We start from the raw sequence: 56,160 nt of genomic DNA on the forward strand, positions 1-56,160 counted from the left end.
GCCGGGCCCGCCCGGCCCCCTGGGGGGACGGGGGGGAGGGGGCGGACGGTGGCGGTGGGGCCGGCCCCAGAAAAGGGGCCGGTAAACATAGGGGGGAGGGGGCATCCCGGGCAGCAGATAGCGCCGCCGGTAGCGGCTGTAGCGCATACTGTCCAGGATCATGGCGATAAACAGGATGACGACCAGCAGGAAGAAGACCGAGCCCAGCCCAAAGAATCCGCCGCCGCGGCTGTAGGCGGCGTCATAACCGGGGGCGGGGACGGAGCTTTGCCCGCCGTTGGGGGCTGCGGCCGTCCCGCCGGAGGTGGTGCCTCCGCTCAGATCGGCGGCGTAATAGGTTTCATACCAGGCGTGCACCTGATCGAACAGGGCGATGACGGCGGCGTCGTAGTTTCCCGCGTCGAAATCATCCCAGAAATAGTCGTTGAGCCATCCGTCCAGCTTGGAGGCGGTGAGGCTGTCCTCCAGCCCGCGGCCCACCATAGCCCAGCCCTTGCCCTCCCCGGGGGAGAGCAGGAGCAGGAAGCCGTTGTTGGCGTCGGCATCTCCGATGCCCCAGGAATGAAAGATCTCGGCGGCGTATTCATCAGAGTACATGCCGTCCAGAAAATCCACCGTCACCACCACTAGCTGGGCGCCAGTGGCCTCCCACAGGGCCTCGTTCTGCTGGACGATGTAGTTCTCAGTGTCGCTGGAGAGGACATCGGCATAGTCGGCCACATAAAACACGGAGGTGGGCTCCACCACCGCCAAGGCGGCGGGGGAGAGAAGCAAAAGACCGCACAGAAGGGCCGCCGCCAGACGGGGCAGGATGTTTCTATGGTTTTTCAAGGGCAGCTCCTTTCATCGGTAGGTAGGCAGGGGGGATACGAAGGCCACGTGCCGCAGCAGGTTGGCCGGGAAGGTCCCCAAAACGTGGTTGTTAAAGTCCAGAGCCTGGGCGTTGTAGGGGTCCTTGGCGATGCTCAGGGTCCGGGACTGGAGCTCGGCGGTGAAGCCGGAGACATATTTGGCGTCCTGCTCGGAGAGCGCCTCGTCCGCCAGAGTGTTCAGGACCAGCTCGGCCACCACGGCCAGATCGGCCTGGGCGAAGGGGTCGGTGACGTCGGCGGACAGGGCGTCCAGATTGGACTTCAGGTCGGTGAGGTTGGCGTTGTCGGCGGGGAGGTAGCGGCTGGCTACGGTGTAGAGGTTGGCGCAGGTGGCCCGGCGGGCCTCCAGGTCCCCTTTGACGGAATGTCCGTCGCCGTAGGCCCCGGTTTCAAAGACCTCCAGGGCGTCGCTGCGCAGACTGGTCAGGGAGCGGTGGGCGCCGAAGACGACGCTGAACAGGATGACCAGCACCGTCACCACCACGGCCCCCCGGCGGGACTTCAGAAAGGCCATGGCTTACCCCCTCAGCTCCAGGAGCTTCTGCTTGAGCTCACCCTCGATGCGGCCCAGCTCCAGCTCGGCCTCCCTGCGCTTCTGGGCGCCCTCCTGCTGGATCTTCATGACCTCGTCCAGGGTGGAGATGAGCTGCTGATTGGTGTGCTGCAGGGTCTGGATGTCCACCACGCTGCGCTCGGCCTCCTTAGCGGTCTCGATGGTGCCCATCTTCAGCATGTCGGCGTTCTTCTGCAGCAGCTCGTTGGTCATGTTGGTGACGGCGCTCTGGGCAGCGGTGGCCTGCCGAGAGTGCTCCAGACCCAGGGAGAGGACCATCTGGCTCTTCCACAGGGGGATGGTATTCACCAGAGAGGACTGGATCTTCTCCAGCATCAAAGCGTCGTTGTTCTGGATGAGCCGGGTCTGGGGGCCCATCTGGATGGAGATCATCCGGGTCAGCTCCAGGTCGTGGAGCTTCTTTTCAAACCGGGAGCACAGATTGGCCAGATCGTTATAGGCCTGGGCGTCCTCCTGGCTGCCGCTGGCGGCGGCCTTCCGGCGCAGCTCCTCCAGCTCCACCGAGCGGGTCTTTTCCAGCTTCTTCTTGCCGGCCAGGATATACATGGTCAGCTCTTTGTAGTACTTGGTGTTGAGCTCATACATCTGGTCCAGCATGGCCACGTCCTTCATCAGGGTGACCTGGTGATTCTCCAGCACCTCCACGATCTTGTTTACGTTGGTCTCGGCCTTGGCGTACTGGGCCTTCATGGCGTTGAGGTCGTTTTTCTTCTTCTGGAAGAAGCCGAAGACCCCCTTCTTCTCCTCCTGACCAAAGTTCTGCAGCTCACCCACCAGGCCGGCCAAAGCGTCGCCCACCTCGCCCAGATCCTTGGTCCGCACCGAATTGAGGGTGTTTTCCGAGAAGGAGGCGATGTTCTTCTGGGCGGCGGCGCCGTACTGAAGGACCATGTTGGAGTCAGTGATGTCGATCTTCTCGGAGAAGTCGTTGACCATCTTCCGCTCGGCGTCGGTGAGCTGGCTCTCGTCCAGCTTGACGGCGTGCTCGTCCCGAGCCTTCTGGGCGGCGGCAGCGTCCTCGGCGGTGAGGGTGGGCTCCAGGGTCAGGTTGGGGGCCTGGGGAGCCTGAGCAGCGGCGGCGGTGTCGGGGGTGAGGGTCAGCTCGGGGGTGAAGTCGGTATTGTCAGTCATGTCGGCGCATCCTTTCTCATATCGTCGTTTCGATTTATTGCTGCTCCGCGCGGAGCGATTCTCCCGCCAGCCCCTCCCGGGCCAGCATGTTTTCCATTACGGTGATGTCGGTGGAGATGTCCAGGGCCTCGTCGCCGAAAAGCGCGTCCAACTGCCGGTCGAAGGCGGTGGCGACGGTGTCCATCATAGTCTCAATTTTGCCCATGGTGCCGTCGATATTGGCGCCTGAGATTCCTGCAGCGTCCATGCGGTCATAGGCGTTGAGGAGCTTCAGCGTGGTGGGCAGGTAGTAGTTCAGAAACTTGCGGATCTGGGGCAGCTTCCGGGGGTGCTCCACCACGTGGGCAATGATTTTGGCGGTGACGGCCTCCATGTGGTCGATCTGGGCCGAGATCTTGGGGTCCTCGATGCTGTCGTTGAGCCGATGCATCTCGGACAGGGCCAGGTCCCGCTGCCGGATCAGTTCGTCCAGCTCGGGGCTGCCGGTCGTGGCGGGCTCGCGCTCCGGCTCGGGGTCCGGGACGGTGAAGGTTTTGTCCGGGCAGAGCTTTTGAACCACCAGATAAGCGGCGATGGACAGTCCGGCGGCCGCAAGGAAGTGGATGAGCTTATACAGGGGCAGGAACAGTCCGAAGACCAGCCAGACCAGCCCCACGGCATAGACCGGCCAGGGGGACTTTTTTACGATGTGCGCCATAACTGCCTCCTCAAATAAAATACAAAAATATTGTACCCTTCCTGTGGGGTGGTGTCAATCCCACACCATTGACACGGGAGGGAAAAATCATTATGATATAAGGAATATCGAAGCTTTGGCCAGAGAGTAAGGGAGACGTTGTCCATGATGCAGTTAGAAGATTTCAAGGCGGCCCGCAGTGTCCTGTCCGGCGTGATCCGGCCCACACCGCTGGTCCACTCCACCGCTTTTTCCAAGACGACAGAGAATCACGTATACATCAAGCCGGAGAACCTGCAGGTTACGGGAGCCTATAAGATCCGGGGAGCCTACTACAAGATCAGCACCCTCACCCAGGAGGAGAAGGACCGGGGGCTGGTCACCGCCTCCGCCGGAAACCACGCCCAGGGAGTGGCCTACGCCGCCCAGCACGCCGGGGTGAGCGCCACGGTGGTGATGCCCACCACCACTCCGCTGGTGAAGGTGAACAACACCAAGGACTACGGGGCCAACGTGGTGCTCCGGGGGGCCACCTTCGACGACGCCGCCGAGCTGGCCGCCCAGCTCTCCGAGACGGAGGGCTACACCTATGTCCACCCCTTCAACGACCCGGTGCTGGCCACCGGCCAGGGCACCATCGCCTATGAGATCTTCTCCGACCTGCCCGACGTAGACATCATCCTGGTGCCCGTCGGCGGCGGCGGACTGGCCGCCGGCGTGTCCACCCTGGCCAAGCTGCTCAACCCCAACGTAAAGGTCATCGGGGTGGAGCCCACCGGGGCTGCCTCCATAAGCGCCAGCCTGGAGGCGGGCCACATCGTCACGCTGCCCGGCGTGGACACCATCGCCGACGGCGTGGCGGTCAAGACGCCCGGGGACAAGATCTTCCCCTACATCCAGCAGAATCTGGACGGCATCCTCACCTTGGACGACGGGGAGTTGGTGGACGCCTTCCTGGATATGATGGAAAAGCACAAGATGATCGTGGAGAATGCCGGGCTGCTGACCATCGCCGCCCTGAAGCATTTGGGCTGCAAGGGGAAAAACGTGGTGCCCATCCTCTCGGGGGGCAACATGGACGTCATCACCGTGGCCTCGCTGGTGCAGCACGGCCTGGTCCGCCGGGGGAGGGTGTTCACCTTCTCGGTGCAGCTCCCCGACCGGCCCGGTGAGCTGGTCCGGGTGGCCGAGCTGGTGGCGGGCCTCAACGGTAACATCATCAAGCTGGAGCACAACCAATTCGTCAACATCAACCGGCAGGCGGGCGTGGAGCTCCGGGTTACTCTGGAGGCCTTCGGCATGAGCCACAAGGCCGAGATCATGGACGCCCTCCAAAATGCGGGCTATGACGCCAAAGAGGTCATGCCCGGCAACCTGTATGACTGACCGGGCCTGTCCCATTCCGGACCTGCTGCTGTCCCCCGGGCGAGCCCAGGGGACAGCTATCTGAAAAGCGGCGGGACCGTCCGAACGCCGGATACCGGCAGGATTCGGGAGAACCGGGTGTCCAAGGGGGAGACCGCAGGCCGACCGTGGCCATGCCGCGGCGCCGGAGAGGCGCGCCTCCTCTTTTGCCGCGGCCCCGCCGCTTGCTGTATCCTATGCCGCGGGGGAGCCGGGGGTGCCCGGCGGCGGACCGGCCGCGGACCCTTACCTGGTATCATACGGCAATTCCGTGAGGATGACCTTAAGGAGAGATGAAAAGATGCTTAAAATTGCTCCCTCCATTTTATCCGCGGATTTCTGCAACCTGGAGCGGGATATCCGGCGGGTGTCCTCCGCCGACTGGCTCCACGTGGACGTGATGGACGGCATGTTCGTGCCCAACATCACCATCGGCGTGCCGGTGGTGGAGTCCATCCGCAAGCACACCGACCTGTTCCTGGACGTCCACCTGATGGTGGAGAAGCCGGGCCGGTATGTGGAGGCCTTCGCCAGGGCGGGGGCTGACCTGCTCTCGGTCCACCTGGAGGCCGACATGCCTCCTTTTCTTAAGGAGGCCCTCCATGCGATGGACCAGTGCGTGGTAAAAAAGGCGGTGGCCCTGCGGCCCATCACCGCCGCCGAGGCGGTGCTGCCCTATCTGGAGCTGGGAGTGGATCTGGTGCTGGTGATGACGGTGGAGCCCGGCTTCGGCGGGCAGAAGTTTATGGCTGACCAGCTCCCCAAGATTGCGGCTGTTCGGCGTTACATCGAGCAGTATCGGCCCGGCTGCGACCTGGAGGTGGACGGCGGCATCAACGCCCAGACTGCACGGCAGGTCATCGACGCCGGCGCCAACGTGCTGGTGGCGGGCTCCGCCATATACGGCGCAGATGACCCTGCCGCCGCTATCGCCGCCCTGAGAGGGTAAAAATCCCACGACGTTTGGAGGAAATCCCTGATGCAGTATTTTCCGCCTGCCCTGGAGCGGCTCACCGAGCAGTTTGCCCGCCTGCCCGGCATTGGACACAAAAGCGCCCAGCGGCTGGCCTTTTTCGTGCTGTCCCAGCCGGAGGAGGATGCCCGGGCCTTCGCCGACGCCATCGTGGCGGCGAAACGGTCCATCTCCCTGTGTCCCGTGTGCCAGAACCTGACCGAGGGGGAGGGGCCCTGCGCCATCTGCCGGAACGAGAAACGGGACGGCGGGGTGGTGTGCGTGGTGGCCGATCCCAAGGACGTGGTGGCTCTGGAGCGGGCCCGGGAGTATGGCGGGCGCTACCATGTGCTCCACGGGGTCATCTCCCCCATGAACCATGTGGGGCCCGACGACCTGCACATCAAGGAACTGATGGAGCGGGTGTCCGGCGGAGAGGTGCGGGAGGTCATCATGGCCACCAACCCGGATACGGAGGGGGAGGCCACCGCCATGTATCTGTCCCGCCTGTTGAAGCCCTTTGGGGTGCGGGTGACCCGGCTGGCTTACGGCGTGCCGGTGGGGGGCCACCTGGAATACGCCGACGACGCCACCCTCATGCGGGCCCTGGAGGGCCGGAGAGAGATGTAAAAAGGGCGCTGCACCGGCTGCAGCGCCCTTTTTCTGTGCGCTAGAAAAGAAGCTCCTGCATGTCCAGCCCGGGAATTTCAATGGTGAGCGTTCCCTTGCGCAACCGTTCAGCCAGAACGATTCGGAGCCACTTCATAACATCACATCCGCAATACAAAATGTCTTGCTTATTTATACCATGGATTGCATTACGTTGTAAATGACAAAATGTAATACATGGTGATGAAATGAAAAAGTTTAAGCTGCCGGCGGTTCCACAGAGCACATCAAAATCCATCCGGTTTCCCAATGAGGTGATCGAGCAGGTAGAGCAGGCGATCCGCGGCACGGAGGTGACCTTCTCAGCCTTCGTCATCGAGGCCACGCGCGTAGCGCTGGAGAATTTGAGGGAAGAACGCGAAGGGGCGGATTGAATCCGCCCCTTCGCGTCTTATTCGGGCCTTTCAGCCAGCTCACCCGCCAGGCTGCGGGAGAAATATGCGCGGATGGCCTCCTGCTCCCCCGTCTGGCCCAGCACCCACATGAGCTTGGTGACGGCGGCCTCAGTGGTCATGTCGTAGCCCTGGATGACCCCCTGGGCCAGGGCCTTCTGTCCCGCCTGATAGAGGGTGAAGTCGCTGCTCTCGTACAGGCACTGCGAGCACACCACCACCGTCATCCCTGCCTGAGCAGCCTTGTGGAGCTTGGCGATCAGGTCCCGGCGGATGAAGTGGAGCCCGCCCGCCCCAAAGGCCTCAATGACCACGCCCCGGTAGTGCATCTGGAGGAGCATGTCGAAGATCTCGGGGTTGAGCCCCGGGGTCAGCTTGATGAGAAACACGTCCTTGCACAGGGAATCCCGCAGCGCGCAGGGCGCGGTGGGCTCCGGCGGCAGGGCGGCGGCGTCCAGGTGGAGCCCCTCCGCGTCCACCATCCCCACCGGGGGCCAGTTGACGCTCTCAAAGGCGTTGAAGTCCTTGGTCCGGGTCTTGACCGCCCGACAGCCCAGCAGCACCCGTCGGTCGAAGGCCAGAAAGACTCCCGCCTGGCCGGTGGCCGCCATGGCAAAGGCCAGCCGCAGGTTCTCCAGCGCGTCGGTGAGGGGGTGGTCGATGGGGAGCTGGGCCCCGGTGAGGACCACCGGGATGCGAATGTCCTGTAGCATGAAGGACAGCACCGAGGCGGTATAGGCCATCGTGTCCGTCCCGTGTGTGATTATGATGCCGTCATAGTCCGCTTTGGATTCAAACACATGCCGGGCGATGACCTGCCATTCCTCCGGCTGGATGTTGGAGGAGTCCAGATGGAGGATGTCCCGGACGGTGACGGTATAGCGGTCGGTGAGGAAGGGGAGGCGGCGGGCCAGGTCCTGGCCGTCCATGCCGGGGGCCAGCCCCTCCGCAGTGGGGGTGGAGGCGATGGTCCCCCCGGTGGTGAGGAGCAAGATCCGCTTTCGCATCAGAAGTCCTCCGCCAGCGCGGCCGCCCGCTCCAGGGCGGCGGTCAGAAGAGCCTCCTTGTCGTTGCGTACGTCGTCCAGTCCCTCGGCGCACAGGAGCCGGAAGTCCGGGATGCCGTACATGGCGCACAGAGCCTGGATGTGCCGGGCCCCCGACTCCATCCACGCCGTCTCCGGCAGGGAGAAGTTCCCGCCCCGGGTGGTGACATACAGCAGCTTATCCGCCCTGCACAGCCCCACCATGGCGCCCCGGTCGTCATAGCCGAAGGTAATGTCGGTGACCGAGATGCGCTCCAAATAAATCTTCAGAACGGCGGGGTAGCTCAGGTCCCAGAAGGGGGCGGCTACCACGATCTTGTCCGCCGCGGCGAACTGGCGGGCCGCGTCAAACATGGGCTGGTCCAGCCGCCCGGCGTTCCAAAGCGCGTCACGCTCCGCCAGGACCTCGGGATACTGGGGCTGTAATCGCTCCCGGCATAAATTGCGTTCGGTAATCATATCCCCCGGGTGTTTGGCGGCATAGACCTCCAAAAAGCGTCGGGCTAGCTGTTGTGTACGGGACTTTTCCCCCCGCACACAGGCGTTGACAAAAAGAACACAAGCCATTCAGGTTCCCTCCAGCTTCAGTCTTATCCATAGCATATCCAGAATCTCCGGGGAAGTCAAGTCCAGCCCGGTGCAGCCCACCAAGGCGGTCACCCGGCCCTGCCGCAGCAGCAGATAGGCGCCGTCCCCGGCAGTCCAGCACTGGTCAAACCCCAGCTCCGGGGCCTCGGTCCACTGGAGGCTGCCCCAGAGGAAGGCTCCCCGGGCGGTCTCCTTCACGCGGACCTCCGCCGTCCAGCGGGCCAGCCAGGAAAAGACACAGTCATAGCGCTCCATGGTCAGGATGTGGGCGCTGCCCGCCGGGCCGTCTACGATTTCGCTGTAGTCCAGGTAGTCCGCCAGCACGGAGCGGCGGCCGTCCAGATAGCGGCTGTCGGACCCGATGCTGTCCAGCCCCAGGTCCTCTCCCATCACCACCGGATAGGTCCGGCAGGCCTCCACCGTGGCGGTGTACTCCGGATAGAAGCTGGTCCAGGCCAGATCCACGGTCTGATTCAGGCCCAGACTCTCGGCAATGCAGAGCCCCCCGGCGCAGATCAGCAGGACGCTGACCGCCAGCGCCAGTCCGCCCCGAAGCGCGGCGCCCCGTCCGGGGACCGCCAGGCCGCCGGTTTTGCGGCAGGCCCGAAAGTAGGCCAGGGTGGCCGCCCCGCGCCACAGGAGCTGGAGGACCATCAGCACCAGCATCAGCCCATACAGCAGCGACCCGTTGGAGGCCACGCCCGGGGCCAGGGCGGAGCCGCTGCTGGGCAGGGCGGCGGCGAGGAGAACCAGCCACAGCACGGCCGCCAGCAGCACGCCCCCCGAGACCAGCAGGTTTTTCAGCACGTATTGTTTCCAGAACCGCTCCCATTCCATCCCCGGATCGCTCTGGATGGGGGCGGGATGGGTCCCCGGCCGGGAGCGGAACAGCAGCATTCCCCGCAGGGACTGCACCTTTTCCCAACCCGCGTCGGCGCAGAGCTGGAGGTAGTCCGGGTCGGTCTCGTCCAGCGTCCGGCGGAGGTCCAGGTCCACAAAGTGGCTGCGGCCCTCGCAAGGCTCGAACCGGGCCAGAACGTTCAGATGTACCTTTTTTAGCACCCAGCCCGCCGCCGCCCGGCGGTCCAGACAGGCTTGGGCCGCCTTGTAGTCCATGGCCTCATAGGGGAAAAAGCCCCAGGCGCCGCCCATGGTCAGCCCTCCTTATCTATGTCGTTTCATCGGTCCAGCCCTCCAGCCAGGCCAGCGCGGCGGGGAGAGGGTCGGACGTAAAGTCATCGGTGAATTCCAAGGTGAGCCAGGTGTTTCCGCGTCGGCATAGATATGTGTGCCAGCGGTCGGAGTGGGAGCTCACCCGCCAGACGGCCTCGCAGCCCTCCACCGGGACGCCCTCTGCCCGCTCTGACGTCCTGTCCCGGTCGGCCAGAAAGGGAGAGACCCAGGTGTGAACGGTAAAATAGACGGAAGTGTAATAGCGGGTGGAGCCCCTGGTTCGAATGAGAAACGACTCACTCCACTCGGCCCGGCTGCCCAGAAAGGTGTCCGAGCGAGTCGGCTGATCTCCATGCATTACCTCAGGCTCTCCGCCCTCCAGCACGGGAGGGGGCGGAATACGGCCGGGAAAGGCGTCCCGCAGAGGGCCGTGGGCCCAGCCGCAGAGGATCAAAAACAGCGCCAGGCCGCACCAGAGAAGCGATCGCTGGAGGATGCGTTTGTCATCCGGATGCCGGACCATCAGGCAGATACCGCCCAGCAGCATACCGGCAAAGGCGTAGATATTGGTATCGTTGAGGAGGACGTCCGCCGTCAGGAGGGGGAGGAGGAGCGTGCTGTAGACGGCGGACACCAGAGACAGCCGCCCCCGCCGCCGGGCGGCCGTGGCCTCGGGGACCGGGAGCGCCTCGCCGGCCCCTGCCGCCTGTTTCCAGCAGCGAAAGTGTCTCCCCGACCAGATCAGTTGGAGGAGAAGCAGGGACAGCGGAAGCGGAGAGGTCAGCAGAATGGCGGAGGCCAGATTGCTCTGGGTGAGTATCAGGGGAAGCCGTGCGGGAATGGAAGGCAGCCGCTTCCAGGACACGACGGCCAGCAGGAGGATGAGAAGCAGCGGGATCAGGAGGGGGAGATCGGCCAGGAGCATCCGCCGCAGCACCTTCTTCCGGTAGCGCTGGTACTCCAGGGCCGGATCGGTCTGAATGGGGAGGGGGTCCGTTCCGGGCCGGGAGGCATAGATGTTCAGATACCCCACGGTCTCCACCAGCTCCCAGCCCGCCTCGGTGCAGAGCTGGAGGTAATCGTGCTCCTCCGGCTTCGTGGCGTCGGTCCAGTCCAGAAAGTAGCGCAGATCGGTGCGGTCCGTCCGCCGGAACCGGGCCAGAACGCCGGAATGGACCCGCTCCAGCGCCCAGCCCTCCGCCGCCATGCGGTCCAGCTCGGCCTGGGCGGCCTTATAGTCGATTGCAAGATAGGAAAACAGTCTCCAGCAGGTGGACTCCTTCACGGCATTCTTCCTCCTTTCAGCACGCACTCTCCGTCCGCCACCTGGCGGCGGAGCCGGTCGAATTCCTCCTCCAGCACCTTGCGGCCGTCCGCCGTGAGCCGGTAATACTTCCGGTTGTCCTCCAGGCGGGTGCGGATGATGAGACCGTCCCGCTCAAAGCGGTCCAGCAGAGCGTACAGGGTCCCCGCCCCGATGGCCACCCGCCCGCCTGTGAGCTGGGAGGCATATTGCATGACGCCGTAGCCGTGGCGCTCCTCCACCAGGGAGAGCAGGACATAGTACATCGGCTCGGTCAGGGTGTCCAGCTTTTTCCGGGCCACGGCGCGCACCTCCCCCAATTATATCGAATATCGGTATAGTTATCATATATCAATATTCGATATATGTCAATCAAAAACTCCGCTGGGACGAGCCAAAAGGCTCGTCCCAGCGGAGGCATTTCAGATCCGGTCGAGAAAAGACGACTATTCCAGCACCGCGCCCCGGGCGGCGGAGGTGACCAGCTTGGCGTACCGGGCCAGGTATCCGGTCTTGACTTTGGGCTCCGGACAGACCCACTTGGCCTTGCGGGCGGCCAGCGTGGTCTCGTCCACCAGCAGTTCGATCTTGCAGTTGGGGATGTCGATGGCGATGGCGTCGCCCTCCTCCACGTAGGCGATGGGTCCGCCCAGGGCGGCCTCGGGAGAGATGTGGCCGATGGAGGCTCCCCGGGTGGCCCCGGAGAAGCGGCCGTCGGTGATGAGGGCCACCTCCTTGTCCAGCCCCATGCCGGCGATGGCCGAGGTGGGATTGAGCATCTCCCGCATGCCGGGCCCGCCCTTGGGGCCCTCATAGCGGATGACCACCACATCGCCGGAGACGATTTTCCCGGCGTAGATGGCGGCGATGGCCTCGTCCTCGGAGTCGAACACCCGGGCCGGGCCGGTATGGACCATCATCTCCGCGGCCACGGCGGACTGCTTGACCACACAGCCCTCGGGGGCCAGGGAGCCCTTGAGCACGGCGATGCCGCCATAGGGGGAGTAGGGGTTCTCGATGGGGCGGATGATGTCATGGTCCAGATTTTCCACGCCCTCCAGATTTTCCGCCACCGTCCGGCCGGTGGCGGTGATACCGGAGGTATCCAGCAGTCCCTTCTTGGTCAGCTCCTTCATAACGGCGTATACGCCGCCCGCCCGGTCCAGGTCCTCCATGAAGGTGTCGCCGGCGGGGGCCAGGTGACACAGGTTGGGGGTGCGGCGGGAGATGTCGTTGGCGAACGCCAGGCTCAGCTCGATGCCGCACTCGTGGGCGATGGCCGGTAGGTGGAGCATGGAGTTGGTGGAGCAGCCCAGGGCCATATCCAGGGTCTCGACGTTGTGGAAGGCGGCCTCGGTCATGATGTCCCGGGGGCGGATGTTCCGCTCCACCAGCTCCATGATCTGCATGCCGGTGTGCTTGGCCAGCCGCAGCCGGGCGGAGTAGACGGCGGGGATGGTGCCGTTGCCCCGCAGGGCCATGCCGATGCCCTCGGTAAGGCAGTTCATGGAGTTGGCGGTATACATGCCGGAGCAGGAGCCGCAGGTGGGACAGGCGTTGTTCTCATAGTCCTCCACCCCCGCCTCGTCCAGCTTGCCGGCCTTGTAGGCGCCCACCGCCTCAAACATGTGGCTCAGGCAGGAGCGGCGGCCGTCCTGGAGCCGGCCGGCCAGCATGGGCCCGCCGGAACAGAAGATGGCGGGGATGTTCAGCCGGGCGGCGGCCATAAGCAGGCCGGGTACGTTTTTGTCGCAGTTGGGGATCATCACCAGGCCGTCAAACTGGTGGGCCAGGGCCATGGCCTCGGTGGAGTCAGCGATGAGATCCCGGGTGACCAGGGAATACTTCATGCCGATGTGGCCCATAGCGATGCCGTCGCACACGGCGATGGCGGGGAACTCCACCGGCGTGCCTCCGGCACACCGGATGCCGGCCTTGACCGCCTCGGCGATTTTGTCCAGATTCATGTGGCCGGGGACGATCTCATTGTAGGAGCAGACCACGCCGATGAGGGGGCGCTCCAGCTCCTCCTTGGTGTAGCCCAGGGCGTAAAAGAGGGAGCGGTTGGGGGCGCGCTCCACGCCCCGGGTCACGTTGTCGCTGCGCATGGGATGACCTCCTTCTGTATGTGAAACAAGTTGTAAGACTATGCTTGCATTGTCTGACTATATAGTATAGGATAGGGGGGAAGATGTCAAGACCGACGAGGTGATGGATATGGAAAAAAAGAGCCTTTCTCAGCGAACGGCGGAGCGGCTGTATACCCAGATCGCGGTGGAGCGGCGTATGGCGCCGGGGGAAAAGCTGCCGAACGAGGTGGAGCTCTCCCGGCGTCTGGGGGTGAGCCGGGCGACCCTGCGGGAGGCCCTCCGGGCCCTGACCACCCAGGGGGTGCTGGAGGTGCGCCGGGGCAAGGGGACCTTCGTGTCGGAACAGGCGGGGGCGACGGACCCGTTCGGCTTTGACCGACTGGACCGGGTGAAGGGGCAGCTTCGGGACCTGTTTGAGCTGCGGGGCATCGTGGAGCCCCAGGCTGCCCGGCTGGCCTGCCGCCGGGCCACGGAGACCGAGCTGGAGGAGATCCTGGCCCGTGGGGCGGAGGTGGAGGACTGTATCCGGGCGGGGCGGGACCGGACCGCGGCCGACCGGGAGTTCCACACAGCCATTGTGCGGGCCACCCATAACGAGTACATGCTGCGGCTGCTGCCGCTGATCCACCAGGCGGTGGCCACGGCGGTGGAGGCGGGGGAGCAGCAGGAACGGCTGGCAGCGGATACCCTGCGGGACCATGCCCTGCTGCTGGAATTTTTCCGGCGCCGGGATGGAGCCGGGGCGGAGCACGCCATGGCCATCCACATGCGCCACGCCATGGACGGGATGGGGCTGGAGTGAATGGAGGAAGGAAAGATGGAGAGGGCTCTGCGGCTGGAGGTAGCCAGTCAGAAGTCGCTGCACGGCGTCTATGACGGTTTGGCGGAAAAGAGTATGCGCCGCTTTTCCATGGTCGCCTGCTATCATTTCAAGCGGATTGCGCCGGGGGCAAGGATATGGGCCTGGAAGGAGCCCGAGCCCCAGGGGTATCTGGTCACCTATTATGATGTGGGGAACCACCCTGTCTGGATGACCCTCTGGAGCACGGAGTTGCCATCCGGCAATGGAGAGAGGCTGTGGTGGGAGACGGAGCGGTTTGCACGGGATTTCAACCGGGATACGGTGCTTGTCAGCGAGGACGAACAGGGTGTCGTCTGCTATCGCTTCTACTCGCCGGACCGTGGGGCACGGGCCTGGGTGCGGGTGGCGCCCGATGGGAGCAGCATGACGGGGGAGCAAACGGAGCAGTTTTTCCAGGGACTGGTGAAGCGCTGGCGGCGCGGAGCCCTGGAACTGGAGGCGGTGCACTTTGAGGAACGTACCCAGGCCTGCGCCTGGCTGGATGATGCTTTTGGATTTCAGCCCAGGGAGATGCCGGAGCGCCGCTCTGTCCTGGAAGCGGCAGCACGGAATGCCCTGAAGAGCCCTTTCCATGTCATACCGTTGGTGCGGGACAAGGCTTATCTGGACTATGACCCAAAGGCGGAGTATGTGAAGGTGCTGCAGGCGGCCCAGGGACTGCTGGCGCCGTCGGGATTTCATAAATCGAAGGGCAATTTCTACCGGCTGTGGGAGGGGGGTGCCTATATGGAGTGCATCCAGTTCCAGAGGAACTGGACGCGGCTGGATCCGACCCAGGAAACAATTTTTACGGTAAACATCGGCTGGGGTGCGGCTGCGCACAGTGGGAGGGAACGCTGGGCAGCAAGGGATCTCACGAGAGGCGCTGCTCCCTGCTCGCGGCGGATTGGCCATCTGACCAGAGGCTATGACCACTGGTATGAGCTGTATCCCGGCGTCGATACGGTGGAGGTGGCGGAAACGGTCATGTCCGATCTGAAAAAGGCGGTGGCTTATCTGGACCAGTGTCGGACATCCGGATAGGGTCATATTTTGAGCGCAGACACTTGCGCCCCAATGACTCTACCGCTGGTCGGTTGACGGAGGCCGCCCTTGCGGGGTAGGATGGGGAACAAGGGAGGGACCCATATGCATGAGATCGACAAGGACCGGTTCGGAGCGTTCGTGGCCCAACTGCGCCGGGAAAAGGGAATGACCCAGAGGGAGCTGGCCGACCGGCTCTATGTGTCGGACAAGGCGGTGAGCAAGTGGGAGTGGGGAGTTTCCCATAATTAAAGATATTATACCCGCGCTTACATTACTTGCAAATTATAGTATCTAAATCTAAAATACTGTGAAAAGCTGATTTCATATGATCCGATAAAAAGGATATATCGAAAGGATAATTGAAAATTTTGATACAACTTTATTTTGCCCTGATGAAACAAATTTGAGCGGGATAAAAATGTTGCATCAAAGTAACTTGCAAGAAAAAAGCAAGAATATAAACATGGCATTTTTACAGGATAATGTTAAAATAATTTTATCTGTATTTCTAAAGGAGGGACTGTCCCGTGTCAAAAACAACACTGTTTGACAGTCGTATCAAAAAATACGCTTACCGTGAGGCGTCACAAATATATCAAGATATTGAAGCATCACCGGATGGCCTGTCTCATGAACAGGTCGAGGCGATGAGGGAAAAATATGGTGCAAACAGCTTCGCGGAGCGAAAAAATGATACGACAATACGCCGGTTGCGGCGGGCTTTTATCAATCCGTTCAATATAATTCTCTTTATCCTGGGTATTATTTCATTGGTGACGGACGTTTTTCTCGTCTCCAACTTCGCCAGAAATGCCACTACTGCCATCATTATCTTTTCCATGATCCTAATTAGTGGTGCGATCCGTCTGATTCAGGAGCTCCGGGCAAAGACCGCGGCGCAGCAGCTTGACCGGCTGATTCATGAAAGTATCACTGTAAAGCGAGAAGGAGAACTCATAGAAATATATGCGGAAGAATTGGTGGTGGGGGATATTGTTCTGCTCTCTGCGGGTGACCGTGTTCCGGCGGATATCCGGCTGACAGAAGTCACCGACCTGTTCGTCTCACAGGCAGCCATAACGGGCGAAAGCGCCATTTTGGAAAAGAACTGCTGCGCCCTCAGTTACAGCAGCTTGGAAACGCTGACCCAGCTTGAAAACCTTGCTTTTATGGCAACAACAGTCATCAGCGGTAAAGGCGAGGGTATTGTGCTGGCGGTCGGAAAGGACACGCTCTACGGCAGCTTTGCAAAACCTGATTCTGATGATAAAAAATCCTTTCAAAAGGGTGCCAATTCCATCGCCTGGGTCATGCTCCGCTTTATTGCGGTGCTGATTCCCATTGTATTCGCGCTTCTCGGTATCACAGGTGGGAAATGGCTGGAATCCTTTGCTTTTGCGCTGTCGGTGGCTGTAGGACTGATGCCGGAGATGCTGCCTATGGTTATTACCGCTTGCCTTGCAAGGGGCAGTCTTACCATGAGTCGCAAGCAGACCATCATCAAAGACATCAATGCCATTCAGGGTTTTGGCAGCATGGATGTGCTTTGCATGGACAAAACTGGAACGCTGACCAATGAAAGCATCCTGCTGGAATATTACATGGACGTGCTCGGCAACGAAAGCAGCGAGGTGCTGGATTTGGCTTTCTTAAACAGCTTCTACCATTCCGGCGTACGCAATCCAATTGATAACGCGATTCTTGCCTGTCAGACTATGCCGGGACGTGAGACGCATTACGCTGATTTGCTCACGCAGTATCAAAAAACAGACGAGATTCCCTTTGACTATGCCCGCAAGGTGGTCAGCACCCTCGTGACCGACCCAAACGGGGAAAATCAGCTTATTATGAAGGGCGACATTGCCCACATTGTTGCCCGCTGCGGCTATGTTTCGTACCGTGGTGAGGTTCTGTCCATGGAGGACGGTGCGGAAAGCGTCGCTTCCGTGGTAGACGAAATGTTGCAGGACGGCATGAAGGTCATCGCCGTGGCTCGGAAAAATGTGGGGCAGCAGAACCAAATCACCCCCGCCGATGAAGCGGACATGATCTTGGTGGGGTATCTGGCGTTCTTCGACGCCCCAAAGAAAACCGCAAAGGCGTCCGTGGCGGCGCTCAAAAGGCTGAAGGTGACTCCCAAAATTCTGACGGGGGATCAGGCGGACGTAGCGGTCTCTGTATGCCGCCGGGTGGGGATTTCTTCCGAAGCCGTGCTGACCGGCGCCAATCTGGATAAAATGACAGACAGCGAACTTAGCGCTGCGGTTGAAAAAATTCATGTTTTTGCGGAGCTTACACCGGGTCAAAAGGTCCGTCTGGTTTCCACCCTGGGTCAAAATGGGCATACGGTGGGTTTCTTGGGCGACGGAATCAATGATATCCCGGCACTATGCGAGGCCAATGTGGGCATCTCGGTGGATACGGCGGTAGATGCAGCAAAAGACGCGGCGGACGTGGTACTGCTTCAAAAGGATCTTGGCGTGCTGGAACAGGGCATTTTAGAAGGGCGAAAAACCTTTACCAATATGCTCAAATACATTAAAATTACCGCCAGTTCCAACTTCGGCAACATCCTCTCCATTGTCTGCGCCAGCGCCTTCTTGCCCTTTTTGCCTATGACTTCCGTACAGATATTGCTGCTGAACCTGCTGTACGATGTTTTGTGCATCATTCTGCCCTGGGACAATGTGGATGAAGAAGAGACCGTGTCTCCGAGGGACTGGTCGGGCAGAACGCTGGGGCGGTTTATGCTGTCCTTTGGACCGATCAGTTCCCTGTTCGACATAGTGACATTCCTGTTTCTGTATTACTTCCTGTGTCCTATGCTGTGCGGAGGAGCGACCTATCTGAACCTTACCGATCCCGCCCAGCGGCTTCAGTATGTGTCTCTTTTCCAGACTGGATGGTTTTTGGAATCCATGTGGACGCAGGTGCTGATTCTGCATTTTCTGCGGACCCGCAGGATACCCTTTGTGCAGAGCAGGCCGTCTGCGCCGGTTATTTGTATTACCCTTGCGGGAATCATCGCCTTTACCGCGATTACCTTTACTAAGGGTGCGTCGTTGTTCGGCCTGACGAAATTGCCGCTTTGGTATTTCGTGTTTCTGCTGATTGTAGCGCTGTTGTATATGCTGCTGACTACGGTAGTCAAAACCTTCTATCAGAAGAAGTATCATGAGTTGATTTGAAAGGAGGAATCCATCGTGAAAAAGAATATCGGTTTTATCCCAATGGATTCTGTCCTTCAAGAGTGGCTGCTGGAAAAGCTAATGAAAGAGCCGCCGAAAAGTGACTGCGCCGAAGACCTGCTTTCCGGCATCCGGGATATGCTCAGCGGAGAGGTGGCCTCCCTGCTGCTGAGCGCATCCGGCGAGGCGGAAGCTCCCGCACTCGTCCTGCCGGACGGGATGCGGATTGGAGAACTGGAAATCAGCCCCAAAAGCAGGAGGGTCGTCATGGGGGGCGCTGAGATCAGCCTGACGCCAAAGGAGTTTGACATACTGTATTTCCTTGCTCAGAACTGCGGGGAGGTATTTACCAAGGAACAGATCTACCGGGCGGTGTGGTCTGAGGATTACCTTTTGGACGACAGCAACATCATGGCATTTATCCGAAAACTACGGAAGAAAATTGAGCCTGACCCGGACGCGCCGAAGTACATTCTGACCATCTGGGGCATCGGATACAAGTTTAATGACCAACTGTAACACAGGCGGGCCAAACTCAGCCCGCCTAAATTCTTGCAAAATCGCAAGGAAATCGCAAGGTTTTAGCCATGTGATTCTCCTTGCGATTTTTGTATTCTGTAAGTGGTCGAAGGGAGGCGATTCGCGTGATTTACACCGATTTTGTTTTAAGAATTTCCCTCTCCCTGGCGCTTGGCTTTCTGATTGGATTGGAGCGGCAGCTCACCGGACATCCGGCAGGCATCCGTATCAACGTTCTGATCTGCATGGGAACCAGTTTCTTCACGTTGTTTCCCATGCTCTATGGCTCAGATCAGGTGTTCCGTGTCGGGAGCAGCATTATATCCGGTGTGGGCTTTTTGTGCAGCGGTGTGATCTTCAAAGACAGCGGTTCGGTGCGAGGAATGAATACGGCAGCTACCCTCTGGTGCACGGCTGCCATTGGTATTCTTGCGAGCACGGGAATGTATGCAATGGCAATTACCGCCGCCGGGCTTCTGATTGGCTCCAATTTGGTTCTGCGCCCCCTTGCGAGAAAGCTGAATCCAATTACTACCGGGGACGAATCAGAAAAGCAATACCGCATTTCTGTCACTTGTCAGGAAGATGCAGAGCAGGAAATCCGTCTGTTGCTGATTAATAGCAATTCCTGCAAAACACTGTATCTGAATAATCTGGAAAGCGGCGATGTTGTTGGCGATAAGGTTGAAATCGTTGCTGAATACTGTTCTTCTGGAAAACCAAAAAGCAATGTTTTGGAGGGGATCGTTGGACAGGCATTGGCAATCCCAGAAGTGATAAGCGCCGGTTGGGAGGTGTTGTGAGTGAAGAAGATCAAAGATCATAGCCTGATAGTTTTCCTTGCGCCTTACGCCGTGTTCACAATAATATGCGGCTGTTTAGGCTGGATGTTTTCCGAATACAGAATTTTGATGTTGCAGATTTGGTATCAAGTGTCTGCTGTCATTTGGCTTGTTCTGGCAGTTACAACAGTGGTGTTACTCATCAGACTTCTGAAATTAAAGAAACTAAGAAATGAAATCAATCACCGAAAGGAGTGAGTAGCCATGGATTACACCTGCATCTTTTTTGGAGTTCTTTTCACCATAGCGGGATTTGTGTTTGCCTGTGGGAAAGGACACATTCATTTATCTGCGTGGAAAAATATGCCGCAGGAAGAAAAAGAGAAAATTAAAATTGTCCCGCTTTGCCGCAATATCGGAGAAGTCATTGCGCTTAATGGCATCATTTTCCTGATGAAGGGATTGTGGTCTGGATTTGCAGACCACTGGTTTGTGGCCGCCATGATCGCATGGCTGATGATTGCTGGCTTTGACGTCTGGTATATCGGAAAAAGTAATCGATATCGCAAAAAATAATCCGCAATGCGGTTTCAGATAGATATTCCATAAAACAGTGAGGTGAATGGCATGGACTCTGACAGTAGTCCGCGAAGGCATAGAGCAGCACTTGGGGACGTGGAGTTTCGTGTCCCTCATGTGACCCTGCTTGCCTCAACAAAATCAAGGAGGTAAGACCAATGAACAAAAAAGAAAATCGCATAGCCGTTCGTCAGGCAACTGAAAAGGCAGTCATCCGCGACGAGCAGAATCGCCGCATACAGTTTGCGGCGACCAATCCTATCAAGGAAGTCCTGAAAAATCTGCATACCACACTTCGTGGTCTTGATTCAGAGGCTGTATCTGTAAGCCGCACCAAATACGGCAGCAACAAAGTAACACACGAAAAAAAGAAATCTCTGGCTAAGCGGCTAGCCGGTGCATTCATCAATCCCTTTACCGCCATCCTGTTCTGCCTGGCGGTGGTATCCACCATAACAGACATGGTTTTCCCGTATTTGTCCCTGTTTGGCAGCACGCCGGAGGATTTTGACTGTCTGACGGTGGTCATCATTCTCACAATGGTGTTTATTTCCGGAACGCTTCGTTTTGTGCAGGAATCCCGCAGCGGCAATGCGGCGGAAAAACTGCTGGCCATGATCACGACCACCTGTACGGTCACCCGCAGAGAGCAGGAAAAAGCTGAAATACCTATGGATGATTTGGTGGTGGGCGATATTGTGCATCTATCCGCCGGGGATATGATTCCGGCTGATGTTCGAATTCTGGATGCAAAAGATTTGTTTGTCAGTCAGGCAAGTTTGACTGGAGAAAGCGAGCCCATTGAAAAAACGCCTAATGTCAGCGCGGCCAAAGACAGCATAACCGATTATACAAACATCGCCTTTATGGGCAGCAATGTTGTCTCCGGCAGTGCAACAGCGGTCGTTGTTTGTGTCGGTGATAATACGCTGTTTGGTTCTATGGCATCCGCAGTGGCCGGAGAAGCGGTTGAAACCAGCTTTACCAAGGGCGTCAACGCCGTCTCCTGGGTGCTGATCCGCTTCATGCTGGTCATGGTCCCGCTGGTTTTCTTCATCAACGGCATTACAAAAGGCGACTGGCTGGAGGCATTCCTGTTCGGCATCTCCATTGCCGTGGGACTTACCCCGGAGATGCTGCCCATGATTGTGACCACCTGCCTTGCCAAGGGCGCCGTCTCCATGAGCAAAAAGCAGACCATCGTCAAGAACCTGAATTCCATCCAGAACTTCGGCGCCATAGACATCCTTTGCACCGACAAGACCGGAACGCTGACGCAGGATAAGGTCGTGCTGGAATATCACCTCAACGTAAACGGGGAGGACGACACGCGCGTACTGCGCCACGCCTACCTCAACAGCTACTTCCAGACCGGCTACAAGAACCTGATGGATCTGGCGATCATCAATAAGACAGAGGAAGAAGAAGCGGCAGATTCTCGTTTGCTCGATCTGTCCGAAAATTATGTAAAGGTGGACGAGATTCCCTTTGACTTTACCCGACGCCGTCTGACCACGGTAGTTCAGGATAAGCAGGGCAAGACCCAGATGGTGACAAAGGGCGCTGTGGAAGAAATGCTTTCCGTCTGCAACTTCGCAGAGTGTGATGACGGCGTGGAACCGCTGACCGATGAGGTTCGCAGCCGGATTCTCAAAACAGTGGATGATCTCAACGACAAGGGCTTCCGTGTGCTGGCGATTGCGCAGAAAAGCAATCCGTCCCCGGTGGGTGCGTTCGGCGTGAAGGACGAGTGTGATATGGTGCTGATCGGGTATCTCGCCTTCCTTGATCCCCCGAAGGAGTCCACCGCAGATGCCATCAAGGCACTGAAAGATCATGGCGTTACTACGAAAATCCTGACCGGCGACAATGACAAGGTGACCCGCACCATCTGCAAGCAGGTGGGGCTGAAGGTTCGCAATATGCTCCTTGGCTCTGATCTGGAAAATATGAGCGACGCGGAGCTGGCACGAGCAGCAGAATCCACCGATGTATTTGCAAAGCTGACACCCGATCAGAAAGCCCGTGTGGTTTCTATCCTCCGTGAAAATGGCCATACCGTTGGTTTTATGGGCGACGGAATCAATGACGCTGCGGCGATGAAGGCCGCTGATATTGGTATTTCTGTTGATACCGCCGTGGATGTGGCAAAGGAATCGGCTGACATTATCCTGTTGGAAAAAGACCTGATGGTTTTGGAGCAGGGTATTATTGAAGGCCGTAAGACCTATGCCAACATGATCAAGTATATCAAGATGACCGCATCTTCCAACTTCGGCAATATGTTCTCGGTGCTGGCGGCCTCCGCTCTGCTGCCCTTCCTGCCGATGATGAGCGTGCATCTGATTTTTCTGAACCTGATCTACGATCTGTCCTGTACCGCGATTCCCTGGGATAACGTAGACGAGGAATTTATCGCCACGCCCCGGAAATGGGATGCTTCCAGTGTAGGCAGTTTTATGATTTGGATTGGACCTACCAGCTCCATCTTCGACTTTACAACCTACATTTTCATGTATTTTGTATTCTGCCCCATGTTCGTGTCCGGTGGTGTTCTGTTCAACGATCTGGCCGCTCATTACAGCGGAGCGGAGCTTGCGGCCATGCAGGCGCAGTATATCGGGATGTTCCAGGCTGGATGGTTCGTGGAATCCATGTGGAGCCAGACGCTGGTCATTCACATGATCCGTACTCCGAAGTTGCCCTTTATCCAGAGCCGCGCATCTGCTCCGGTGACGCTGCTTACCATGACCGGTATTGCGATCCTGACCGTGATCCCTTTTACAGTTTTTGGAACTGCACTTGGTTTTGTCGCTCTGCCAGCAGTGTATTTTGCGTATCTGATCCCCTGCATCCTGCTGTATATGGTGTTGGCGACCAGTTTGAAAAAAGCCTATGTCCGTCACTATGGCGAACTGCTCTAAGGAGGTGTGATGATGAACTGGAAAGAAATTTGGATGACTCTTTTGGGAACAACCGAATGGCTGGGTCTTAATATAGGCTTTTGGGTATCCATGGCCGTGGTTGTGCTGATCGTAATCGTGATGAACGTTGTGTTCTGGGGAATGAAGCCCAAAAAGGCAAAAACAGATAAGCCGAAAAAGGCTTGATTACATCACGTCGGCACTATACCAAAATTCATATTGAAACGCAAACTGCCGCACGACGGCAAAAGAAAAAAGCCGTCGTACAGCAGAGAGATTTTCACGCGCCTGTGAAGCGGTGGCTTTGATTGAGCCGCCGTTTCTTTTTGTTTTTGCGACGATGCTCGTGCGATCAGAGGGGCGGCATATGGGAGGATACCGCCGTGTCAATCTTACTGTTTCATAAGTCCCATGATCTACACCAGCTAAAAAAAGCGTAGCCCCTCCTCCGGGGTATTGCGACAATACATCAGTATTGAAAAGTTGCTTCGAAAATACAATGTCATCTGATACCATTCATTATGTCAAGATTCGGTTAGGAAAGTACAATCTATAGTTGAATGCATCTCATCATCCAGAGAACTGCTGACGCATGATGCCGGGTTAATATGTCAACAGTTTTCACACATTATAATTAAACCATTTTACAATCATATTGCTCTGCTGATACAGCCAGTCCGTAAATTCTTTCGGGCTGGCTGTTCCCGTTTTTACAGCCTTTTTCCGTTGCAGTGCTTCTTTTTTGAACACTTCAAAGGCGGTCAGCATTTCTTCCAGTCGGTCAGACGGGAAGCCCGCTGTTTTCTTCGCCTTGTTGATCTTGTTGCGCCAGTTCTGGCATTCATTTTTATAAAGCAGGTCATAGTTATTTTCTCTTGCCCTCTCGTCAAATTCCCGCTTGTTTTGAAGCGCCTGTGCTTTGCGGCACTTGTCGCTGCACAGCTCATACCGCTGGCTCTTTGCCAGAAAATATTTCCCACAGACCTTGCACTGCCGGAAGCAAAGCCCCCAGTCATTCAGTCTGTTCAGATAATAGGTAATCAACGGGTAGAGGGACGCATAGGCAGACACACATTCTTCTGTGCGCCGGTTGTCCGGGAACCAGAGGTCAAGCCGGGTATCTTCTGATGGTGCGCCTTTGAAATAAAGGCTGCCAGCTTGAAAATGTTTCGGTTTTCCTGTCTCCCTGTCAAAGCTCATGGTTTCGTTTTGGAATACCCCGGTCAGTCTGCTCATTTTATCCATGAAGCGGTCACAGGCAGCGTTGCGGTCACGGGGTTCTCTAGCAAGCAGATAGCTGTTCCAGATACGGAACGCTGCATACATTTTCAGAGGGTCGTTGCTAAGATATTTTCCCCAGAGAAATTCGCTTGCCGCCTGCTCCAGCTCCGGCTGTTTCCATCTGTTGGAGTGGAGGGCTTGCCGCAGCGGAGAAAGCCCGTATAAGTTCCAATCTCTGTCCGTGTCACGCTCAAAGTTTATCAAAAAAGTTCCCAGCGGGCGTGTCATATCACAAAGCACCTCTGTGTTTTGGCTCCCGTTCAGACGGAAGCGGATCTGCTGTTCTTCCCCAATCAAAATCCGCTCTTTCATTTTCTTCCTGTCCAGCGTCAGGACAAACAAAATCCTCTCAAAACATGGCTCATGCCGTATAAACTGATTCTCCATCCCTATCCCCTGCCTTTTCTTATGGTAATTATATAATTTAGTTATATCCATTACACTCATGGTATCTCAGAAGCATTGTTTTGTCAAGGATAGTCCGCTATGATGATTGCAGTTGGTAATTTCGTACCACACAGTACCTTGACAAGTGAATGACCGTCCAAAAGGGATATGACCGGCAGGAGAAGTGACGCATCCGGCGCACCAATGCAGGGAAACACCGCAGGAATGGGGCAGGAAAACGGCTTTGGGGGAGAACGGCAGCAGGAAGCATTTTAACCTATTTGATTTATGGGAGGAACAGAATGAACAATAAAAAGAGATTGAACAGCTACGAGGATTTACCGCTGGTTCTGGATGTAGCGGACATCCAGCGGATTATGGAAATTTCAAGAGCGAGCGCCTATGAGCTGGTACACACCCCCGGCTTTCCGGCGTTCCGCAGGGGCAGGCTTATCAAGGTCAGCAAAATTGCTTTCTTTGAATGGATGGCAAAAGGCTCCGAAACCGTACCGGGAAGCGACAAAAAAGCGTGAGGTATTATCCCCTGACTGCAATACTGCCGCACTTTCCAAAGGGGCATACAGAGGGAAAAAACCTTAAAAATGATACCGAAACGCTACACCAAAACAGCCTATCTGCGTACATCAGATAGAAACGGAGAAAGGAGCCGGTTATGGCAAGAATGAGCAACAAGCGACGGCTGGAATGGTCTTTCTTCTTAAATGACCGCAGCCGTATCACTTACAACGAACTGTGCCGGAAATGCCAGCACGAATGTAAACAGAGCTTCCGGGCGGTTGTGGTTGACTGCCCGAAGTATCTTTCCAAGCGTTCCAAGAAAAAGGACAAAACTGCCGGAAACGGCAAAATCCCTTAGGAACTAAGGGCGCACTTCTATACATAGTCTAAAGACCATGTATCGTGCGTCTTGCGGAGCTTACCTCTGCCGCTGATAAAATCAGCAATCCGAGGTCTGCGTTCGCTTCGCTCCGACAAGGTGGCTACGCCCCCTTGCGCCGCTAAAGCGGCTATCCCCTGTGTACCCGCCGAAAAGAGAAATCCGCTTTGCGGTTTTCCCTTTTCATCGGGTTTTATAGAAGCACTGACACACGGACTGTCTGCGGATGGTCTTTCTTTATCTTATCAGCAAAGGATGTGAGAACATGGAAAAATCTTTGGAACAGTTGAAGCAGGAATATGAAAAAACCACTGTCCTGCTGGAACGGGAAAAACGGAAAATGCAGCGTTTGAAAAACCGGCAGGCGTATCTGGAAAGCGGTTCCCGGAAACAGAGGACGCACCGGCTGATTACCCGTGGGGCAGCCGTTGAGAGCATTGCGCCACAGACAAAGGAGCTGACCGAAACGGAATTTTATTCCCTCATGGAAAGCATTTTGAATCTGCCGCAGGCGGAGCATTTCATCCGGTCTGCCGCAGAGAACCACGCCCGTATTTCCGGGCAGGAGAAAGGCGGTAACTAAGGATAGCACTTTATCATTTTTCAATCGCACAGATAAAGCGCAGCGCCGGTCAGAGCGCCATTGCTAGCGCAGCCTACCGAGCCGGGGAGCGTCTTTGCAGCAGCTACTATGGAGAAGTTAGCGACTACACCAAAAAAGGCGGCGTGATCGCTTCAGAAATCATGCTGCCGCCCCATGTGCCGGAAATATATCTTGACCGGGCGACCCTCTGGAATGCTGTGGAGAACTGCGAGAAACATCCAAAAGCCCAGCTTGCCTATTCCTTTGATATTGCCATGCAGAATGAATTGACGCTGGAAGAAAACATGGAGCTGGCGAGGAAGTTCGTGCAGGAGCAGTTTGTGGCAAAAGGCATGATTGCCGACCTTGCTTTTCACAGCCCGGAGAAAGAGGACGGCGGCATCCCTAACCCGCATTTCCATGTGATGACAACCATGCGCCCCTTGAACCCGGATGGCACATGGGGACAAAAACAGCGGCGGGAATATCTTCTTGATGAAGATGGAAACCGAATCCGGGATAAAAACGGCGATTATATGTTTAACGCTGTCCATACAACAGACTGGCACGAGCCGGAAACGCTGGAACGCTGGCGGGAGCAGTGGGCGGCTGTTGTTAATACAAAATTTGAGGAAAAAGGGCTGGATGTGCGTATCGACCACCGTTCCTATGTGCGGCAGGGGCTTGACCTGATACCTACTGTCCACGAGGGCGCTAATGTCCGGCAGATGGAAGCAAAGGGCATCCGCACCGAGAAAGGGGAACTGAACCGCTGGATTAAAGCCACCAACCGGCTTGTACAGGATGTGAGGAAGAAGATCAAAGCCCTGTTTGTCTGGATGGCAGAGGTAAAAGAAGAACTTTCCAAACCGCAGACACCGAACCTTGCCGACCTGCTGATCGCTTATTACAACCAGCGCAACGCAGGGGCATGGAGCAATAAAGCCAGAACCGTAAACTTAAAGCAGTTTGCCGAAGCCGTCAATTATCTGACGGAAAATAAGCTGCTCACATTAGAGGATTTGCAGGAGCGTCTTTCCTCTGTCAACGAAGAATTTGAAGCGTTAAGCGGCTCCATGAAAAAGAAATCTGCCCGGATAAAGGAATTGCAGGAATTGATACGGGAGGGCGAGAATTACCAGCGGCTAAAACCTGTTCATACGGAATTGAACAATATCAAGTTTAAGAAACAGAGGGAGAAATTTGAAACATCCCACGGTGCGGAGTTACGGCTGTTTTATGCCGCCCGCCGTATTCTGAAAGAAAAACTGGACGGAAAACCCATTGCCCTGAAAGCATGGAAACAGGAATACGCACAGTTAAAAACAGAGTATGCCGAACTGTCCCCGCAGCACAAGCCGCTCCGGGAGGAAGTGATACGGCTGCGGCAGGTGCAGAACGCCGTAGATACCGCACTGCGCCGGAGGGAGCAGCCGCAGGAAGTACAGAGAAAGAAACACGAGATAGAATTATGATTTTGGAGGTGAGATAATTTTGTATTATTCACAGGAACAGATAGACCGGGCAAATCAGACCAACATGGAAGATTTCTTGCGGTCACAAGGGGAAACCCTCATACGCAGCGGAAAAGAATACCGCTGGAAATGCCACGACAGCCTGACGGTGCGGGAAAATAAATGGTTCCGGCACAGTCAGAGCAGGGGCGGCTACCCGGTAGATTTCGTAATGGAATTTTACGGCAAGTCATTCCCGGAAGCGGTACAAATGCTGACCGGCGAAGCAGGCGCAGGCAAGCCGGACGCTTGCCCCGCCCCATCGCCTGACTTCCGGCTCCCACTGCATAATCCCACCAATACAAAAGCGATAAAATATCTGACAGAGGAACGCAGACTTGACCGGGGCATTGTCGATACCTTTATCACTGCCGGGGATATTTACGAGGACACCCGCCACAATGTAGTATTTGTGGGGCGGGACAGCGGAACACAGGGAGTCCCCGGCATTCCAAGATACGCCCATTGCCGGGGAACGGCAGATAAATTCCGGCAGGATGTGAGCGGTTCGGATAAAGCCTGTAATTTCAGCTATCAGGGGGAAAGCGACCAGCTATTTGTCTTTGAAGCCCCGATTGATCTGCTGTCTTTTATCTGCCTTTATCCCAAAGACTGGACAAAGCGCAGCTATCTTTCGCTGGGAGGCGTTGCAGGAAAAGCACTGACGCATTTTCTTTCTGAACGCCCGGACATCCGAAGGATATTTCTGTGTCTGGATAATGACAATGCCGGGAATGAGGGGTGCAGCCGACTTTCTTCCGAACTGCCGGAGGGGCTTACCATTCTGCGTCTGCTCCCGGCGTGGAAAGACTGGAATGAGGTATTGCAGCACCGGGAAGAAATACCAAACCGCAAATTTATAACGGAAACAATCACGCTGAAAGAACCGGCAGCGGAACCGCCTGTCCCCATGATACGCATGAGCGAAGTGCAGGAGGTGGTGGTGGAATGGCTGTGGGAACCGTACCTGCCTTTTGGAAAACTGACGATTTTGCAGGGGAATCCTGGCGAGGGCAAGACCTATTTTGCCATGCAGCTTGCAGCCGCCTGTACCAACCGCCGACCTCTCCCCAACATGGAACCGCTGGAACCATTCAATGTGATCTACCAGACTGCCGAGGACGGCCTGGGCGATACGGTAAAGCCCCGGCTTTTGGAAGCAGGCGCAGACCTTGACAGGGTCATGGTCATTGACGATGGAGATAAACCGCTGACACTTTCTGATAAAAGGATTGAGAGGGCTATCCGGGAGAACCATGCAAGGCTTCTGATTATCGACCCGGTACAGGCATTTTTGGGGGCTGATGTGGATATGAACCGGGCAAATGAAGTGCGCCCTATTTTCCGCAGGCTGGGAGAAATCGCACAGGAAACAGGCTGTGCCATTATCCTGATCGGGCATTTGAATAAAGCCGCCGGAAGCCAGAGTACCTACCGGGGCTTAGGCTCCATCGACATCACGGCAGTTGTCCGAAGCCTGCTGTTTATCGGCAAGGTCAAGAATGACCCTACCACAAGAGTATTGATACAGGAGAAAAGTTCCCTTGCCCCGCCGGGGAAGTCGCTGGCATTCTCTTTAGGGGATGGCAACGGCTTTCAATGGATTGGGGAATATGATATGACCGCCGACGAGCTGCTTGCCGGTGTGGAGCATACAGAAACCAAAGCGGAACAGACGGAAAAACTGATACTTGACCTGCTGGCAGACGGAAAGCAGATGTTAAGCGCAGACATTGACAAAGCGGCAGCCCAGCGTGGCATTTCCGCCCGGACAGTCCGAACAGCAAAGCAGAGTTTAGGAAATAAGCTGGTTTCCGAGCGCAGCGGCACACAATGGCTGCTGTCCCTGAAAACTGAATGAAGTGGCAAAGAAAATCCAAGTGGCAGGATTTTTATAGATTGCCAGTATTGCCACTTCGCCACTTGAACCGAATACACAACGATTTTTTTCGTTCCGGCAGGGCTGTTCCCGCCGGATAAACTAATTTATGGAGGTAACTGCCTATGGCAAAAAACAAAAACGAGAGCAACAACCAAAACAGCGGCATCCTGCTTACCGATAAAGACGGCACCCAGTATTTTGTCATGGGGAAAGTCCGTATCAAGGTATCGGAGCATTTCGCACAGGATGGGAAGCCGCTTGACAGCCTGCTGGAAGATGTGATCCAGCACGCTGCCGCCGCTTCCTGAAAAAATACGGAATAACGACTGTCAATCAGCCCACGCTTATGATATACTTGTACCAGCGAGTATTGTATAAGCGTGGGTTGTTTCTTTTAGAAGGAGGATTTTTAACCGTGAAACAACCATACAATACAACGATTTATAACACCGCACTATATTTGAGATTGAGCCGTGACGATGAATTACAGGGAGAAAGCGGCAGTATCCAGACCCAGCGCATGATGCTTAGGCAGTATGCCGCAGAGCATGGGCTGACCGTTGTAGACGAGTACATTGACGACGGATGGAGCGGGACGAATTTCGAGCGTCCAAGTTTCCAAAGGATGATTGATGACATCGAGGACGGGAAAATCAACTGCGTTGTCACAAAGGACTTATCCCGTCTGGGAAGAAACTATATCCTGACCGGTCAGTACACGGAAATCTATTTCCCCAGCAAGGGAGTACGCTACATTGCCATCAATGACAATGTGGACACCATCAACGGAGAAAGCGAGCTTGCCCCGTTCTTAAACATCCTGAATGAAATGCACGCCCGACAGACCAGCAAAAAGGTCAAGGCTGCCATGCACACAAGATTTGCCAATGGCGCACACTATGGAGCCTATGCACCGCTGGGCTATGTAAAAGACCCGGACAAAAAAGGTCATCTTCTGATCGACCCGGAAACACGCTGGATTGTAGAGAAGATTTTTGACCTTGCCGTACACGGGCGTGGAGCCGCTAGCATTACACGGATTCTGGTTGAGGAAAAAGTACCTACCCCCGGCTGGCTGAACTATGAAAGATACGGGACTTTCGCCAATATCTACGCCGGTGCGCCCGCAGAAAAAGCCTATGCGTGGACGATTGCACAGGTCAAGAGCATTTTGAAAGAGGAAACCTACATCGGTCACAGCGTTCACAACAAGCAGAGCAACATTTCATTCAAGAACAAGAAAAAAGTGCGGAAGCCGCAGGAAGAATGGTATCGTGTGGAAAACACCCATGAAGCCATCATTTCCGAAGAAGTGTTCCAAAAAGTTCAGGAGCTGATTGCAAGCAGACGCAGACGACAGAAGAATGGCACAACGCAGATATTTTCCGGGCTGGTAAAATGTGCGGACTGTGGATGGTCACTGGCTTATGGTGTAAACAGCCAGAACAAAAATCCCTATGCACACTACCATTGCAGTAAGTACGGACAGGGATTGCGCCAGTGTTCCATGCACTATATCCGCTATGATGTGCTGTATGCCTATGTGCTTGCAAGACTGCAATACTGGTCTATGCTGATACAGAAAGACGAGGACAAGCTGCTGAAACGGCTGCTCAATGCCAGCGACAGGGAAAGAAACTCTGCGAAGAAAAAGCAGGCTGCGGAGCTGAAAAAGGCAGAGAAGCGTAAAACCGAGGTTGACGGGCTGTTTGCTAAAATGTATGAGGACTGGTCTGCCGGACGAATAACCGAGTATAACTTCAATATGCTGTCCGAGAAGTACCAGAACGAGCAAAAGGAGCTTGAAACAAAAATCCGGCAGCTTCACGAAACGATGGAAGCCGCCGTACAGACCGCAGCGGACGCTGAAAGGTGGATTGCCCTGATGAAGCAGTATGTCAACCCTGTGGAGCTGACCGCCGAACTTCTGAACACTCTAATTGAAAAAATAACCGTCCACGAAGCTGTCAAAGGCGAGGACGGAAGCCGTGAGCAGGAAGTAGAAATCTACTACCGCTTCATCGGCAAAATCGACTGACCTTTCTTTTTTACCCAACAATATCTTTAATTAAGGGAAACGGGCCTGAGCCTGCCCGATGTGGCGCTGCTCGTCCCGTTGGCGGACTGCCTGGGGGTGAGCGTTACCGAGCTGCTCCGGGGGGAGCGCAACGCCCGGACCCAGCTTCCGGTGGAGGAGGTAGAGACGCTGGTGAGCGCCTCCCTGCGCCTCGCGGGGGAGGAACAGCGCAGCAGCGGACAGCGCCGCCGGAAGAGGGGGCTGGCCTTTCTCCTCTGCGCCCTGACAGGCATTGGGGAGACCGCGGCCCTGTTGACCGCGGGGGGCTTCGCCTGGGCGGAGCTGGAGTCCACCGTTCTGCTCGTGGAGGGCCTGTGCCTGCTCTTTGCCGCCTGGCTGTGCTTCTGGGCAAAGGAGCGACTGCCTGCCTACTATGACCAGAACAAGATCAGCAGTTACAGCCAGGGACCGTTCCGCATGAACCTGCCGGGGGTGCGCTTCCACAACAGCAACTGGCCCTATATTCTCCGCGCTATGCGGGTCTGGCTGTTGGGGACCATGGTCCTCTTCCCGGCGCTCTGGTGGGCGATCCATATCTTCTGGCCGGAACCGGCTGCCGCACTGGAGCGGGGACTCACCTTGGCAGCCGCCCTGGGGATGCTGTTTGCCGCCATGGTAGCGGGCAAACGGCACGAGTAGCGCTGTCGCTGTGGGAGAAGCCCCGCACTCTCCTCCATCGTGCCGCCTGGCTGGTAAGGGGAAACGCAAGAAAGAGGGCCTGCCCCATGGGGCAGGCCCTCTTTCTTGCGTTCCTGGGTCCTGGCGGACGATGGTTTAGTTGGAGGCGGTATCCAGGTCCTTGTCGCCGCCCCAAATCATGTTCTTGCGCAGCTCCTCGCCCACAATCTCCATCTGGTGCTTGGGGAGCTGATCCCGCTTGGAGTTGAAGAAGGCGCGGCCAAAGCTCTTGTTCTCGGCGATCCAGCGGCCGGCGAAGGTGCCGTCCTGGATGTCGGAGAGGACGGCGCGCATCCGGGCCTTGGTCTCCTCGTGGGGGATGACCCGAGGGCCGGAGACGTACTCACCGAACTCGGCGGTGTCGGAGATGGAGTAGTTCATGGCCGCCACGCCGCCCTTGTTGATGAGGTCGATGATGAGCTTCATCTCGTGGATGCACTCGAAGTAGGCGTTCTCCGGCTCGTAACCGGCCTCTACCAGCACCTCGAAGCCGCACCGCATCAGGTCCACCACGCCGCCGCACAGGACGGTCTGCTCGCCGAACAGGTCGGTCTCGGTCTCGTCGTGGAAGGTGGTCTCCATCACGCCGGCCCGGGCGCCGCCGATGCCGGCGATGTAGGCCAGGGCGATCTGGTAGGCGTATCCGGTGGCGTCCTGCTCCACAGCCACCAGGCAGGGCACGCCCTTGCCGTTGACATAGGTGGAGCGGACGGTGTGACCGGGGCCCTTGGGGGCGGCCATAAACACGTCAACGCCGGCGGGAGGCACGATCTGCTTGTAGCGGATGTTGAAGCCGTGGGCAAAGGCCAGAGCGTTGCCCTCCACCAGGTTGGGGGCGATATCCTTCTTGTAGACATCGGCCTGCACCTCGTCGTTGATGAGCATCATGACGATGTCGGCCCACTTGGCGGCCTCGGGCACGGTCTTGACGGTGAGACCGGCCTTCTCGGCGTTGGCCCAGTTCTTGGAGCCCTCCCGTAGGCCGACGCACACGTCGCAGCCGGAGTCCTTCAAGTTGAGGGCGTGGGCATGGCCCTGGGAGCCGTAGCCGATGATAGCGATTTTCTTGCCGTTGAGGTAGCTGAGCTCGCAGTCTTTCTCATAATACATTTTTGCCATAGTTGAACTCTCCTTTTTCTTTGTTGTTGTCATATATGGTGTTACGCCCACGTTCGATGGCGATTGTACCCGTACGGACGACCTCCAGGATGCCGAAGTCGGCCAGCAGATCCATGAGGGCGCCGGCTTTGCTCTCGCTGCCCAGGATGACCACGGTGAGGGTCTCGCGGCTGATGTCCACGATGCTGGCCCGGAACACGTTGACCACCTGGATGATCTCGTCCCGCTTGTCCTTGGTCTCGGCCCTGACCTTGACCAGTACCAGCTCCCGCTGGACGGCGCTCTCTGGGGAGAGCAGCTTGACCGAGATGACGCACAGCAGCTTGCGCAGCTGGGCGGTGATCTGCCCGATGATGACCTCGTCCCCCTGCATGACGATGGTGATGCGGGTGACACGGGGGTCCTCGGTGGTGCCGGAGGCGATGGAGTCGATGTTATAGCCCTTGCGGGAAAAGAGGCGGGAGACCTGACTCAGGACGCCGGGACTGTTCTCCACCAGGATGGAGATGGTGTATTCTTTCTGTTCCATACCGTGTCCCCTCCTTACTCCAACAGAAATTCGGTGATGGGCTTGCCTGCCGAGACCATGGGGCGCACCGTTTCATCGGTGTCGATGACGCACTCGATGACGTAGGCGTGGCCGCCGTCCAGGGCCTCCCGGAGGGCGGCGGACATCTCCGCTGAAGTGGCGACCCGGCGGCCCCGGATGCCGTAGGCGTCGGCCAGCTTGATGAAGTCGGGGGCAAAGTTCAGGTCGGTCTGGGAGAAGCGGCCCTCGTAGAGCAGGTTCTGCCACTGGTGGACCATGCCCAGGGTGTGGTTGTTGAAGATGACCACGATGACGGGGATGTCGTAGTGGGAGACGGTGGCCAGCTCCTGGCCGTTCATACGGAAGCAGCCGTCGCCGGTCATGAGCAGCACCGTTTTCTCGGGGTGGCCCATCTTGGCGCCGATGGCGGCGCCGAGGCCGAAGCCCATGGTGCCGAAGCCGCCGGAGGTGATGAGCTGGCCGGGGTAGTCGAAGTGGAAGTGCTGGATGGACCACATCTGATGCTGGCCCACGTCGGTACATACGATGGAGTCGCCGGGTGCCATGCGCCGGATGGTCTGGATGATCTGGCGGGGCGTGAGCTGGCCGTCGTCGGCCTCCGGGCCGGGGCGGTGGGAGAAGACGAACTGCTTCCAGGCGGAGTGGTCATACTGGGGGATGCGCTCGTTGACCATCCGCAGCACCTGTTTGGCATCTCCGATGATGTGGTGGTCGGTACGCACGTTTTTGTCGATCTCGGCCCGGTCGATGTCGATGTGGACGATTTTGGCCTGCTTGGCAAAATCCTTGGGGTCGGTGGCCACCCGGTCGGAGAAGCGGCAGCCCACCGCGATGAGCAGGTCGCAGTTGTCGCACCCGATGTTGGAGGCGCGGGAGCCGTGCATTCCCAGCATTCCGGTGGTGAGAGCGTGACCGCCGGGGAAGCCGCCGCCGCCCATGACGGTGATGGCGACCGGGGCGTCCAGCCGCTGGGCCAGGGTGGCGAATTCCCGGTCGGCCCGGCTGCGGACCACGCCGCCGCCGCAGATGAGCATGGGGCGCTCCGAGCGGGCGATCAGCTCCACCAGCTTCTCCACGTCCTCCCGGTTGGGGGCGGGGGTGTTCAGGTCCCAGCCCACCCGCTTGCGCAGCTCGGCCAGGCGGCCGTGAAACTGGTGCTCCTCCTTGGGCAGATACTCATAGTCGATCATCGTGTCCAGGGAGGTGACGTTTTTCAGCAGGTCGATGAGCACCGGCCCGGGCCGGCCCATAGCCGCCACGGCAAAGGCCTCCCGGATGACGTCGGGGATCTCGTTGGGGTCCCGGACCAGGTAGGTGGCCTTGGTGATGGGCATGGCGATGCCGGTGATGTCCACCTCCTGGAAGGCGTCCTTGCCCAGTGTGCTCTCCCCCACGTTGCAGGTGAGGAACACCACGGGGGAGGAGTCCATATGGGCGGTGGCGATGCCGGTGGTCAGGTTGGTGGCCCCTGGGCCGGAGGTGGCAAAGCACACCCCTACCTTGCCCGTGGCCCGGGCATAGCCGTCGGCTGCGTGAGAGGCCCCCTGCTCGTGGGCGGTGAGGATATGGCGGATCTTATCCTGATAGCGGTAAAGCTCGTCGTAGATGTTGAGAATGGTGCCGCCGGGATAGCCGAAGACGGTATCCACCCCCTGCTCCAGCAGGCACTCTAAGATGGCTTGTGTGGCTCGTAGTTTCACGTCTCTTCCTCCTGCGTCGTCGCCGCAAGCGTCATCTCCCGCGCCGCGGCCCCTCTCCCCGCGCGGCCCGCTTGCGCCGGGCCCGTGCGGGGCTGCGTTCCGGACTGGGGAGCACCCCAGCCCGGGCAATGGCTCAGTTTGTATTGCGTCAAAGCTCTGCCGTTAAATTTTGCCGCTGCCCTTCTGTACGGCGATGACGCCGGTCCGGGCCACCTCCAGGATGGAGAAGGGCCGCAGCAGGCTTTCAAACAGATCCACCCGCTCCGGAGTGTCGGACAGCTCCAGGGTCATAGTGGTGCTGGTAATGTCCGCGATCCTGGCCCCCATGATCTGGCACAGATTGGAGACGTCCTGACGGGTCTTGGTGGTGGTGGATACCTTAATAATAATAAGCTCCCGGCCGATGAGGCTCTTTTCATCCAGGGTGCGGACCTTGATGACGTCCACCAGCTTGTTGAGCTGTTTTTCCACCTGCTCCACCACGTTGTTGCCGCTGTCCACGATGATGGTGATGCGGGAGATGTTCTTGTCATCGGTGACGCCGACGGCCAGGCTTTCAATATTGAAGGCCCGCCGGGCAAACAGGCCGGTGATCCGGTTCAAGACGCCGGCCCGGTTTTCCACCAGCACGGAAATGGTCTGTGTCATGCCGCGTCCTCCTTCCTCAAGTCGTGGCCATGGGGTCCACGTCGCAGATGAGCAGATAGGGCCCCTGGCTGGTCAGCATGGCGTCGATAGCCTCAGCCACCTGGGCGTCGTTGGAGATGCGGCGGCTGGGCACGCCGTAGGCGGCGGCCAGGGTTTCGAAGTCCGGGGAGCCGTCCAGGCGGACCCCGAAGGGGCCGCTGTAGCTCCGGCGCTGGATCTGGTGGACCAGGCCCAAAACCCCGTTATGTACCATGACAAGCTTCACATCGGCGCCCATGGCGTTCAGAGTGGCCAGCTCGTTTTCAAACATCTGGAAGCTGCCGTCGCCGCAGACCACAACGGTCTGCCGCCGGGGCTCGGCGGTCTTGACGCCTAGGGCGGCGGGCAGGGAGTAGCCCATGGTGCCCAGACCGCCGGTGGTGAGGAAGCGCCCGTGCTTCATGGGCAGGTGCTTGGCGGCCCAGATCTGGTTTTGCCCCACGTCCACGCAGACGCAGGCGTCGTCGTCCAGCCGGTCGCCCAGGGCGCGCATGAGCCAGGCGGGAGTGACGCTCCCGGCGGCGGGGGAGGGGAAGGGGGCGGCCTCGCTGGCCCGGAAGGCGTGCAGCTCAGCCAGCCAGTCGCCGCTGTCGGCCTTGGGGGCATGGGAGAGAAGCTGCCCCAGGATGACCTTTACGTCGCCTACCACCGGGACGGTGGGGGAGAGGTTCTTGCCGATCTCCGCCGGGTCCACGTCCAGATGGACGGTCTTGGTGCGCCGGGCCACCTCTTTGGGGGCGGTGACGGCCCGGTCGGCGGCCCGGGCCCCGGCGATGATGAGCAGGTCGGTGGTATTGAGAGCCCGGTTGGCGGTGGCGGTGCCGAAGGCGCCGATCATACCCAGGTTCATGGGGTGGTCGGAGGGCAACAGACCCAGACCCATCATGGTGGTGACCACCGGGAGACCGGCGCTCTCGCACAGGGCCAGCAGCTCCTCCCGGGCCCCTGCGCTGAACAGGCCGCCGCCCGCGCACAAAAGGGGACGGTGAGAGGCAGAGATGGCCTGGGCTACCTTTTTGATCTGCAGCTCGTTGCCCCTGACGCTGGGCTTATAGCCCCGGATGTCCACTGAATCGGGGTATTTTGGCTCAATCATCTGCTCCTGAATGTCCACGGGAACGTCGATGAGGACGGGCCCCTGCCGGCCGGTAGAGGCAATGTGAAAGGCCTCCTTTACCATTCGGGGGATGTCGTTGGCGTCCTTGACCAGATAGCTGTGCTTGATGAAGGGGGCCACGGCGCCGGTGATGTCCACCTCCTGGAAGATGTCACGGCCCAGCAGATAGCTCTGCACCTGGCCGGTGATGGCCACCAGGGGGATGGAGTCCATATAGGCGGTGGCGATGCCGGTGATGAGGTTGGTGGCGCCCGGCCCGGAGGTGACCATGCATACGCCGGGCTTGCCCGTCATGCGGGCGTAGCCGGAGGCCATGTGGCCGGCGTTCTGTTCCGTGCGGACCAGAGTATAGGCGATGTCCGTGTGGGCCAGGGCGTCCACCGCGGGGCAGATGGTGGCTCCCGCATAGCCGAACATGTGGTCCACATGCTCCCGTTTCAGGCTTTCCATCAGTGCCTGGGCTCCGCTGATCATGCAGCACTCCTCCTTAATTGCTTGATTTGTTCCCGGCGGCTCAGGGAAAAAAGCAAAAAGACTTCGTCCCCCATAGGACGAAGTCTCACTCCGTGGTACCACCTAAATTCGCGGCGGCAGGCCGCGCACTCGTTATCCCGATAACGGAGGGAATCCGTCTGCGCCTACTCTGTTCAGCGCAGCGGCTCCCGGGCGACTTTTGTCTGGGGCCTCACGGAAGCTCGCAGCGACCGCTTCCTCTCTGTGCTTGCGGAACCAGACTACTTACCCGGTCATTGCCGATTTTGAATGTTATTAACTGCAATCATACAGCCGCGGAGTTGGTTTGTCAATTGGAGAAAACGGCAATTTTGCCGTTTCTCCGTTTTTGTCAAGAAGCCGGGGAGGGACGGAGAAATATTTTGATTGGTTGCCCAAAAAACAAATGGTCGCGGAACGGACGGAAGGACGGCGGCGGGCGCGGGCCTGGAAAATATATTGTTAGAATCGGTGCAGTTTTTTGCGTGGAAACACTGGACTTTTTTCGCATTACGAGCTATTATAAGAGAGATTCGAAGGCCTCATGCGTCAGGGCGGCGTCCAGACGGTGCATGAGGCTTCTGAGCGAATCGTGGGGAAAAGCGTAGAGCTGAGAAGTAATGACAGAGGTGATGCTATGAACCATAAGTTTTATGGCGGCGTCCACCCCGCCGAACACAAGGAGGCCACGGAGCGCAAACCAGTGGTACCGCTGGAGGAAGCTCCTGCACAGGTGGTAATCCCCATGTCGATGCATGTGGGCGCACCCTGCAAGCCCATTGTAGCCGTGGGGGACGAGGTCACCGTGGGACAGAAGATCGGCGAGATCGCCGGTCTTGGCGCGCCGATCCACGCCAGCGTCTCCGGTAAGGTCGTGGCCGTCGAGCCCCGGCCCCATCCCGGTGGAGACGTGATGATGTCCGTGGTGATCGAAAACGATTATAAAGATACTCCGCACCCCTCTATCGTCCACCGGGACAATGTGGATGCCCTGACCAGTCAGGAGATCATCGACATTGTCAAGGAGGCCGGTATCACGGGTATGGGCGGCGCGGGATTCCCCACCCACGTCAAGCTCAGCGGTGCCGTCGGCAAGGCGGACACCATCATTCTCAATGGCGCCGAGTGCGAGCCCTACATCACCGCCGACCACCGGCTCATGCTGGAGCGGGGCGAGGCGGTCATCGGAGGCGCGCGCTTTATCATGAAAGCGCTGGGCCTGAAAGAGGCCACCATCGGCATTGAGGGCAATAAGCTGGACGCCGTGGAGCATCTCAAGAGCCTGCTGCCCAACGGAGATACCTCCATTCATGTGGAGACGCTGAAGACCCGGTACCCCCAGGGTGCTGAGAAGCAGCTCATCCAGCGGGTCACTGGCCGTGAGGTTCCTCCCGGAGGACTGCCCGCCGACGTGGGCTGTACCGTGTTCAACGTGGCCACCGCCGCCGCCATCTACGATGCGGTTACCGAGGGTAAGCCCCTGACTCACCGCAACGTCACCATTACCGGCGGCGCCATTGAGCGGCCCATGAATGTCAACGCTCCCATCGGCACCCCCGTCGAGCACCTGATCAAGATGGCCGGCGGCTTCAAGACCCAGCCTCAGCGCCTGCTGATGGGCGGCCCCATGATGGGCAACCCCCAGTATGACCTGACGGCCCCCATGTTCAAGGGCACCAACTGCATCCTGGCGCTCACCGACGCCGAGGCCGCCATCCAGGATACCGAGCAGACCTGCCTGCGCTGCGGCCGCTGCGTCAACGCTTGTCCCATGCACCTGATGCCCCTCTACATGCACATGTACGCCGAAAAGCGCGCCTGGCATGAGCTGGAGGGCTACAACATCATGGACTGCATGGAGTGCGGCTCCTGCAACTACATCTGCCCCGCCCGCATCCACCTGGTGCAGTCCTTCCGGATGGCCAAGTTTGAGATCCGCGGTCTGGCGGCCAAGCAAAAAGCAAAGGAGGGGAAAGCATGAGCCTGGAATCTCGTAAGCTCGCGGTAGCTTCCTCCCCCCACGTATCCTCCCCCATCGGGACCCGGTCCCTGATGCTGGACGTGCTGATCGCACTGGTCCCGGCTCTGTGCATCGGCATCTGGTTTTTCGGCCCCCGGGCCCTGACCATGACCGTGGTGTCCGTGCTGGCCTGTGAGATCTTTGAGTACGGCTACCGCAAGCTGCTGAAGAAAACCAACACCTGCGGGGACCTGTCCGCCGCCATCACCGGCGTGCTGCTGGCCTTCGTCTGCCCTGTGACCCTGCCCTACTGGGTGCTGATCATCGGCGATTTCTTTGCCATCGTGGTGGTCAAGCAGCTCTTCGGCGGCCTGGGCAAGAACTTCCTGAACCCCGCCCTGGGCGGCCGCGCCTTCCTGATGCTGTGCTACCCCATCCTCATGACCACCTGGGTGAAGCCCGGCCGGGCCAACTGGGCCGGCCTGCTCTCCGGCACCGTGGGCATGAACGGGGCCGAGCTGGCCACCGGCGCCACCCCCCTGAGCGTGGACTTCATGCACTCCGGTCTTCTGCCAGACGCCTCCCTGGGCGACATGCTCATCGGCAATGTGGGCGGCTGCCTGGGCGAGGTCTCCGCCCTGATGCTGATCGTCGGCGGGATCTACCTGGTGGTCCGCGGTGTCATCCGGGTCCGCGTCCCTGTGTCCTTCATCGCCAGCGTGGCGGTGCTGACCTTCCTCTTCCCCGCCGCCGGTGTGGGCCGTCTGGACTGGATGCTCTACAATCTGCTGGGCGGCGGCCTGATGCTGGGCGCCATCTTTATGGCCACCGACTATGTCACCAGCCCCGCCACCCCCAAGGGTGAGATCATCTTCGGCATCGGCTGCGGCCTGCTGACCGTCTTCATCCGTAAGTTCGGCGGCTATCCCGAGGGCGTCAGCTACGCCATCCTGATCATGAACACCTGCGTGTGGCTGCTGGACAAGGTGGGCAAGCCCGCCCGCTTCGGCGTCACCAAGGAAATGAAAGAGAAGCAGAAGGCAGCCAAGAAAGCGGCAAAGGAGGCTGAGGCGAAATGAGCGAGAATACTGCGGTCGTGACCAAGAAGGAGCCCGGTATGGCCTCTCTGGTCATCGTGCTTTTTGCCATCAGCGCCATTACTGCGCTGGTCCTGGGCCTGGTGAACATGGTCACCGCGCCCCAGATCGCCATCAATACGCAGAAGAAGACCGACGAGGCCAAGGCCGCCGTCCTGGCGTCCGAGGTCTATGAGGATGTGGCTTACGCCGGCGCGGACACCACCATCAAGAACATCTGGAAGGCCGGCGACGCCGGTTACGTGGTGGAGGTCACTCCCTCCGGCTTCGGCGGCAACCTGGACGTCATGGTGGGCGTGGACAACGACGGCGTATGCACCGGCGTGTCCATTGTCTCTCACGCCGAGACCTCCGGCCTGGGCGCAAATGCCACCAAGGAGGCCTGGCGCGCACAGTTCATCGGCAAGTCTGGTACGCTGGCCGTCACCAAGGACGGCGGCGAGATCGAGGCTCTCACCGGCGCCACCATCACCTCCCGCGCGGTCACCAGCGGCGTTAACTCCGCCATTGCGGCCGTGGCCGAGCTGGGTTAAGGAGGGCGTGACATTATGAATTTCGGCAAACAGTTCAAAGAGGGTCTCATTACCCAGAACCCCGTTACCGTCCAACTGCTGGGCATGTGCTCGGTGCTGGCCATCACCACCACGCTGTTTAACGGCATCGGCATGGGCCTGAGTGTGCTGGTCATCCTGACCCTGTCCAACATTTTTATCTCCCTGCTGCGAAACATCATCCCCAATAAGGTGCGTATCGCCTGCTACATTGTGGTCATCGCCGGCTTCGTGACGGTGGTGGACCTGGTGCTGAAGGCCTTCGTGCCCGCCCTGTCCGACAGCCTAGGCCTGTTCATCCCCCTGATCGTGGTGAACTGCATCATCCTGGGCCGCGCCGAGGGCTTCTCCTCCAAGAACGGCGTACTGGCCTCCGCGGTGGACGGCATCTGTCAGGGCCTGGGCTACACGGTGATCCTGGTGATCATGTGCGTGGTCCGCGAGTTCCTGGGCAACGGCACCTTTGGCACCGGCGTGTTCGGCGCCGACGGCATCCGCATCCTGCCGGAGGGCATCCCCGCGCTGGGCATGATCCTGCCGGTGGGCGGCTTCCTGACGCTAGCCTGCGTCATCGCCGCCATGCAGTATTTCCTCAACAAGCCCAAGAAGGACGATAAGAAAGAGGAGGTGGCCAAATAATGGATTTTACCAGTCTGTTTTCCATTGCCCTGGGCGCCATTCTGGTCAACAACTTTATCTTCTCCCAGTTCCTGGGCATCTGCCCCTTTATGGGTGTCTCCAAGAAGGTTGACACCGCTCTGGGCATGGGCATGGCCGTTATCTTCGTCATGGGCGTGGCTTCTGCGGTGTGCTGGCCCATCAATAAGTATCTGCTGGTAGCCAACGGCCTGGACTTCATGCAGACCGTCACCTACATCCTGGTCATCGCCTCTCTGGTGCAGTTCGTGGAGATGTTCCTCCAGAAGGCTATGCCCTCCCTGTATCAGGCCCTGGGCGTGTACCTGCCCCTGATTACCACCAACTGCGCCGTGCTGGGCGTGGTGCTCCAGAACACCCAGAACAACTATAGCTTCATTGAGAGCCTGGTCTACGGCATCACCGGCGGCATCGGCTTCCTGATTGCCATCGTGCTGTTCGCTAGCGTCCGTGAGCGTCTGGAGTTCTCCGAGTGCCCCAAGTCCTTCGAGGGCTTCCCCATCGCACTGGTCACCGCCGGCCTGATCGCCCTGTCCTTCATGGGCTTCTCCGGCCTGAAAGTCTTTTAAGGGGGGGCGCGAACAATGCAAACTGTTATTATGGCTGTGGCCGTCCTGGGAATCCTGGGCGCCGTGTTCGGCCTGATCCTGGCTTACGCCTCCAAGGTGTTCGCCGTTGAGAAGGACCCCCGCGAGGAGGCCATCCTGGGCTGCCTGCCCGGCGCCAACTGCGGCGGCTGCGGCTTCCCTGGCTGCGGCGGCTACGCGGCCGCTGTGGCGGCCGGGAAGGCCCCCGTCAATGCCTGCGCCGCCGGCGGCGCTGCCGTCGCGGCTCAGATTGCTGAGATCATGGGCGTGGCGGCCGGCGAGTCCGTCAAGAAGGTGGCCACGGTCCACTGCTCCGGCGGCGGCGCCGACAAGTCCAAGTACGAGTACATCGGCATCCACGACTGCCTTGCCGCCGCCCGTCTGCCCGGTGGCGGCCCTCTGGCCTGTAAGTTTGGCTGCCTGGGTATGGGTAGCTGTGAGTCTGAGTGTCCCTTCGACGCCATTCACGTGAAGGACGGCGTGGCTGTGGTAGACGATGAAAAGTGCGTGGCCTGCGGCAAGTGTGTGGATATCTGCCCCCGCCACATCATCGACCTGGAGCCCTACAAGACCAAGAAGCATGTTTCCATCCCCTGCTCCTCCAAGGACAAGGGACCCGCGGTCACCAAGGTCTGCTCCAACGGCTGTATCGGTTGCGCTCTGTGCGCCAAGGCCTGCCCCAAGGAGGCCATTACCATCGAGAACAACCTGGCCAAAATCGACTACAGCAAGTGCATCGGCTGCACGCTGTGCGCCCAGAAGTGCCCCCGGAAGCTCATCGTGGTGGATGGCAAGGTCCCCGTGGTGAAGCCTGCGGCACCCAAGGCGGCTCCCGCGGCGGCGGCGACCAAGCCGGCGTCCGCTCCTGCGGCTCCCGCCGCCGAGACCAAGGCTTCCGAGGCCCCCAAGGCCGAGGAGACCAAGGAATAAGACACAAAAAAGAGCACGGTCCTGATGGACCGTGCTCTTTTTTGCTATACGAATAAACCGCATGGCGGTTTGTTCAGTAGACATTACTAAAGCAGGTATCGGATTAGCTGGAACACCACCGAGGTGATGGGGAACAGCCAGGCCTTAGCGCCGATGACCGGCAGGACCTCTACCCCTTCCTTGGGGACGTAGCCGCCCTGGGGCAGGGCCTGGAGGGCGTGGTCCTGGGTGGAGAGGAGGTACTCCTCCAGCGCTCTGGAGAAGTCGCCGCCGTGAAAGACCAGCATAAGCTCGGTGTCCAGGTAGGTGCTGCGCATATCCAGGTTGTAGGAGCCCACCACGGCCATGTCGTCGATGAGGGCGGATTTGCCATGGGAGGAGTAGTCGCCGAACCACTCCCACACCGTGACCCCAGTCTCCAGCAGCCGCTGCTTGTTGTGGACGTAGTCAGAGGATGCCATGATGTTGTCCCCCACCGCCACCGAGTTGAGTTGGAGGTCAAAGGGGACGCCGCGGGCGGCCAGGTCCTCCAGCGCCTGGTACATGGGCTCGTTCAGCACGGCGTAGGGGGTTTGGAGAAAGACCCGCTCCTCCGCCCGGCCCATGAGGGCCATGAGCTGCCACCACACCCAGGGCTCCTTGCTCATGATCCCGGTGGGGTTGCTGAGAAGCTCCACATGCTCCACCGGCAGGGTGAGCGCGGCATAGTCCAGCGGTATGGGGTCGAATAGAGTGGGGTCGGCGGCCGCCAAAGCGGCGTACCGGGTCCGCAGTTCCGCCTCCGCCCGGTCGATTTTCCCGGGAAACAGGGGCGGGCGGTCCAGTACGGTCCTGCTGTAGGGACTCTCCCACACGGACTGGAAATAGGCCTCCACCTGGGTGAGCACGGTGTGCGCCCCGCTCTGCTCCGTTCCGGCAGCGGTGTTGTAGACCAGCACATCCTGGTCGTGACTCTTCAACGCATCAGGCACATAGTCCCCCAGAAACAGGTCAAAAGTGTTCCGGCCGCCCAGCAGCAGCAGCCGGTCGTCAATGAGCAGATACTTGTCGTGCATCCGGCCATTGACCGTCCAGGGCAGGAGCAGATTCGGGGCATTGTAGAAGCGGATCTCCACGTTGGGCAGGCGGCCCAGCGCCCGGAAAATGGGCGAGCCGCCCCGGAGCAGCCCGCTGACCCCGTCCCACAGGATCTGGATCTGCACGCCCCGGTCCGCCGCCAGCAGCAGAGCGGCAAAGATGTCGCGCCCGCTGTCACAGTCCCGGATGTCGAAGGAAGAGAGGATGATGCGCTCCTCAGCCTCGCCGATCATCCGGAGCCGCACGTCCAGGGCGTCCTGGTTGTCGGTGACCAGCGCCGCCCGGTCGGTGGAGCCGACCTGCTCAAAGACGGCGGGGTCCCAGGCGGCGCGGAAGGAGTCGCTCACCGTCGGGGGCGACAAAAAGGGGAGGGTAGCGCCCAGCACAAAGTAGAGCAGGTAGAGGGGCAGAACCCGGCAGAGAAGGGAGCGGAGCGTCCATTTTCTACGCGGTTTTTCGGAACCGGCCCGCCGGGCGAAGAGACTTCTGGGGGGCCGCGTCACAGGAGGACGACCCCCGCTTCCTGGCAGGCGCCGAGGGTCTCCGGGTCCCAGACGCTGGCCTGCACCTCACCGATGTGGGCCTTTCCCAGCAGAAGCATGCACAGCCGGGACTGGCCGATGCCGCCGCCGATGGTGAGGGGGAGCTCCCCACTCAGGAGCATCCGATGGAAGGGAAGTGAGCGCCGGTCGTCGCAGCCCGCCAGGGTGAGCTGGCGGTCCAGGGATTCGGGGGAGACCCGTATGCCCATGGAGGACAGCTCGAAGGCGCGCTCCAGCACCGGGTTCCACACCAGAATGTCGCCGTTGAGGGCCCAGTCGTCGTAGTCGGGGGCCCGGCCGTCGTGGGGCCGGCCCGACTTCAGCGCGCCGCCGATGCCCATGAGGAAGGTGGTGGGGTGGTCCTTTACCCAGGCGTCCTCCCGCTCCTTGGCAGAGAGGTCGGGCCAGCGGTCCTCCAGCTCCTGGGCGGTGACGAAGGTGACCTGCCGCTCCACCAGGGGCAGGGAGAGCAACTGGGGGAACATGGCCCGCAGAGTGGTCTGGGTCTGGCAGATGCACTCCACAATGGTGCGGACGGTCTCTTTCAGATAATCCTCGTTCCGGTCCCGGGGGGCCAGCACCTTTTCCCAATCCCACTGGTCCACGTAGACCGAGTGGAGGTTGTCGGGCTCCTCATCCCGCCGGATGGCGTTCATGTCGGTATACAGCCCTTCGCCCACGGAAAACTGGTAGCGGTGGAGGGCCAGCCGCTTCCATTTGGCCAGGGAATGGACCACCTGGGCGTCCCGCCCGGCGGCGGGGATGTCGAAAGAGACGGGCCGCTCCACGCCGTTCAGGTCGTCGTTCAGGCCGGTACTGGCCTCCACGAAGAGAGGGGCGGAGACTCGTCGCAGGTTGAGGGAGCCGCCCAGGGTGTCCTCGAAGAGCCGCTTCAAAAGGCCGATGGCCTTCTGGGTGTCGTACAGGTTGAGCTTGGGGGCGTAGCTGGGGGGAATAAAGGAACCGCTCATAAAATCCGTGCCTCCGTTTCATAACGATGGAATGAAACAATTATATGATAGCGGCGGATAAAAAGCAAGGCCGCGGGTATACCCGCGGCCTTGCCTGGCGGTCAGGAGAGGGGAATCTTCAGTACCTGGCCGACATAGATCCGGTTGGGGTCGGCAATCGCGTTGAGCCGGGCCAACTCAGCCACGGTGGTGCAATACCGCTGGGCGATGGCCCAAAGCGTATCCCCGGCCCGCACCGTGTAAGCCTGGTAGTCCGAGCCGTCCGACGGAATCTTTAGTACCTGGCCGACATAGATCCGGTTGGGGTCGGCAATCGCGTTGAGCCGGGCCAACTCAGCCACGGTGGTGTAATACCGCTGGGCGATGGCCCAAAGCGTATCCCCGGCCCGCACCGTGTAGTAGGGGTAGGGCTGCGGGGCCGGGCCCGGGTCCAGCAGGACTTCACCGGTGAACCAGTCCCGGTCCACGTATCCGTCGATCCCCGCCACCCGGCCCAGGTCAGTGTACTGCCAGCCCGTCCAGGTCTCCCAGGGGGTACCGGAGAGATCAGGGGCGGCGACCTCCCACTGGGCCACCCACAGGGGGTAGCGGCTCAGAGCGCCGGTAAAGCGGGTGGAGGCCACATAGGCGTCGGCATAGAGCATAGGGGTGACGTCCAGCTCGTTCTCCAAGGTCTCCAGAAAGGCGGCGGCCACCGCAGTGGCCTGGTCTCGGTCCAGACCCCGGTAGACCTCGAAGTCCAGGGCCGGACGGCAGTCGTAGTCCAGGTCCCGGATGAGGCCGGCAAAAAAGCCGGCCTGCGCCTGGGCGCTCTCCGTGTCCAGGGCGGTGAGATAGTGGTAAAAGCCCAGCTTCCGTCCGGCGGCCCGGGCCCCCTCGTAGTGGGAATAGAGGGCGGAGTCTACGCCGTCGCTGCCGTAGCTGGCCCGGATATAGACCACCTCCACGCCGTCGTCCCGGACGGTCTCGAAATCCACGTCCCCCTGATAGACGCTGATGTCGATGCCGGCCATCCGGTCCACGGCGGCGGCCCGGGCCGGGGCGGGCGCGCAGAGCAGAAGCAGCCCCAGCAGGGCGGAAAAAAGTCGCTTGCACATGGCGTTGTACCTCTTGCAGAATTTCGGGGGAGCTCCCCCCTGTATCCTATGTAAAAATGCAGGCGAATGTGCAAAATCCTGCATTGCCTTTTTGCGGAAAACCGTTTATACTAAAAGAGAAAACAATATGCCAAGGAGGAGCGAGCACGATGGACAAGATCAAAATGACAACACCTCTGGTGGAGATGGACGGCGACGAGATGACCCGTATCCTGTGGAGCGATATCAAAGAAATCCTGCTCAAGCCGTACATCGAACTGAATACCGTCTATTTTGACCTGGGCCTGCCCGAGCGGGAGCGCACCGGCGACCAGGTGACGGTGGACTCCGCCGAGGCCACCCGGCAGTATGGCGTGGCGGTCAAGTGTGCCACCATCACCCCCAACGCCCAGCGGGTGGAGGAGTACAAGCTCTCCCAGATGTGGAAGTCCCCCAATGCCACCATCCGGGCCATCCTGGACGGCACCGTGTTCCGCGCCCCCATCATGGTAAAGGGTATCTCCCCGGTGGTGAAGAACTGGAAGAAGCCCATCACCATTGCCCGTCACGCTTACGGCGACCTCTACAAGGCGGTGGAATACCAGGTGCCCGGCCCCGGCAGGGCCGAGCTGGTCTATACCGCGTCCGACGGCGCCGAGGCCCGGGAGACCATCTTCGATTTCCAGGGCGCCGGCATCATACAGGGCCAGCACAACACCGACGCCTCCATCACTTCCTTTGCCCACGCCTGCTTCCAATACGCCCTGGATACCAGGCAGGACCTGTGGTTTGCCACCAAGGATACCATCTCCAAGAAATACGATCACCACTTCAAGGATATTTTTCAGGAGATTTATGACGCGGAGTATGACAAAAAATTCAAAAAGGCGGGCATTGAGTATTTCTATACCCTCATTGACGACGCGGTGGCCCGGGTTATTCGCAGCGAGGGCGGCTTCATCTGGGCCTGCAAGAACTACGACGGAGACGTGATGAGCGACATGGTGTCCACCGCCTTTGGGTCTCTGGCCATGATGACCTCTGTGCTGGTCTCACCCGAGGGCAAGTATGAGTACGAGGCCGCCCACGGCACCGTCACCCGCCACTACTACCAGCATCGGAAGGGGAAGGAGACCTCGACCAATCCCATGGCCACCCTGTTTGCCTGGACCGGGGCGCTGCGCAAGCGGGGAGAGCTGGACGGCGGCGCCGATCTGGTGCGCTTTGCCGACGCCATGGAGGCCGCCTCCATCGCCACCATCGAGTCCGGCACCATGACCAAGGACCTGGCCGGCCTGTGGGAGGGGGAGGCCCCCGCCCGGACGGTGAACAGCACCGATTTCCTGTACGCGATTCGGGACGAGCTGGAAAAGCGTCTGTGAGGCAAGAAGAAAAGGGGGGACCGGACGGCACAGCCGTCCGGTCCCCCCTTGTATGAGCGCGGTGGAAAGAGGGCATACTATAGGCATCCATGAAAAGGGAGTGAGCGTACATGCCCATCGACTTTGCCCAGAGTCAGACCCATCAGAACCTGCTGCGCGCCTTTGCGGGAGAGAGCCAGGCCCGCAACCGCTACACCTTTGCCGCCGGACTGGCCAAGCGGAAGAACCTGCATGTGATCGAGGCGGTGTTCACCTTCACCGCCGACCAGGAGCGGGCCCATGCCAAGGTGTATTACGACCTACTGGAGTCCCTCTCCGGCAAGAACATCCAGATCGACGGCACTTACCCGGTGGACATCTTCCCCGGCGTGCTGGAGCATCTGCGCGCCGCCCAGCACAACGAGTACCAGGAGTGGGAGCACGACTACGCCCACTTTGCCGACGTGGCCCGGGAGGAGGGCTTTTCCGAGATCGCCAAGACCTTTGACATGATCGCCGACATCGAGAAGGTCCACGGCGACCGCTTCGGCCGGTTCGCCGACCTGCTGGAGTCGGAAAAGCTCTTTGTCTCCGATGTCAAGGTGCAGTGGATGTGCCTCAACTGCGGCATGGTCATCGAGAGTACCCGGGCTCCCGCCATGTGCCCGGTGTGCAAGCACGACCAGGGCTGGTTCATCCGCATGGAGATGGTTCCCTTCCATTAAAAAAGAGCCCCGCGTTTTGGCGGGTGTCCGTAAAACAGTTCTACCGACCTGTGTATGCTCGCAGGTCGGTAGTTTGCAATATGTACCGGTTTCGGAAAGGCCCTTGTGTAAAGGGAACTGTCAGCGAAGCTGACTGAGGGATTGACAACTCCTCCTCCCCTGCGGGGCACCTCCCCTTACACAGGGGAGGCTTTTGTGCGGCGCAAAACCGCACATCGCACGATACACCGGTAGGTGTATAGAAGTGCGCCCTTTATCTATTCGACAAACTTTCTTGAATTTGTATTATTCAAGCCATTGAATAAATGCTGTTTTGTCTGTACTGTTATATCCCGCGTTACCATAGAAATTCAGCGTGGTTTCTTCCTGTGAACCTGTAAGTAACATCATTTTATAGCAGTTTTCCCTTTCGGCAATACCTTTTGCATAGTTTAGGCATTCTGTCGCATATCCTTTTCCTCGATAGTTTAAATGGGTAACAACATTTTCGATAAATGCGTATGGTCGTATATTTCTTGTCAGATTTGGAATAATTACGCAAACACATGAAGAAACGATTTTTCCATCTACATCCTTAACAATGATATGATGGTTTTTGTCTTCAATAATCGTGTTCCATGTATTTTTCAAATGCTCTGTCATCTCTGGAACAGATTTCTCATGTAAAAATAAATACAATTCCAGAAGTTCATTCAACTCATTTTCTCTAACTTCCCTGACCATTACAACATCTCCATCAAATTCAACAAGTTTATAGTGTTGTTTTTACATACTATCACACAAAATGTAATTATACAAGAACAGGAACAGCAGAATAAACTGCTGTTCCTGTTAACTGTCTTATGACTCCCGCCTTCTCACGCGGGGCTCTTTTTGTGTCAGGGTTCGGGCTGCTCCAGGGGACGGACCACGGTTTTGAACATGTAGCCCATAAACACCGCACTGAGCAGGAAGGAGAAGACCTCCGCAAAGGGGAAAGCCGCCCACACGGCGCTGAGGCCGACAAAGTGGCCCAACAGCCAGGAGACGGGCAGAATGAGCACCAACTGCCGCAGCACGGAGACGATGAGGCTCAGTACGCCGTGGCCCAGGGCCTGACAGACCGAGGAGGTAACGATGCCGAAGGCGGCGGGCAGGAAGCTGAGGCTGATGAGGCGCAGGGCGGGGATACCGATCTCCAGCATATAGTCGGAGGCGTTGAAGATGCCTAGGAGCCGGCCCGGGATGAGCCAGAACAGCAGCACGCCCACGGCCATGATGGCCGCACCATAGAGGAAGCCCAGCTTGGCGGCGGCCCGGATACGGTCCGGCTTGCGCGCGCCATAGTTGTAGGCGATGATGGGCACGATGCCGTTGTTGAGGCCGAATACCGGCATGAAGATAAAGCTCTCCAGCTTGAAATAGGCGGAAAAGACCGCCACGGCGGTGGAGTTGAAGGCCCCCAGGATCTTGTTCATGCCGAAGGTCATCACCGAGCCGATGGAGGACATGATGATGGACGGCACGCCCACGGCATAGATCTTCCGGATGGTGACGCCATGGGGCCGGAAGCCCCGGAAGGAGATGGTGATCTCCGGGTTGCGCCGCAGATTGCAGAAGAGGCCCAGCAGGGCGCCCACGCACTGGCCGATGACGGTGGCCAGGGCCGCCCCGGCGATGCCCATGGCGGGGAAGGGTCCGAGGCCGAAAATGAGCAGGGGGTCCAGGATCAGGTTGATGACGGCGCCCAGGCCCTGAGAGAGCATGGTGTAAATGGTTTTTCCGGTGGACTGGAGCAGCCGCTCAAAGCAGATCTGAAACATCATGCCCACCGAGGCCACGGCAATGATGGTGAGGTAAGTGTCGCCGTAGGCGATGATCTCGGGCACGTCGGTCTGGAGGGCCATGAAAGTCCGGGAGAAAAAGCCGCCCAGCAGGGCAAAAGCCGCCCAGGAGCAGAAGGCCAGAAAGATGCCGTTGACGGCGGCCTTGTTGGCTGCGTCAAAATTTTTTTCTCCCAGGCTCTTGGACAGCAGGGCGTTGACGCCCACCCCGGTCCCCACGCCCACCGAGATCATCAGGTTCTGGGCGGGAAAGGCCAGGCCCACGGCGGTGAGGGCATATTCGCTGATGTAGGAGACGAACATGCTGTCCACCACGTTGTAGAGGGCCTGCACCAGCATGGAAATCATCATGGGCAGGGACATGGTAATGAGAAGCTGACGCACGGGCATGACGCCCATCTTGTTTTCCGCAGGCTGACGGGGTTCTGTGCTCACGCGCCGAGCCCCCGATCCCGCATCAGATCGGTCAGGAGGCGCACGATGGTCTCCAGACCCAGACCGCTGCTGACGGCCAGATGGTAATTCTGGGCCTTGCCCCACTGTCCGTCGGTAAAGTGCTCGTAGTAGGCGGCCCGGTTCTTGTCCTGCTTGAGAATGTAGAGCCGCAAGTCGGGGGCCTGGACCTTGTACTCCTCCCGGACCCTCCGGATGCGCTCCTCCATGGGGGCGTGGATGAAGAGGTTCAGGGCGTCCACGCCGGACTGGTTGCGCAGCACATAGTCGGCGCAGCGGCCCACGATGATGCAGGGCCCCTCGGCAGCCACCCGTCGGATAACCTCCGACTGGGCAATAAAGACCTGGTCGTTGACGGGCAGGCTCTGGGTGCTCATATAGAGGTTGTAGAGAAAGCTGCTGGTTTTCTGCTGCTCGGTACGACGGATGAAATCGGCGGAGAGCCCGGTTTCCTCGGCGGCCATGTTGATGATGGAACGGTCGAAGAAGGGGATGCCCAGGGCCTCGGCGGCCTTTTGGGCGATGAGACGTCCGCCGGAGCCGTATTCGCGGCCCACGGTGATAACAGTGTGTGCCATACGATTGACCTCCTTGTGGCTTCCTATGGTTCAGTTCGGATGGAAAAAGTATAGCATACGGCGGGATAAAAAGCCACGGTCAGGTTATACAACCTGACCGTGGCTTTTCAGAGGCGAATTGGCCCAAATAGACCGGGTGCTTACTGGGCAATGATGGTCAGCATACCGTCAGCCTCGGTGACGGAGAGGCCCAGCAGGGCGGCCAGCCCTTCGGCGGTGACGCAATGGTAGCCGGGAGATAGGAGGGCGGCGGAGACCTCCACGCTCTGGCCGTCCGCCAAGACGGAGAGGGTAGTTTCGGTGACAGCGGGGATCATGGCGGGATTCTCGATGGGCTCGACGGTATACGCCGCGCCCTTGGTGACCACTACCTGGCCGTTCCACTCCACATTGAAGGCGGCGGCAGTGTCCTTCAGGGCGCAGGCCACATCCCGCAGACGGTAGTAGGTGGCGCCGCCGTCGATCTGATAGGTAAAGGCGGAGCCCACCACCTCGCCGTTGACGCTGACGTTGCCGGCGGGCTTGGCGGAGGCGAGAATGGCGTCATAGTCGTTCAGGTTGTAGCTCTTGTCATAGGGGGCGTCCAAACGGCCGGCGTTCACCAGATCGATGATCTCCTGGCGGCGGGGGTCGTCCACGCTCAGGTCCACGCCCACGATCTTCCAGTTGTTGTCCACAGCGGGGGCCACGGGGGAGTGCTCGGCAAAGTAGGCCACGATCATGTCGCGGATGGAGTTGGAGGACTCCCACTCCTTCTTGCCCTCCACAAGCCCCTGGGACTTGAGGGCGGAGGAGTAGCGGTAGTTGTTCACCGCCAGGGTGAGGGTCTGCTCGTCGGTGAGAGGCTTGCCCTTGAACATCACGTTTTTGATGCGTGCGCCCTTGGGCTGGCTCAGGTCGATCTCATAGTCCACACCGGCGAACATATCGTAGAGGTAGCCGGGGTACTCGGGGTCAAAGCTGATGTTGATGTCGCCGGGGACCCACTGGTTGTAGCACTCGGCGGCCCACTCCATGTAGGCCTTCAGCTCCTTGCCGGTGACGGTGACCCGGTAGAGGGTGTTGTCGAACTTGTAGATGTCAAAGATGTTGCCGTAGTTGATGTCGCCGGCGGGCAGGTCGCTGGTGTCCTTGAACAGAGCGGCGGCGGAGACGTCGGCGCCGGAGTTCTCCAGTTGGATCTGGTTGATGAGGTCCATGACGGCGGTGTCGCGGAGCTTGCCCTCGGGCAGGCCGGCGATCTCGTTTTCAGGCTGGAATTTGGCGGTGGTGGCGCCCAGGGCGGCGCCGCTCTGACCGTCCTCGCCGGAGCCGCCGCCGTTGATGAAGTCGATGGTCTTCTGGTGGGCCTCGGCCACCAGGGCGATGGAGCGGATCTCCTGGCTGGGGGTGACGTCGGCCATGTCCACGATCTCCACGGCGCTGTCAACGATGTTGTTGTCGGCGTCCAGCGTCAGATCGAAGCGGGCGATGTCGCGGCCGCCGTTGCGCACGCCGCCGATGACCAGGTTGCCCTGCTTCTCGTTGACCACCACATGGTTGTGGGCGACCTGGAGCACGTCGATCTCCGGGTTGTCGTCCAGGATCTTCTGGGCGGAATCGGAGCCGTTCTCTTCGTCGAACTCGGCGTACAGGCCCATGTGGGCGGAGACCACGATGAGGTCGGCCTGTGTGCCGATCTCCGCGATGGCGGCCTTCACGGCGGCGCTGGCGGCCTCATAGGTGCAGCCGTCGATGCCCTCCTTGCCGCCGTCCCAGATGGGCACGTCGGGGGTGACCACGCCGATGACGGCCACCTTCACGCCGTCCTTCTCCACGATGGTCCAGCCCGCGCCGGTGACCAGCTTGCCGTCGGTCCCCTTCACGTTGGCGGCCAGCACGGGGAACTCGGCCTGGCCGACGATCTTCTGCATGGTGGGGATGCCCCAGTTGAATTCGTGGTTGCCCAACGTCATGGCATCGTAGCCCATGTAATTCATGGCGGCGATGACGGGATGGGCCTCGTCCGGAGTCTTGTTGTAGATGTCGTCGGTCATAATGGTGCCCTGGATGTCGTCGCCCGCGTCGATGAGGATGGTGTTGGGATTCTCGGCGCGCACCTGCTGGATGTAGGTGTAGAGGCGGGCCATGCCGTTGTTGGCGCTCTCCTTGTTGTCCTCATAGCTGTAGCCCCAGATGTTGCCATGCATATCCGAGGTGCCCAGAATGGTGATGTGCTTGCCGCCCTCGGCGGCCAAAGCCGCCGGAATGAGGGAGACCAGCAGAGCCACGGCCATCAGGACAGCCAGCAGGGACTGAGACAGACGTTTTTGCTTCATAGTTTCCTCTCCTATCGTTTTCTTGATTTGCCGGGGATATTTTTATTGTACCGCCCGGCCCTGGGAAAAACAAGAGCCGGGCGAGAGGTAGCACCAATAAAATTTGTGTAAAATCGGAAATCAGGGCTTGACAAGGAGAAAAGAATGTGGTATTTTTGTACCAAGATAGTTTTGAATAGAAACTATTTGCAGTAAGATAACAAGCCGCAGAGCGGTGCTTTTTTTGCCCATATAATTAGCTAGCTAGATATTTGTATTAGGTATAAATGGTGGGACCAATTTATAGATAAGGAAAGGATGATTGCCATGAATTTCGAACTGACAAACGAGCAGAAGGACATCCAGAAGCTGGCCCGGGATTTCGCAGAGAAGGAGCTTCTCCCCCAGGTCCGCGAGCGGGACGAGTCCGGTGAGTTCCCCCTGGAGGCCTTCCGCAAGCTGGGTAAGACCGGTATCTACGGCCTGCCCTATCCCAAGGAGCTGGGCGGCATGGGCGGCAGTTACCTGAGCTACATCCTGGCCGTGGAGGAGATCTCAAAGGTGGACGCCGCCTTCGGCATCGCCTTCTCCGTGGACACCTCCCTGTACGGCGGCAGCATCATGAACTCCTCCGCCCCCGACGAGATCAAAAAGAAGTTTCTGGCCCCCATCACCTATGGGGAGAAGATTGGCTCCTTCGGCCTGACCGAGCACTCCGCCGGAAGCGACGCCGCCGGCCAGCATACCGTGGCCACCAAGGACGGTGACAGCTATGTCATCAACGGCTCCAAGTGCTTCAACACCAACGGCCCTCTGGCCGACTACACCGTCATCTACTGCCTGACCGACCCGGAGCTGGGCACCAAGGGCATGGCGGCCTTTGTGGTGGAGAAGGGCACACCCGGCTTCACCGTGGGCCATGTGGAGAACAAGATGGGCATCCGTACCGCCATGGTGTCCGACATGATCCTCGACAACGTCCGCGTGCCCGCTGAGAACATGATCGCCAAGCCCGGCGAGGGCTTTAAGCTGGCCATGAAGACCCTGGACGGCGGCCGCATCGGCGTGGGCGCCCAGGGCCTGGGCATCGCCGAGGGCGCCTATGAGATCGCCCGCCAGTACCTGATGCAGCGCCAGCAGTTCGGCAAGCCTCTGAACAAGCAGCAGTACCTGGCCTTCAAGATGGCCGAGCTGGCCACCGACATCGAAAAGGCCAAGCTGCTCCTCTATAAGGCCGCCCTGTGCAAGGAGGAGGGTCAGCCCTACTCCATCCCCGCGGCCATGGCCAAGATGACCTGTACCGACACCGCCATGAAGGTCGCCACCGAGGCGGTTCAGATGCTGGGCGGCAATGGCTACATGAAGGACTATCATGTGGAGCGCATGATGCGCGACGCCAAGATCACCCAGATCTACGAGGGCACCAACGAGATCCAGAAGCTGGTCATCTCCGGCAGCCTGTTCCGCTGAATTCCCGCGGGTCCGCGGGCTGGATTCCGGCTCGCTTTCCCATAGATCCCCTGTGTATACCGGTCTGACATGTGCGTTCCCTTGCAATCCCAACAACCTTTTTGCCACACAGCGGGGCCCCGGCGCAATGCGCCGGGGCCCCGCTGTTTCGGATAAGAGATTACAGACCCGCCGCTCGGGCGGCGGCGTCCACCACATGGCCCACCAGCACCGAAGTGGTGACGGCGCCCACGCCGCCGGGGACCGGGGTGATGGCCTCCACAAGGGGTTCGGCCTGCTCGAAGTCCACGT

The 56,160-nt window shown here is 59.0% G+C and carries 56 protein-coding genes and 1 other annotated feature (1 of these 57 only partly in view); of the genes, 31 read left to right on the forward strand and 25 right to left on the reverse strand.

Going from position 1 to position 56,160, the window contains the following annotated elements:
- From BN2154_RS04095 to BN2154_RS04110, 4 genes are all read right to left on the reverse strand, one after another.
- Window positions 1-831 (reverse strand): TPM domain-containing protein (locus BN2154_RS04095; protein ID WP_050617617.1); only part of this gene is annotated, 831 nt, incomplete at its 3' end.
- 12 nt (window positions 832-843) lie between these two features.
- Window positions 844-1,386, reverse strand: a complete 543-nt coding sequence (locus tag BN2154_RS04100) for a hypothetical protein (protein ID WP_050617618.1) — start codon at window positions 1,384-1,386, stop codon at window positions 844-846.
- 3 nt (window positions 1,387-1,389) lie between these two features.
- Window positions 1,390-2,577: a toxic anion resistance protein gene (locus BN2154_RS04105; RefSeq protein ID WP_050617619.1), complete on the reverse strand. Its 1,188-nt coding sequence runs from the start codon at window positions 2,575-2,577 to the stop codon at window positions 1,390-1,392.
- A gap of 34 nt (window positions 2,578-2,611) precedes the next feature.
- Window positions 2,612-3,274, reverse strand: coding sequence for a 5-bromo-4-chloroindolyl phosphate hydrolysis family protein (locus BN2154_RS04110; RefSeq protein ID WP_050617620.1), 663 nt, complete (start codon window positions 3,272-3,274; stop codon window positions 2,612-2,614).
- 144 nt (window positions 3,275-3,418) lie between these two features.
- On the opposite strand from BN2154_RS04110, the gene ilvA reads away from it, so the two are divergent.
- The 4 genes from ilvA to BN2154_RS04130 all read left to right on the forward strand — a co-directional run bounded on the left by ilvA (window position 3,419) and on the right by BN2154_RS04130 (window position 6,652).
- Window positions 3,419-4,639 (forward strand): threonine ammonia-lyase, encoded by a 1,221-nt coding sequence (ilvA, locus tag BN2154_RS04115; RefSeq protein ID WP_050617621.1) that lies wholly within the window; start codon window positions 3,419-3,421, stop codon window positions 4,637-4,639.
- Between the two features lie 319 nt (window positions 4,640-4,958).
- Entirely contained in the window at window positions 4,959-5,606 is a 648-nt protein-coding gene (gene rpe / locus BN2154_RS04120; protein ID WP_050617622.1) for a ribulose-phosphate 3-epimerase, read from the forward strand.
- A gap of 30 nt (window positions 5,607-5,636) precedes the next feature.
- Window positions 5,637-6,239, forward strand: coding sequence for a recombination mediator RecR (gene recR, locus BN2154_RS04125; RefSeq protein ID WP_050617623.1), 603 nt, complete (start codon window positions 5,637-5,639; stop codon window positions 6,237-6,239).
- Window positions 6,240-6,466: 227 nt separating this feature from the next.
- Complete coding sequence (locus BN2154_RS04130) at window positions 6,467-6,652, forward strand: YlcI/YnfO family protein (RefSeq protein WP_050617624.1); 186 nt, start codon at window positions 6,467-6,469, stop codon at window positions 6,650-6,652.
- Window positions 6,653-6,669: 17 nt separating this feature from the next.
- On the opposite strand, the gene BN2154_RS04135 is transcribed toward BN2154_RS04130, so the two are convergent.
- The 6 genes from BN2154_RS04135 to ilvD form a co-directional block, all read right to left on the reverse strand.
- Entirely contained in the window at window positions 6,670-7,677 is a 1,008-nt protein-coding gene (locus tag BN2154_RS04135) for an asparaginase (RefSeq protein WP_050617625.1), read from the reverse strand.
- Window positions 7,677-8,282 carry an NAD(P)H-dependent oxidoreductase gene (locus BN2154_RS04140; protein WP_050617626.1) on the reverse strand — a complete coding sequence of 202 codons (606 nt, stop codon included), beginning with the start codon at window positions 8,280-8,282 and terminating at the stop codon, window positions 7,677-7,679. The genes BN2154_RS04135 and BN2154_RS04140 overlap by 1 nt, the downstream gene beginning before the upstream one ends.
- Window positions 8,283-9,455, reverse strand: a complete 1,173-nt coding sequence (locus BN2154_RS04145; protein ID WP_050617627.1) for a DUF2812 domain-containing protein — start codon at window positions 9,453-9,455, stop codon at window positions 8,283-8,285. It abuts the gene before it with no gap.
- Between the two features lie 16 nt (window positions 9,456-9,471).
- On the reverse strand, window positions 9,472-10,761 hold the full coding sequence (locus tag BN2154_RS04150; protein WP_050617628.1) for a DUF2812 domain-containing protein: 1,290 nt from the start codon (window positions 10,759-10,761) through the stop codon (window positions 9,472-9,474).
- On the reverse strand, window positions 10,758-11,081 hold the full coding sequence (locus tag BN2154_RS04155; protein WP_050617629.1) for a PadR family transcriptional regulator: 324 nt from the start codon (window positions 11,079-11,081) through the stop codon (window positions 10,758-10,760). The genes BN2154_RS04150 and BN2154_RS04155 overlap by 4 nt, the downstream gene beginning before the upstream one ends.
- Window positions 11,082-11,225: 144 nt before the next feature.
- Entirely contained in the window at window positions 11,226-12,887 is a 1,662-nt protein-coding gene (gene ilvD, locus BN2154_RS04160) for a dihydroxy-acid dehydratase (protein ID WP_050617630.1), read from the reverse strand.
- A gap of 109 nt (window positions 12,888-12,996) precedes the next feature.
- On the opposite strand from ilvD, the gene BN2154_RS04165 reads away from it, so the two are divergent.
- The 10 genes from BN2154_RS04165 to BN2154_RS04210 all read left to right on the forward strand — a co-directional run bounded on the left by BN2154_RS04165 (window position 12,997) and on the right by BN2154_RS04210 (window position 22,935).
- Complete coding sequence (locus BN2154_RS04165) at window positions 12,997-13,671, forward strand: FadR/GntR family transcriptional regulator (RefSeq protein ID WP_094762540.1); 675 nt, start codon at window positions 12,997-12,999, stop codon at window positions 13,669-13,671.
- Window positions 13,672-13,686: 15 nt separating this feature from the next.
- A complete protein-coding gene (locus tag BN2154_RS04170; protein WP_050617632.1) occupies window positions 13,687-14,754 on the forward strand; it encodes a DUF4304 domain-containing protein in 1,068 nt (355 codons plus the stop codon).
- A 105-nt stretch (window positions 14,755-14,859) separates the two neighbouring features.
- Window positions 14,860-15,006, forward strand: a complete 147-nt coding sequence (locus BN2154_RS04175; RefSeq protein WP_050617633.1) for a helix-turn-helix domain-containing protein — start codon at window positions 14,860-14,862, stop codon at window positions 15,004-15,006.
- A gap of 278 nt (window positions 15,007-15,284) precedes the next feature.
- Window positions 15,285-17,945: a magnesium-translocating P-type ATPase gene (mgtA, locus tag BN2154_RS04180; RefSeq protein ID WP_050617634.1), complete on the forward strand. Its 2,661-nt coding sequence runs from the start codon at window positions 15,285-15,287 to the stop codon at window positions 17,943-17,945.
- Window positions 17,946-17,960: 15 nt separating this feature from the next.
- Window positions 17,961-18,464: a winged helix-turn-helix domain-containing protein gene (locus BN2154_RS04185; protein ID WP_050617635.1), complete on the forward strand. Its 504-nt coding sequence runs from the start codon at window positions 17,961-17,963 to the stop codon at window positions 18,462-18,464.
- Window positions 18,465-18,589: 125 nt separating this feature from the next.
- Window positions 18,590-19,267, forward strand: a complete 678-nt coding sequence (locus BN2154_RS04190) for an MgtC/SapB family protein (RefSeq protein ID WP_050617636.1) — start codon at window positions 18,590-18,592, stop codon at window positions 19,265-19,267.
- Complete coding sequence (locus tag BN2154_RS04195) at window positions 19,268-19,504, forward strand: hypothetical protein (protein ID WP_050617637.1); 237 nt, start codon at window positions 19,268-19,270, stop codon at window positions 19,502-19,504. It begins immediately after the preceding gene.
- Between the two features lie 6 nt (window positions 19,505-19,510).
- Window positions 19,511-19,822, forward strand: coding sequence for a DUF3784 domain-containing protein (locus tag BN2154_RS04200; protein ID WP_050617638.1), 312 nt, complete (start codon window positions 19,511-19,513; stop codon window positions 19,820-19,822).
- Between the two features lie 161 nt (window positions 19,823-19,983).
- Window positions 19,984-22,749 (forward strand): magnesium-translocating P-type ATPase, encoded by a 2,766-nt coding sequence (gene mgtA / locus BN2154_RS04205; protein ID WP_050617639.1) that lies wholly within the window; start codon window positions 19,984-19,986, stop codon window positions 22,747-22,749.
- Between the two features lie 12 nt (window positions 22,750-22,761).
- A complete protein-coding gene (locus BN2154_RS04210; protein ID WP_195892306.1) occupies window positions 22,762-22,935 on the forward strand; it encodes a hypothetical protein in 174 nt (57 codons plus the stop codon).
- Here BN2154_RS04210 and BN2154_RS15990 read toward each other — a convergent pair whose 3' ends face one another.
- A complete protein-coding gene (locus tag BN2154_RS15990; protein WP_195892307.1) occupies window positions 22,936-23,265 on the reverse strand; it encodes a hypothetical protein in 330 nt (109 codons plus the stop codon).
- 105 nt (window positions 23,266-23,370) lie between these two features.
- Complete coding sequence (locus BN2154_RS04215) at window positions 23,371-24,417, reverse strand: DUF6076 domain-containing protein (RefSeq protein WP_050617641.1); 1,047 nt, start codon at window positions 24,415-24,417, stop codon at window positions 23,371-23,373.
- A gap of 302 nt (window positions 24,418-24,719) precedes the next feature.
- Here BN2154_RS04215 and BN2154_RS04220 point away from each other — a divergent pair, with 302 nt between their 5' ends.
- From BN2154_RS04220 to BN2154_RS04255, 8 genes are all read left to right on the forward strand, one after another.
- Window positions 24,720-24,950, forward strand: coding sequence for a helix-turn-helix domain-containing protein (locus tag BN2154_RS04220; RefSeq protein WP_050617642.1), 231 nt, complete (start codon window positions 24,720-24,722; stop codon window positions 24,948-24,950).
- Between the two features lie 140 nt (window positions 24,951-25,090).
- Entirely contained in the window at window positions 25,091-25,294 is a 204-nt protein-coding gene (locus BN2154_RS04225) for a hypothetical protein (protein WP_004614949.1), read from the forward strand.
- Between the two features lie 286 nt (window positions 25,295-25,580).
- The gene (locus BN2154_RS04230; protein WP_195892308.1) at window positions 25,581-25,898 is read left to right on the forward strand and encodes a DUF3847 domain-containing protein; all 318 of its coding nucleotides are present in this window, start codon (window positions 25,581-25,583) and stop codon (window positions 25,896-25,898) included.
- Between the two features lie 2 nt (window positions 25,899-25,900).
- The gene (gene mobQ / locus BN2154_RS04235; RefSeq protein WP_094762355.1) at window positions 25,901-27,373 is read left to right on the forward strand and encodes a MobQ family relaxase; all 1,473 of its coding nucleotides are present in this window, start codon (window positions 25,901-25,903) and stop codon (window positions 27,371-27,373) included.
- Between the two features lie 19 nt (window positions 27,374-27,392).
- Window positions 27,393-29,273, forward strand: coding sequence for an AAA family ATPase (locus BN2154_RS04240; protein ID WP_050617644.1), 1,881 nt, complete (start codon window positions 27,393-27,395; stop codon window positions 29,271-29,273).
- 143 nt (window positions 29,274-29,416) lie between these two features.
- Window positions 29,417-29,602 carry a hypothetical protein gene (locus BN2154_RS04245; RefSeq protein ID WP_050617645.1) on the forward strand — a complete coding sequence of 62 codons (186 nt, stop codon included), beginning with the start codon at window positions 29,417-29,419 and terminating at the stop codon, window positions 29,600-29,602.
- A gap of 38 nt (window positions 29,603-29,640) precedes the next feature.
- Window positions 29,641-31,332 carry a recombinase family protein gene (locus tag BN2154_RS04250; protein ID WP_438819134.1) on the forward strand — a complete coding sequence of 564 codons (1,692 nt, stop codon included), beginning with the start codon at window positions 29,641-29,643 and terminating at the stop codon, window positions 31,330-31,332.
- Window positions 31,333-31,392: 60 nt separating this feature from the next.
- Complete coding sequence (locus tag BN2154_RS04255) at window positions 31,393-32,010, forward strand: hypothetical protein (protein ID WP_154666640.1); 618 nt, start codon at window positions 31,393-31,395, stop codon at window positions 32,008-32,010.
- Window positions 32,011-32,145: 135 nt separating this feature from the next.
- On the opposite strand, the gene ilvC is transcribed toward BN2154_RS04255, so the two are convergent.
- From ilvC to ilvB (BN2154_RS04280), 5 genes are all read right to left on the reverse strand, one after another.
- A complete protein-coding gene (ilvC, locus tag BN2154_RS04260; protein ID WP_050617648.1) occupies window positions 32,146-33,168 on the reverse strand; it encodes a ketol-acid reductoisomerase in 1,023 nt (340 codons plus the stop codon).
- Window positions 33,149-33,697 (reverse strand): acetolactate synthase small subunit, encoded by a 549-nt coding sequence (gene ilvN / locus BN2154_RS04265; protein WP_050617649.1) that lies wholly within the window; start codon window positions 33,695-33,697, stop codon window positions 33,149-33,151. Before ilvN (BN2154_RS04265) ends, ilvC begins: the two co-directional genes overlap by 20 nt.
- A gap of 14 nt (window positions 33,698-33,711) precedes the next feature.
- Window positions 33,712-35,418 (reverse strand): biosynthetic-type acetolactate synthase large subunit, encoded by a 1,707-nt coding sequence (gene ilvB / locus BN2154_RS04270; protein WP_050617650.1) that lies wholly within the window; start codon window positions 35,416-35,418, stop codon window positions 33,712-33,714.
- Between the two features lie 162 nt (window positions 35,419-35,580).
- Window positions 35,581-36,066 (reverse strand): acetolactate synthase small subunit, encoded by a 486-nt coding sequence (gene ilvN, locus BN2154_RS04275; RefSeq protein ID WP_050617651.1) that lies wholly within the window; start codon window positions 36,064-36,066, stop codon window positions 35,581-35,583.
- Between the two features lie 16 nt (window positions 36,067-36,082).
- Window positions 36,083-37,696, reverse strand: coding sequence for a biosynthetic-type acetolactate synthase large subunit (gene ilvB / locus BN2154_RS04280; RefSeq protein WP_050617652.1), 1,614 nt, complete (start codon window positions 37,694-37,696; stop codon window positions 36,083-36,085).
- Window positions 37,697-37,766: 70 nt separating this feature from the next.
- Window positions 37,767-37,981 (reverse strand) — a binding site (T-box leader).
- Between the two features lie 370 nt (window positions 37,982-38,351).
- Between ilvB (BN2154_RS04280) and rsxC the strand changes: the two genes are divergently transcribed.
- From rsxC to rnfB, 6 genes are read left to right on the forward strand one after another with little or no spacing between them, the layout of a single operon-like run.
- Window positions 38,352-39,695, forward strand: a complete 1,344-nt coding sequence (gene rsxC / locus BN2154_RS04285; protein ID WP_050617653.1) for an electron transport complex subunit RsxC — start codon at window positions 38,352-38,354, stop codon at window positions 39,693-39,695.
- On the forward strand, window positions 39,692-40,753 hold the full coding sequence (locus BN2154_RS04290; RefSeq protein WP_050617654.1) for an RnfABCDGE type electron transport complex subunit D: 1,062 nt from the start codon (window positions 39,692-39,694) through the stop codon (window positions 40,751-40,753). The genes rsxC and BN2154_RS04290 overlap by 4 nt, the downstream gene beginning before the upstream one ends.
- A complete protein-coding gene (locus BN2154_RS04295; RefSeq protein ID WP_050617655.1) occupies window positions 40,750-41,304 on the forward strand; it encodes an RnfABCDGE type electron transport complex subunit G in 555 nt (184 codons plus the stop codon). Before BN2154_RS04290 ends, BN2154_RS04295 begins: the two co-directional genes overlap by 4 nt.
- Window positions 41,305-41,319: 15 nt before the next feature.
- Window positions 41,320-41,961, forward strand: a complete 642-nt coding sequence (rsxE, locus tag BN2154_RS04300) for an electron transport complex subunit RsxE (protein ID WP_050617656.1) — start codon at window positions 41,320-41,322, stop codon at window positions 41,959-41,961.
- Entirely contained in the window at window positions 41,961-42,548 is a 588-nt protein-coding gene (gene rsxA / locus BN2154_RS04305; protein WP_050617657.1) for an electron transport complex subunit RsxA, read from the forward strand. Before rsxE ends, rsxA begins: the two co-directional genes overlap by 1 nt.
- 15 nt (window positions 42,549-42,563) lie before the next feature.
- On the forward strand, window positions 42,564-43,496 hold the full coding sequence (rnfB, locus tag BN2154_RS04310; protein WP_050617658.1) for an RnfABCDGE type electron transport complex subunit B: 933 nt from the start codon (window positions 42,564-42,566) through the stop codon (window positions 43,494-43,496).
- Window positions 43,497-43,582: 86 nt separating this feature from the next.
- Here the strand turns inward: rnfB and BN2154_RS04315 are convergent, their stop codons facing one another.
- The 3 genes from BN2154_RS04315 to BN2154_RS04325 form a co-directional block, all read right to left on the reverse strand.
- Complete coding sequence (locus BN2154_RS04315; RefSeq protein WP_050617659.1) at window positions 43,583-45,076, reverse strand: phospholipase D-like domain-containing protein; 1,494 nt, start codon at window positions 45,074-45,076, stop codon at window positions 43,583-43,585.
- Window positions 45,073-46,086 (reverse strand): aspartate--ammonia ligase, encoded by a 1,014-nt coding sequence (asnA, locus tag BN2154_RS04320; protein WP_050617660.1) that lies wholly within the window; start codon window positions 46,084-46,086, stop codon window positions 45,073-45,075. Before asnA ends, BN2154_RS04315 begins: the two co-directional genes overlap by 4 nt.
- 101 nt (window positions 46,087-46,187) lie before the next feature.
- Window positions 46,188-47,183 (reverse strand): GH25 family lysozyme, encoded by a 996-nt coding sequence (locus BN2154_RS04325; protein WP_050617661.1) that lies wholly within the window; start codon window positions 47,181-47,183, stop codon window positions 46,188-46,190.
- Window positions 47,184-47,332: 149 nt separating this feature from the next.
- On the opposite strand from BN2154_RS04325, the gene BN2154_RS04330 reads away from it, so the two are divergent.
- Window positions 47,333-48,544, forward strand: coding sequence for an NADP-dependent isocitrate dehydrogenase (locus tag BN2154_RS04330; protein WP_050617662.1), 1,212 nt, complete (start codon window positions 47,333-47,335; stop codon window positions 48,542-48,544).
- A gap of 110 nt (window positions 48,545-48,654) precedes the next feature.
- The gene (gene rbr / locus BN2154_RS04335) at window positions 48,655-49,248 is read left to right on the forward strand and encodes a rubrerythrin (protein WP_050617663.1); all 594 of its coding nucleotides are present in this window, start codon (window positions 48,655-48,657) and stop codon (window positions 49,246-49,248) included.
- Window positions 49,249-49,533: 285 nt separating this feature from the next.
- On the opposite strand, the gene BN2154_RS15135 is transcribed toward rbr, so the two are convergent.
- The 4 genes from BN2154_RS15135 to BN2154_RS04350 all read right to left on the reverse strand — a co-directional run bounded on the left by BN2154_RS15135 (window position 49,534) and on the right by BN2154_RS04350 (window position 54,420).
- Window positions 49,534-49,971 carry a GNAT family N-acetyltransferase gene (locus BN2154_RS15135; protein WP_094762357.1) on the reverse strand — a complete coding sequence of 146 codons (438 nt, stop codon included), beginning with the start codon at window positions 49,969-49,971 and terminating at the stop codon, window positions 49,534-49,536.
- 155 nt (window positions 49,972-50,126) lie between these two features.
- Complete coding sequence (locus BN2154_RS04340; RefSeq protein ID WP_094762358.1) at window positions 50,127-51,470, reverse strand: MATE family efflux transporter; 1,344 nt, start codon at window positions 51,468-51,470, stop codon at window positions 50,127-50,129.
- A gap of 32 nt (window positions 51,471-51,502) precedes the next feature.
- The gene (locus tag BN2154_RS04345; RefSeq protein ID WP_050617665.1) at window positions 51,503-52,102 is read right to left on the reverse strand and encodes a cytidylate kinase-like family protein; all 600 of its coding nucleotides are present in this window, start codon (window positions 52,100-52,102) and stop codon (window positions 51,503-51,505) included.
- A 140-nt stretch (window positions 52,103-52,242) separates the two neighbouring features.
- A complete protein-coding gene (locus BN2154_RS04350) occupies window positions 52,243-54,420 on the reverse strand; it encodes a bifunctional metallophosphatase/5'-nucleotidase (RefSeq protein WP_050617666.1) in 2,178 nt (725 codons plus the stop codon).
- A gap of 306 nt (window positions 54,421-54,726) precedes the next feature.
- On the opposite strand from BN2154_RS04350, the gene BN2154_RS04355 reads away from it, so the two are divergent.
- Window positions 54,727-55,869, forward strand: a complete 1,143-nt coding sequence (locus BN2154_RS04355; RefSeq protein WP_050617667.1) for an acyl-CoA dehydrogenase family protein — start codon at window positions 54,727-54,729, stop codon at window positions 55,867-55,869.
- Between the two features lie 160 nt (window positions 55,870-56,029).
- On the opposite strand, the gene BN2154_RS04360 is transcribed toward BN2154_RS04355, so the two are convergent.
- Window positions 56,030-56,160: the 3' portion of a bifunctional 5,10-methylenetetrahydrofolate dehydrogenase/5,10-methenyltetrahydrofolate cyclohydrolase gene (locus BN2154_RS04360; RefSeq protein ID WP_050617668.1), read on the reverse strand. It continues 727 nt past the right edge of the window; 131 of the gene's 858 nt are visible here — the last part of the coding sequence; its start codon lies beyond the right edge, outside the window; the stop codon is at window positions 56,030-56,032.

This window comes from Intestinimonas massiliensis (ex Afouda et al. 2020) (assembly GCF_001244995.1).
Taxonomy (GTDB): domain Bacteria; phylum Bacillota; class Clostridia; order Oscillospirales; family Oscillospiraceae; genus Intestinimonas; species Intestinimonas massiliensis.

Bases quoted from the DNA above. Each gene is read 5' to 3' on its own strand.
- BN2154_RS04100 (WP_050617618.1), bottom strand. From the start codon at position 1,386: ATGGCCTTTCTGAAGTCCCGCCGGGGGGCCGTGGTGGTGACGGTGCTG.
- BN2154_RS04105 (WP_050617619.1), bottom strand. From the start codon at position 2,577: ATGACTGACAATACCGACTTCACCCCCGAGCTGACCCTCACCCCCGAC.
- BN2154_RS04110 (WP_050617620.1), bottom strand. From the start codon at position 3,274: ATGGCGCACATCGTAAAAAAGTCCCCCTGGCCGGTCTATGCCGTGGGG.
- ilvA (WP_050617621.1), top strand. From the start codon at position 3,419: ATGATGCAGTTAGAAGATTTCAAGGCGGCCCGCAGTGTCCTGTCCGGC.
- rpe (WP_050617622.1), top strand. From the start codon at position 4,959: ATGCTTAAAATTGCTCCCTCCATTTTATCCGCGGATTTCTGCAACCTG.
- recR (WP_050617623.1), top strand. From the start codon at position 5,637: ATGCAGTATTTTCCGCCTGCCCTGGAGCGGCTCACCGAGCAGTTTGCC.
- BN2154_RS04130 (WP_050617624.1), top strand. From the start codon at position 6,467: ATGAAAAAGTTTAAGCTGCCGGCGGTTCCACAGAGCACATCAAAATCC.
- BN2154_RS04135 (WP_050617625.1), bottom strand. From the start codon at position 7,677: ATGCGAAAGCGGATCTTGCTCCTCACCACCGGGGGGACCATCGCCTCC.
- BN2154_RS04140 (WP_050617626.1), bottom strand. From the start codon at position 8,282: ATGGCTTGTGTTCTTTTTGTCAACGCCTGTGTGCGGGGGGAAAAGTCC.
- BN2154_RS04145 (WP_050617627.1), bottom strand. From the start codon at position 9,455: ATGGGCGGCGCCTGGGGCTTTTTCCCCTATGAGGCCATGGACTACAAG.
- ilvD (WP_050617630.1), bottom strand. From the start codon at position 12,887: ATGCGCAGCGACAACGTGACCCGGGGCGTGGAGCGCGCCCCCAACCGC.
- BN2154_RS04165 (WP_094762540.1), top strand. From the start codon at position 12,997: ATGGAAAAAAAGAGCCTTTCTCAGCGAACGGCGGAGCGGCTGTATACC.
- BN2154_RS04170 (WP_050617632.1), top strand. From the start codon at position 13,687: ATGGAGAGGGCTCTGCGGCTGGAGGTAGCCAGTCAGAAGTCGCTGCAC.
- BN2154_RS04175 (WP_050617633.1), top strand. From the start codon at position 14,860: ATGCATGAGATCGACAAGGACCGGTTCGGAGCGTTCGTGGCCCAACTG.
- BN2154_RS04200 (WP_050617638.1), top strand. From the start codon at position 19,511: ATGGATTACACCTGCATCTTTTTTGGAGTTCTTTTCACCATAGCGGGA.
- mgtA (WP_050617639.1), top strand. From the start codon at position 19,984: ATGAACAAAAAAGAAAATCGCATAGCCGTTCGTCAGGCAACTGAAAAG.
- BN2154_RS04210 (WP_195892306.1), top strand. From the start codon at position 22,762: ATGAACTGGAAAGAAATTTGGATGACTCTTTTGGGAACAACCGAATGG.
- BN2154_RS15990 (WP_195892307.1), bottom strand. From the start codon at position 23,265: ATGGTATCAGATGACATTGTATTTTCGAAGCAACTTTTCAATACTGAT.
- BN2154_RS04215 (WP_050617641.1), bottom strand. From the start codon at position 24,417: ATGGAGAATCAGTTTATACGGCATGAGCCATGTTTTGAGAGGATTTTG.
- BN2154_RS04220 (WP_050617642.1), top strand. From the start codon at position 24,720: ATGAACAATAAAAAGAGATTGAACAGCTACGAGGATTTACCGCTGGTT.
- BN2154_RS04225 (WP_004614949.1), top strand. From the start codon at position 25,091: ATGGCAAGAATGAGCAACAAGCGACGGCTGGAATGGTCTTTCTTCTTA.
- BN2154_RS04230 (WP_195892308.1), top strand. From the start codon at position 25,581: ATGGAAAAATCTTTGGAACAGTTGAAGCAGGAATATGAAAAAACCACT.
- BN2154_RS04245 (WP_050617645.1), top strand. From the start codon at position 29,417: ATGGCAAAAAACAAAAACGAGAGCAACAACCAAAACAGCGGCATCCTG.
- BN2154_RS04250 (WP_438819134.1), top strand. From the start codon at position 29,641: ATGATATACTTGTACCAGCGAGTATTGTATAAGCGTGGGTTGTTTCTT.
- ilvC (WP_050617648.1), bottom strand. From the start codon at position 33,168: ATGGCAAAAATGTATTATGAGAAAGACTGCGAGCTCAGCTACCTCAAC.
- ilvN (WP_050617649.1), bottom strand. From the start codon at position 33,697: ATGGAACAGAAAGAATACACCATCTCCATCCTGGTGGAGAACAGTCCC.
- ilvN (WP_050617651.1), bottom strand. From the start codon at position 36,066: ATGACACAGACCATTTCCGTGCTGGTGGAAAACCGGGCCGGCGTCTTG.
- ilvB (WP_050617652.1), bottom strand. From the start codon at position 37,696: ATGATCAGCGGAGCCCAGGCACTGATGGAAAGCCTGAAACGGGAGCAT.
- rsxC (WP_050617653.1), top strand. From the start codon at position 38,352: ATGAACCATAAGTTTTATGGCGGCGTCCACCCCGCCGAACACAAGGAG.
- BN2154_RS04290 (WP_050617654.1), top strand. From the start codon at position 39,692: ATGAGCCTGGAATCTCGTAAGCTCGCGGTAGCTTCCTCCCCCCACGTA.
- BN2154_RS04295 (WP_050617655.1), top strand. From the start codon at position 40,750: ATGAGCGAGAATACTGCGGTCGTGACCAAGAAGGAGCCCGGTATGGCC.
- rsxE (WP_050617656.1), top strand. From the start codon at position 41,320: ATGAATTTCGGCAAACAGTTCAAAGAGGGTCTCATTACCCAGAACCCC.
- rsxA (WP_050617657.1), top strand. From the start codon at position 41,961: ATGGATTTTACCAGTCTGTTTTCCATTGCCCTGGGCGCCATTCTGGTC.
- rnfB (WP_050617658.1), top strand. From the start codon at position 42,564: ATGCAAACTGTTATTATGGCTGTGGCCGTCCTGGGAATCCTGGGCGCC.
- asnA (WP_050617660.1), bottom strand. From the start codon at position 46,086: ATGAGCGGTTCCTTTATTCCCCCCAGCTACGCCCCCAAGCTCAACCTG.
- BN2154_RS04325 (WP_050617661.1), bottom strand. From the start codon at position 47,183: ATGTGCAAGCGACTTTTTTCCGCCCTGCTGGGGCTGCTTCTGCTCTGC.
- BN2154_RS04330 (WP_050617662.1), top strand. From the start codon at position 47,333: ATGGACAAGATCAAAATGACAACACCTCTGGTGGAGATGGACGGCGAC.
- rbr (WP_050617663.1), top strand. From the start codon at position 48,655: ATGCCCATCGACTTTGCCCAGAGTCAGACCCATCAGAACCTGCTGCGC.
- BN2154_RS15135 (WP_094762357.1), bottom strand. From the start codon at position 49,971: ATGGTCAGGGAAGTTAGAGAAAATGAGTTGAATGAACTTCTGGAATTG.
- BN2154_RS04340 (WP_094762358.1), bottom strand. From the start codon at position 51,470: ATGGGCGTCATGCCCGTGCGTCAGCTTCTCATTACCATGTCCCTGCCC.
- BN2154_RS04345 (WP_050617665.1), bottom strand. From the start codon at position 52,102: ATGGCACACACTGTTATCACCGTGGGCCGCGAATACGGCTCCGGCGGA.
- BN2154_RS04350 (WP_050617666.1), bottom strand. From the start codon at position 54,420: ATGAAGCAAAAACGTCTGTCTCAGTCCCTGCTGGCTGTCCTGATGGCC.
- BN2154_RS04355 (WP_050617667.1), top strand. From the start codon at position 54,727: ATGAATTTCGAACTGACAAACGAGCAGAAGGACATCCAGAAGCTGGCC.